Source organism: Dendrosporobacter quercicolus (assembly GCF_900104455.1).
Lineage (GTDB): Bacteria > Bacillota > Negativicutes > DSM-1736 > Dendrosporobacteraceae > Dendrosporobacter > Dendrosporobacter quercicolus.
This window is the reverse complement of the sequence record NZ_FNHB01000015.1, coordinates 1-57671: the sequence shown is the minus strand read 5'-3', so window position 1 is coordinate 57671 and position 57671 is coordinate 1. Positions and strand designations below refer to the sequence as shown.

The 57671-nt window shown below is 48.2% G+C and carries 64 protein-coding genes and 1 pseudogene (1 of these 65 running past the window's edge); 64 read left to right on the top strand and 1 reads right to left on the bottom strand.

The features are described from left to right. The 45 genes and pseudogenes from BLR06_RS18015 to BLR06_RS19640 form a co-directional block, all read left to right on the top strand. On the top strand, positions 1–495 hold the 3' portion of the coding sequence (locus tag BLR06_RS18015; protein WP_092074979.1) for a metallophosphoesterase family protein. The gene continues 465 nt to the left of window position 1, outside the view; only the last 495 of its 960 coding nucleotides appear in the window; its start codon lies beyond the left edge, outside the window; it ends in the stop codon at positions 493–495. A 14-nt stretch (positions 496–509) separates the two neighbouring features. Beyond that, positions 510–1088: a hypothetical protein gene (locus BLR06_RS18010; RefSeq protein WP_092074978.1), complete on the top strand. Its 579-nt coding sequence runs from the start codon at positions 510–512 to the stop codon at positions 1086–1088. Continuing rightward, a complete protein-coding gene (locus BLR06_RS18005) occupies positions 1081–1386 on the top strand; it encodes a hypothetical protein (RefSeq protein ID WP_092074977.1) in 306 nt (101 codons plus the stop codon). Before BLR06_RS18010 ends, BLR06_RS18005 begins: the two co-directional genes overlap by 8 nt. Continuing rightward, positions 1370–1891: a hypothetical protein gene (locus tag BLR06_RS18000; protein WP_092074976.1), complete on the top strand. Its 522-nt coding sequence runs from the start codon at positions 1370–1372 to the stop codon at positions 1889–1891. Before BLR06_RS18005 ends, BLR06_RS18000 begins: the two co-directional genes overlap by 17 nt. Continuing rightward, on the top strand, positions 1876–3588 hold the full coding sequence (locus BLR06_RS17995) for a DEAD/DEAH box helicase (RefSeq protein WP_217636938.1): 1713 nt from the start codon (positions 1876–1878) through the stop codon (positions 3586–3588). Before BLR06_RS18000 ends, BLR06_RS17995 begins: the two co-directional genes overlap by 16 nt. Positions 3589–3616: 28 nt before the next feature. Then, entirely contained in the window at positions 3617–4387 is a 771-nt protein-coding gene (locus tag BLR06_RS17990) for a hypothetical protein (protein ID WP_173813010.1), read from the top strand. 85 nt (positions 4388–4472) lie between these two features. Then, positions 4473–5009: pseudogene (locus tag BLR06_RS20420) on the top strand (ParB/RepB/Spo0J family partition protein); the annotation flags it as partial. Positions 5010–5748: 739 nt separating this feature from the next. Then, positions 5749–6540, top strand: a complete 792-nt coding sequence (locus BLR06_RS17980; protein ID WP_173813008.1) for a sigma-70 family RNA polymerase sigma factor — start codon at positions 5749–5751, stop codon at positions 6538–6540. Between the two features lie 34 nt (positions 6541–6574). Continuing rightward, a complete protein-coding gene (locus tag BLR06_RS17975) occupies positions 6575–6793 on the top strand; it encodes a DUF7446 family protein (RefSeq protein ID WP_092074973.1) in 219 nt (72 codons plus the stop codon). 21 nt (positions 6794–6814) lie between these two features. Beyond that, positions 6815–7627 carry a BRO-N domain-containing protein gene (locus BLR06_RS17970; RefSeq protein WP_092074997.1) on the top strand — a complete coding sequence of 271 codons (813 nt, stop codon included), beginning with the start codon at positions 6815–6817 and terminating at the stop codon, positions 7625–7627. A gap of 4 nt (positions 7628–7631) precedes the next feature. Then, positions 7632–8264 carry a putative metallopeptidase gene (locus BLR06_RS17965; protein ID WP_092074972.1) on the top strand — a complete coding sequence of 211 codons (633 nt, stop codon included), beginning with the start codon at positions 7632–7634 and terminating at the stop codon, positions 8262–8264. Continuing rightward, positions 8242–8493 carry a hypothetical protein gene (locus BLR06_RS17960; protein WP_092074971.1) on the top strand — a complete coding sequence of 84 codons (252 nt, stop codon included), beginning with the start codon at positions 8242–8244 and terminating at the stop codon, positions 8491–8493. The genes BLR06_RS17965 and BLR06_RS17960 overlap by 23 nt, the downstream gene beginning before the upstream one ends. Positions 8494–8625: 132 nt before the next feature. Then, on the top strand, positions 8626–11148 hold the full coding sequence (locus tag BLR06_RS17955) for a DUF927 domain-containing protein (RefSeq protein ID WP_092074970.1): 2523 nt from the start codon (positions 8626–8628) through the stop codon (positions 11146–11148). Between the two features lie 331 nt (positions 11149–11479). Then, positions 11480–11950, top strand: a complete 471-nt coding sequence (locus BLR06_RS17950) for a hypothetical protein (protein WP_092074969.1) — start codon at positions 11480–11482, stop codon at positions 11948–11950. Positions 11951–11980: 30 nt separating this feature from the next. Next, positions 11981–12895 carry a BRO-N domain-containing protein gene (locus BLR06_RS17945; RefSeq protein WP_092074968.1) on the top strand — a complete coding sequence of 305 codons (915 nt, stop codon included), beginning with the start codon at positions 11981–11983 and terminating at the stop codon, positions 12893–12895. Further along, positions 12895–13170, top strand: a complete 276-nt coding sequence (locus tag BLR06_RS17940; RefSeq protein ID WP_092074967.1) for a hypothetical protein — start codon at positions 12895–12897, stop codon at positions 13168–13170. Before BLR06_RS17945 ends, BLR06_RS17940 begins: the two co-directional genes overlap by 1 nt. Positions 13171–13221: 51 nt before the next feature. Then, positions 13222–13767, top strand: a complete 546-nt coding sequence (locus tag BLR06_RS17935) for a hypothetical protein (RefSeq protein WP_092074966.1) — start codon at positions 13222–13224, stop codon at positions 13765–13767. After that, positions 13764–14024 (top strand): hypothetical protein, encoded by a 261-nt coding sequence (locus tag BLR06_RS17930; RefSeq protein ID WP_092074965.1) that lies wholly within the window; start codon positions 13764–13766, stop codon positions 14022–14024. Before BLR06_RS17935 ends, BLR06_RS17930 begins: the two co-directional genes overlap by 4 nt. 3 nt (positions 14025–14027) lie before the next feature. Next, entirely contained in the window at positions 14028–15509 is a 1482-nt protein-coding gene (locus tag BLR06_RS17925) for a DUF5651 domain-containing protein (protein ID WP_092074964.1), read from the top strand. A gap of 14 nt (positions 15510–15523) precedes the next feature. Next, on the top strand, positions 15524–15964 hold the full coding sequence (locus tag BLR06_RS17920) for a hypothetical protein (RefSeq protein WP_092074963.1): 441 nt from the start codon (positions 15524–15526) through the stop codon (positions 15962–15964). A gap of 276 nt (positions 15965–16240) precedes the next feature. Next, complete coding sequence (locus tag BLR06_RS17915) at positions 16241–16762, top strand: DUF1492 domain-containing protein (RefSeq protein ID WP_092074962.1); 522 nt, start codon at positions 16241–16243, stop codon at positions 16760–16762. Positions 16763–17120: 358 nt separating this feature from the next. Next, positions 17121–17294 (top strand): hypothetical protein, encoded by a 174-nt coding sequence (locus BLR06_RS19645; protein ID WP_173813006.1) that lies wholly within the window; start codon positions 17121–17123, stop codon positions 17292–17294. Positions 17295–17322: 28 nt separating this feature from the next. Next, entirely contained in the window at positions 17323–18690 is a 1368-nt protein-coding gene (locus BLR06_RS17910; RefSeq protein ID WP_092074961.1) for a site-specific DNA-methyltransferase, read from the top strand. A 24-nt stretch (positions 18691–18714) separates the two neighbouring features. Beyond that, positions 18715–19254 carry a ParB/Srx family N-terminal domain-containing protein gene (locus BLR06_RS17905; protein WP_092074960.1) on the top strand — a complete coding sequence of 180 codons (540 nt, stop codon included), beginning with the start codon at positions 18715–18717 and terminating at the stop codon, positions 19252–19254. Further along, positions 19238–20212 carry a DNA cytosine methyltransferase gene (locus tag BLR06_RS17900; RefSeq protein WP_092074959.1) on the top strand — a complete coding sequence of 325 codons (975 nt, stop codon included), beginning with the start codon at positions 19238–19240 and terminating at the stop codon, positions 20210–20212. The genes BLR06_RS17905 and BLR06_RS17900 overlap by 17 nt, the downstream gene beginning before the upstream one ends. A 138-nt stretch (positions 20213–20350) precedes the next feature. Beyond that, a complete protein-coding gene (locus BLR06_RS17895) occupies positions 20351–20584 on the top strand; it encodes a hypothetical protein (protein WP_092074958.1) in 234 nt (77 codons plus the stop codon). A gap of 35 nt (positions 20585–20619) precedes the next feature. Continuing rightward, a complete protein-coding gene (locus tag BLR06_RS17890; RefSeq protein ID WP_092074957.1) occupies positions 20620–21444 on the top strand; it encodes a phage terminase small subunit-related protein in 825 nt (274 codons plus the stop codon). Next, the gene (locus BLR06_RS17885) at positions 21426–22832 is read left to right on the top strand and encodes a terminase (protein WP_245698224.1); all 1407 of its coding nucleotides are present in this window, start codon (positions 21426–21428) and stop codon (positions 22830–22832) included. Before BLR06_RS17890 ends, BLR06_RS17885 begins: the two co-directional genes overlap by 19 nt. Positions 22833–22845: 13 nt before the next feature. Continuing rightward, complete coding sequence (locus tag BLR06_RS17880; RefSeq protein WP_092074955.1) at positions 22846–24216, top strand: hypothetical protein; 1371 nt, start codon at positions 22846–22848, stop codon at positions 24214–24216. Beyond that, positions 24213–25784, top strand: a complete 1572-nt coding sequence (locus BLR06_RS17875; RefSeq protein ID WP_092074954.1) for a hypothetical protein — start codon at positions 24213–24215, stop codon at positions 25782–25784. Before BLR06_RS17880 ends, BLR06_RS17875 begins: the two co-directional genes overlap by 4 nt. After that, entirely contained in the window at positions 25774–26139 is a 366-nt protein-coding gene (locus BLR06_RS17870; protein ID WP_092074953.1) for a hypothetical protein, read from the top strand. Before BLR06_RS17875 ends, BLR06_RS17870 begins: the two co-directional genes overlap by 11 nt. Positions 26140–26274: 135 nt before the next feature. Beyond that, the gene (locus BLR06_RS17865) at positions 26275–27042 is read left to right on the top strand and encodes a DHHA1 domain-containing protein (RefSeq protein WP_092074952.1); all 768 of its coding nucleotides are present in this window, start codon (positions 26275–26277) and stop codon (positions 27040–27042) included. Between the two features lie 6 nt (positions 27043–27048). Then, a complete protein-coding gene (locus BLR06_RS17860; RefSeq protein WP_092074951.1) occupies positions 27049–27420 on the top strand; it encodes a hypothetical protein in 372 nt (123 codons plus the stop codon). A gap of 24 nt (positions 27421–27444) precedes the next feature. Beyond that, a complete protein-coding gene (locus tag BLR06_RS17855; protein ID WP_092074950.1) occupies positions 27445–28491 on the top strand; it encodes a major capsid protein in 1047 nt (348 codons plus the stop codon). A 1-nt stretch (position 28492) separates the two neighbouring features. Beyond that, complete coding sequence (locus BLR06_RS17850; RefSeq protein ID WP_217636937.1) at positions 28493–28978, top strand: hypothetical protein; 486 nt, start codon at positions 28493–28495, stop codon at positions 28976–28978. Then, positions 28978–29355, top strand: coding sequence for a hypothetical protein (locus BLR06_RS17845; RefSeq protein WP_092074949.1), 378 nt, complete (start codon positions 28978–28980; stop codon positions 29353–29355). Before BLR06_RS17850 ends, BLR06_RS17845 begins: the two co-directional genes overlap by 1 nt. Before the next feature lies 1 nt (position 29356). Continuing rightward, on the top strand, positions 29357–29785 hold the full coding sequence (locus tag BLR06_RS17840) for a hypothetical protein (RefSeq protein WP_092074948.1): 429 nt from the start codon (positions 29357–29359) through the stop codon (positions 29783–29785). Then, positions 29778–30905 carry a phage tail tube protein gene (locus tag BLR06_RS17835; RefSeq protein WP_092074947.1) on the top strand — a complete coding sequence of 376 codons (1128 nt, stop codon included), beginning with the start codon at positions 29778–29780 and terminating at the stop codon, positions 30903–30905. The genes BLR06_RS17840 and BLR06_RS17835 overlap by 8 nt, the downstream gene beginning before the upstream one ends. Positions 30906–30956: 51 nt before the next feature. After that, positions 30957–31433: a hypothetical protein gene (locus BLR06_RS17830; protein ID WP_092074946.1), complete on the top strand. Its 477-nt coding sequence runs from the start codon at positions 30957–30959 to the stop codon at positions 31431–31433. A 50-nt stretch (positions 31434–31483) separates the two neighbouring features. Then, the gene (locus BLR06_RS20295; RefSeq protein ID WP_255319593.1) at positions 31484–31606 is read left to right on the top strand and encodes a hypothetical protein; all 123 of its coding nucleotides are present in this window, start codon (positions 31484–31486) and stop codon (positions 31604–31606) included. A gap of 1 nt (position 31607) precedes the next feature. Beyond that, positions 31608–35123 (top strand): HlyD family secretion protein, encoded by a 3516-nt coding sequence (locus BLR06_RS17825; RefSeq protein ID WP_092074945.1) that lies wholly within the window; start codon positions 31608–31610, stop codon positions 35121–35123. Positions 35124–35174: 51 nt separating this feature from the next. Further along, complete coding sequence (locus tag BLR06_RS17820) at positions 35175–35663, top strand: hypothetical protein (RefSeq protein ID WP_092074944.1); 489 nt, start codon at positions 35175–35177, stop codon at positions 35661–35663. An 85-nt stretch (positions 35664–35748) separates the two neighbouring features. Continuing rightward, a complete protein-coding gene (locus BLR06_RS17815; protein WP_092074943.1) occupies positions 35749–36093 on the top strand; it encodes a hypothetical protein in 345 nt (114 codons plus the stop codon). 71 nt (positions 36094–36164) lie between these two features. After that, the gene (locus BLR06_RS17810) at positions 36165–36362 is read left to right on the top strand and encodes a hypothetical protein (RefSeq protein WP_092074942.1); all 198 of its coding nucleotides are present in this window, start codon (positions 36165–36167) and stop codon (positions 36360–36362) included. A gap of 5 nt (positions 36363–36367) precedes the next feature. Further along, the gene (locus tag BLR06_RS19640; RefSeq protein WP_173813004.1) at positions 36368–36526 is read left to right on the top strand and encodes a hypothetical protein; all 159 of its coding nucleotides are present in this window, start codon (positions 36368–36370) and stop codon (positions 36524–36526) included. A 12-nt stretch (positions 36527–36538) separates the two neighbouring features. On the opposite strand, the gene BLR06_RS17805 is transcribed toward BLR06_RS19640, so the two are convergent. Next, positions 36539–37030 carry a hypothetical protein gene (locus tag BLR06_RS17805; RefSeq protein WP_092074941.1) on the bottom strand — a complete coding sequence of 164 codons (492 nt, stop codon included), beginning with the start codon at positions 37028–37030 and terminating at the stop codon, positions 36539–36541. Positions 37031–37106: 76 nt separating this feature from the next. Here BLR06_RS17805 and BLR06_RS17800 point away from each other — a divergent pair, with 76 nt between their 5' ends. The 19 genes from BLR06_RS17800 to BLR06_RS17710 all read left to right on the top strand — a co-directional run bounded on the left by BLR06_RS17800 (position 37107) and on the right by BLR06_RS17710 (position 57320). Continuing rightward, positions 37107–38024, top strand: a complete 918-nt coding sequence (locus tag BLR06_RS17800) for a hypothetical protein (RefSeq protein ID WP_092074940.1) — start codon at positions 37107–37109, stop codon at positions 38022–38024. 14 nt (positions 38025–38038) lie between these two features. Next, positions 38039–39490: a hypothetical protein gene (locus BLR06_RS17795; RefSeq protein ID WP_092074939.1), complete on the top strand. Its 1452-nt coding sequence runs from the start codon at positions 38039–38041 to the stop codon at positions 39488–39490. 1 nt (position 39491) lies between these two features. After that, positions 39492–40565 carry a hypothetical protein gene (locus tag BLR06_RS17790; protein ID WP_092074938.1) on the top strand — a complete coding sequence of 358 codons (1074 nt, stop codon included), beginning with the start codon at positions 39492–39494 and terminating at the stop codon, positions 40563–40565. Between the two features lie 36 nt (positions 40566–40601). Further along, positions 40602–41483 (top strand): hypothetical protein, encoded by an 882-nt coding sequence (locus BLR06_RS17785; RefSeq protein ID WP_092074937.1) that lies wholly within the window; start codon positions 40602–40604, stop codon positions 41481–41483. A 4-nt stretch (positions 41484–41487) separates the two neighbouring features. Then, entirely contained in the window at positions 41488–42708 is a 1221-nt protein-coding gene (locus tag BLR06_RS17780) for a hypothetical protein (protein WP_092074936.1), read from the top strand. Next, a complete protein-coding gene (locus tag BLR06_RS17775; protein ID WP_092074935.1) occupies positions 42708–43604 on the top strand; it encodes a phage BR0599 family protein in 897 nt (298 codons plus the stop codon). The genes BLR06_RS17780 and BLR06_RS17775 overlap by 1 nt, the downstream gene beginning before the upstream one ends. 20 nt (positions 43605–43624) lie before the next feature. Beyond that, on the top strand, positions 43625–46795 hold the full coding sequence (locus tag BLR06_RS17770) for a phage tail protein (RefSeq protein WP_092074934.1): 3171 nt from the start codon (positions 43625–43627) through the stop codon (positions 46793–46795). 11 nt (positions 46796–46806) lie between these two features. Beyond that, the gene (locus tag BLR06_RS17765; protein WP_092074933.1) at positions 46807–47739 is read left to right on the top strand and encodes a hypothetical protein; all 933 of its coding nucleotides are present in this window, start codon (positions 46807–46809) and stop codon (positions 47737–47739) included. 16 nt (positions 47740–47755) lie between these two features. Then, entirely contained in the window at positions 47756–48619 is an 864-nt protein-coding gene (locus BLR06_RS17760) for a hypothetical protein (RefSeq protein WP_092074932.1), read from the top strand. Positions 48620–48634: 15 nt separating this feature from the next. Further along, complete coding sequence (locus tag BLR06_RS17755; protein WP_092074931.1) at positions 48635–50788, top strand: hypothetical protein; 2154 nt, start codon at positions 48635–48637, stop codon at positions 50786–50788. Between the two features lie 71 nt (positions 50789–50859). Then, positions 50860–51174: a hypothetical protein gene (locus tag BLR06_RS17750; protein ID WP_092074930.1), complete on the top strand. Its 315-nt coding sequence runs from the start codon at positions 50860–50862 to the stop codon at positions 51172–51174. Positions 51175–51184: 10 nt separating this feature from the next. Continuing rightward, complete coding sequence (locus BLR06_RS17745; protein WP_092074929.1) at positions 51185–51517, top strand: hypothetical protein; 333 nt, start codon at positions 51185–51187, stop codon at positions 51515–51517. Further along, positions 51462–52049, top strand: coding sequence for a peptidoglycan recognition protein family protein (locus BLR06_RS17740; RefSeq protein WP_092074928.1), 588 nt, complete (start codon positions 51462–51464; stop codon positions 52047–52049). Before BLR06_RS17745 ends, BLR06_RS17740 begins: the two co-directional genes overlap by 56 nt. Further along, positions 52049–52240 (top strand): hypothetical protein, encoded by a 192-nt coding sequence (locus BLR06_RS17735; protein WP_092074927.1) that lies wholly within the window; start codon positions 52049–52051, stop codon positions 52238–52240. The genes BLR06_RS17740 and BLR06_RS17735 overlap by 1 nt, the downstream gene beginning before the upstream one ends. Positions 52241–52242: 2 nt before the next feature. After that, positions 52243–52878 (top strand): hypothetical protein, encoded by a 636-nt coding sequence (locus BLR06_RS17730; RefSeq protein WP_092074926.1) that lies wholly within the window; start codon positions 52243–52245, stop codon positions 52876–52878. A gap of 184 nt (positions 52879–53062) precedes the next feature. Next, positions 53063–53911 (top strand): DNA adenine methylase, encoded by an 849-nt coding sequence (locus tag BLR06_RS17725; protein ID WP_092074925.1) that lies wholly within the window; start codon positions 53063–53065, stop codon positions 53909–53911. 20 nt (positions 53912–53931) lie between these two features. Next, positions 53932–55614 (top strand): AlwI family type II restriction endonuclease, encoded by a 1683-nt coding sequence (locus BLR06_RS17720; RefSeq protein ID WP_092074924.1) that lies wholly within the window; start codon positions 53932–53934, stop codon positions 55612–55614. Between the two features lie 117 nt (positions 55615–55731). Next, the gene (locus tag BLR06_RS17715) at positions 55732–55941 is read left to right on the top strand and encodes a hypothetical protein (protein ID WP_092074923.1); all 210 of its coding nucleotides are present in this window, start codon (positions 55732–55734) and stop codon (positions 55939–55941) included. A gap of 368 nt (positions 55942–56309) precedes the next feature. After that, positions 56310–57320: a Bug family tripartite tricarboxylate transporter substrate binding protein gene (locus BLR06_RS17710; protein ID WP_092074995.1), complete on the top strand. Its 1011-nt coding sequence runs from the start codon at positions 56310–56312 to the stop codon at positions 57318–57320. Positions 57321–57671 lie beyond the last annotated feature (351 nt).

The window sequence follows — 57671 nt, the reverse complement described above, 5'->3', positions numbered from 1 at the left end:
CACGGCATGCTGCTCGACCACACGCCGCCCTTTGACCGGTTTACGTTGCTGAAGGATGTGGTTACGACTGCCGACCTGATATTGACCGGTCATGATCATACCGGCTACGGCATCTACCGGCGGGCAGACGGTAAAGTATTTTGTAATCCGGGCAGCCTGACGCGGATTAGCGCCAGTACCGGCGAGCTGGAGCGGCCGATCCAGGTTGCACTGATTGATGTAATGGATAAACAAACCTTTGATATTCAGTTGATCCCGCTGCAGTCGGCAAAGCCCGGCGCCGAAGTCCTGGACCGCTCAAAAATCGAAGCCGACCAGAAACGCCAGTACGCCATGGAGGAATTCGCGGCGCTGATTCAGACCGGCAGCGGCGAGAAGGTTTTGCTTAATATTGATGACATTGTGGAGACCATTGCCCAAAAGGAAGCCCTGGCACCCGATGTTGTCCGGAAGACCTTAGAAAAAATACAGGAGCAGCGCCTGGGCGCTGCGTGAGGGGAGATATTTTTATGAATGATATTCAACAGCAATTTGACAGCCTGGTTACTTTATATGGTCCGGAAAGAGTGAGAGCTGCAGCCCGGAAGCTATTGGAGATTAGCACGCAGCGGGTACCGGCGGAATATATTCAGGTTTTGGCGCCGGAGGCGTTAGAGGATACGACAAGACAAATATCCTTCGCGTATAAAGAGCTTTGCAACGCGATTAACCACAGGATCGCCGTGGATCAAACCAAAGGCGAATTGCTTCAGCAAAAAATCCAGCTTGAAAGCGCTGTAAAGCTTACAGAGGCCGAGGCATTTATGAACGCCCAGGGTGAAGGCAAGGAGCAGTATGGAATGATTGGTGACAAAAAAATCCTGCTCAATAATGAAGCGAACCGGGACGCCTACCGTCGGGCTTATTCCGCTGCAGACCGGCAAGTGCTCGCAGAGACAAGCGGAGAAATAGCCGCCATTGATGTGGATTTAGCCCGGGCAAGCGATGTTTTAACTGCTTCATCCGCCCGGGTACACGCTATAGCAGCAAAATCAAACCTGCAGGCGGCATTATTTAATTTCTTATCGGGAGGGCGGGGTAATGGATAACTATCCTCTGGAAGGTTCGTACCCGCGTGTCGGCCTGCATATCGTCTTACTTACTTTTCAGGATGGGAAGCACGTCGGAACCATAAAACGCAAGTTAAGCAGCAATTGTATGGGCGCTAAAATACTGCAACCAATAATTAATGAAGTGGAAGAATGCCCGGAAGAAATACTGGATGAGCATGGTGGTGAAATTACCCTGACTAGTCCGGATGGAGATACCTGCGTTATTGACGATCCCTTGCTCCTGGTCATGTCTTTAGTCAAAGTGGAGATTATTGCTTATGAACAGCGCAAGTAAACAAAAAGAGCGCCGCGACCGCGGGCAGGAATTCCAGGACGAAATCAGGCGAAGCTGGCGGCTTGTCCCTAATGTTTGGCGGATGCGGATTTCTGACGGGAGAGGCAGCACCCGGCCGGCCGATGAGATTGTCACCACAGCCAATGGAAATTTCCTGATTGAAGCCAAACGCACCCAGGGCGATAAGTTTGAACTTAGCTTTATTCGGCCGAACCAATTCCGGGGGCTGCTGAATTTTGAAGTCATCCCCCGGAATTTTGGACTGGTGTTCGTGTCTTTTTTAAGCAAGGACATTGATGAAGCCTACGCTTTCCGGCTTTCAACTGTGATTAAGTACATGCAGGAGCGTCGGTTCCGCTACATTGCCCGAAACATCTTGAAAAACTTCGTGACCATGCCAGCCATTCAACTGCCACGCACTTATTACCACGATCCGAAAGACAAGCGGCTCAGTGGCCCGGCCTACGATTTGACGGAGGTGATTAATAATTGCCAGTTACTATAACGATTGCAAACAATATTCGCATCCGGGGAGCCAGTACGCCGCTTAGGGCAAAAATCACGGCGGACCTCACTGTCCCCAACCCGGAATACGAAGAGAAAAAAGCCAAAAAGCGCCCGCTCTGGGGCATGGAAAAGTATCTCAGGCTGTATTCCTTGGCAGGGACAGATATTATCGCGCCACGGGGATACTTGACTGACTTAACCAGCATGCCGGAGTGGAGTACTGCAGAAATTAAAATTCGTTTTCCAAATGTACCAAATATAGATTTTGGCGGCTGGAATGAAGATTATGTGCTTCGTTCCGATCAGGAAGAAGCTGTTGAAGCGCTGCGCGAGGCAGAATCCGGCATTCTGGTGGCTCCAGCCGGTAGCGGTAAAACCCTTATGGGGATGCGGCTTATACATGATCTTGTAAAACCAGCGCTTTGGCTAACACACACCAAAGACCTCCTGTATCAGTCGCGAGACGCAGCAGAAAAACTGCTGTCAGGTGTTGGCAGAATTGGCATATTTGGTGACGGCAAGCACGAATGGGGAGATGGCAAACTGTTCTTGGCCACAGTGCAGACTCTTGGCGATAACCCGAATTTGATTGAAGAATTAAATCAGCTAATTGGAAACCTCGTTACAGATGAATGTCATCATGTGCCGGCCGCTTCTTTTCTAAATGTTATCGGTCAATTTTCACCTTTTTATATGTATGGCTTAACTGCTACCGACAAACGAAAAGACAAACTGGAGATTTACATGTACCGCGGCATCGGTCCTGTTGTGCATAAAATTTCGCGGGACGGCCTCTATGACACCGGCCGTCTGATCAAGCCGGAAATCAAATTCGTATTCACCAATTTTGACTATGAACAAGCCGCCGATCGGAACGATCTGTGCAGTGTAGATGCCGGCGGCGAGGATTTGGATTACCGGGTGCTCATGGACCGTCTGGTGGCCGACGAGGCAAGAATCGAATTAATTGCAAGAACTATCATTGATAATGCCCTAATCAAGCATAACGGCAAATTACAAAGTCAATTCCAACTCGTATTAACTGAAAGCATCCGGTATTGCTATAAGCTCCGCGATAAGATTACGGATATCTTTCAGCGTGAAATGATCGCTTACCCGCCTCGCATTGCCATGGTTCACGGCTCGATCAACCGCTATAAATGGATCGTGGGTGGTACCGAAAAAAACGCCCGGCAGCTGGTAGCCGCCGGCGAGGCGTTGGAGTGCCGGCGCAACGAGCGGCTTAAACGTTGGGAGGTCAAAGTGGAGCAGTACACGGAGGATGAATTCCGGGACTGGCAGGTCAGCAATGCCCAACGCAAGCAGCGGATTGCAGATTGCCGGGATGGGAAAGTAGATATCCTGTTTGCTACGGCCCAGCTCGTCCAGGAGGGCCTCGACCTGCCAAATCTCTGTTACGGCCATCTGGCCATGCCGAAACGGGGCGACACTGGCGGCAGCAAAAATGGGGCCAGCGTTGAGCAGGCCATCGGCCGGCTGATGCGGCCCGATCCGCAGAATCCCGACAAAAAGGCTGCCTGGTTCGATTACGTTGATTACAACGTTGGCGTACTGCGTAGCCAGTATTACAGCCGGCGCTCCGTTTATAAACGCCTAGGGCTCAAGGTGCCGGGAAAGCCGAAAACAGCGGAGCGTGATGAAATAGAAGCTTTCCTGGACAGCATGCCCTGGTAAATAAAATTAAAATATTGGAGGAATTACAATGTCAAACGTAACTACCGTAAAAAATAATTTACCTGCAGCTTCAAACTATGTAACCCAGATGCTGAACAGCATCAAGGAAGATTTTTTGGCTGTAAATGAGGATATGGATTTCGATTTCGTCAATATCGGTACTTGGCTAAACATCAGTAAAAAGGGAAATTTTGTTGAAAAGGATTCCAATGATACTGTTGTTGAGGACTATAGCGACAGCATTGATGTGGTGGTTGGTTATGGAGAAAAACGCTGGACCCTCTGGGGTAAGCAAGAATCTCCGGAAGAAGGACAACTGATTGTGGCTAAACGTGACAAGGAAGAAGCGGAACAGGACTTACAGGTTTTCCTTCAGGAGAATCCGGAAGCGCAGACCCGATATGATTTAAAGTCACTGGAATTGCGTTATATTGCATACATCGTACCGGTAACTACTTTAAATCCCGACGGTTTTCCTAAAATTTATTTAATGAGTTTCCCTTCCACTACCACTATTCAGTGGGGGCGATATGCACAAGGCATCTATCTTGGAAAAGGCGCTAAAGCCTTGGTGCCGCCTCGTACTGGTGTCAATCGTGTAGTTACTCGCATGACAACCAGCGAAAAAGGTTCCGGTGAGAAAAGTTGGATTGGCATTGATTTTGAGCCGGTTGGCCTGTTCGATCCCAGAGATTATGGCATTAAGGCAGATCAAACCGCTCCAGCAAAAGATGCCCCGATAGTTTCTAAAACCCCAAATCCTGCCGAAACTGTCGCCGCCGGCGCTGATCCCTATTAAGTAAACTGCAATTACCCCGCCTGGTAGCTGATTGCCGGGTACCGACGCGGCCACCAGGCGGGATATTTTTTCGAGAGGTGAGATCATGATTACCAATATTGAAATCAAACGCATATCCCCTCATCCTGATAATCCTCGCAAAGATTTAGGCGACCTAACTGAGCTTGCAAATAGCATTAAGGCTAACGGTATTTTGCAAAATCTTACAGTTGTACCCTATCTCGGTGAAGTAACAGGACAACCCATCGAAGGAGTATACCGTGTTGTCATCGGGCACCGCCGCCTTGCGGCTGCGAAGCTCGCAGGTCTGACGGAAGTTCCCTGCGTGATCACTGACATGGATTACAAAAAACAGCTCTCCACGATGTTGCTGGAGAATATGCAACGCAATGACCTAACCATATTGGAGCAGGCGCAGGGATTTCAAATGATGCTGGATTTCGGGGAGACCGTTGATGGTATTTCAGAGCAGACCGGTTTTTCGGAAAGCACAATCCGGCGCCGCGTGAAGCTGTTGGATTTAGACAAGGAGAAATTCCAACAGTCTGTTGCGCGCGGGGCTACGCTGCAAGACTATGCGGAGTTGGATAAGATCAAGGATGTTAAAACTAAAAATAAGGTTCTTGAAAAAATTGGTACGCCTAATTTCCATTGGGAACTTAAAGATGCCATTGATAAAGAAAAATTCGAAGAAAACAAAGCCTTATTGATTGCCGAACTTGAAAAATTTGCTACGCAGGTCAAGGAAACGGCTGGTCTGCGTTCTGTACGATGGTTTTCTAATTTTTCGACTGAGCTAAAAAATCTGAAACCAGTCGACGCCGATACAAGGGAATACTTTTTTACCGTCTCACCGTACAATGCCCAATTACTGGTGAAAGAAGCTGAAAAAACGGACACAGAAGCTGAAAAAGCCATGCAGGAAAAACAACGGCAATTGCGAGAACGGCGCGAACGTCTGGATGAGATTAATAAAAGAGCTTTCCAATTGCGGCATGAGTTTGTGCGGAGTTATGTAGGTGCGAAAAAGCATATTAACGGAATCATGGCGTTGGCGATGCAGGCAATCATGGAGGGCGGATTCCCGTACGGTGCCGAAACAAAATTTCTGGAATTGCTTGGTATTAAAGCTCCTGAAGATGAGGAATTAACTTTCGATACAATTTCAGGTGTGTTGGAATCCGAACCAGAGCGAGTATTACTAATTGCGGCTTATTGCAGTATTGAGAATCAACACGAAAACTATCATGACTGGCAATGCGAATTTTCAGGAAGTGCGGAACTTGATGTAATTTACGATTGCCTTGAAAAAAAAGGCTACGAGCTTTCCGAGGAGGAGCGCGCACTCCGGGATGGGACGCATGAATTGTATGTGCAGCAAACAGCCTTACCTTAACGACAATCTAATACGGGAATACAAAAACCTTGTTCATTACGCTATCCATCGCTATTATCCGTTCAGGCCGAATGTCGAGTATGAAGATCTGTTTCAGATCGCCAGCATTGCATTGGTAAATGCCGCAGTAAAGTATAATCCGGCGCGAGGCGCGGGCTTCGCAACTTATGCGTTGCTCCATATCCGATCCGCCTTATACCGTGAAATGCGACGGAACACGGCGCAAAAACGGCGTGCAATCGTCGTTTCGCTGTTTCAGGAAATCGATGAAAGCGGGACGCAGCTAATTGACATCATCCCTGATCCGGCCACAACGGAAGGTTATAACCTTTATCAAAGAGGAGGGAGATTAATGGCAAATTCGCGGAGCGTAAAGACGGAAGCGGGTGCGCTAACCGTTACCAAACTGGATTTATCCACATTTGTTGTTTTTAATGCCAACAACGCGCTGGCAACAAGGACAACGCCGTATATTACAGTTACCAAAAACGGCAAGGTAACTCTATCGCCGGAAGTCGGCAAGCGGTTTGCATCAGGAGAAACATTGGAAATCCTCATTAATCCGGCTGCCACCATTGCCGTTGTCCGCAGTTCGGCGGAAGGTATCCAGTGCCGGCGCAACGGCAAAAACACGGACAGCACAATTTTTTCCTGCGCCCATGCTAAGTTGTTTTTAGAGAATAAACAAGTACCGCTGCCGGCTAAATTTCGTGCTGCCTGGGATGAGGATCTGAGCGCCTGGGTGGGGCGGCGATGATGGCGAGTTATTTTGATGAGACGTGAGGTGCGCTATGAAACTTGATGAATTAAAGCTTTGGGTTAGTCCGCTCACGAACAAAATTTATGCTGGTTTCACTGATAAGAGCGGTACTACTGCAACCAGCAAGGTGGAAATAACCGAAATGGCTGTTAGTACTGTAATGCAGCATTTAGATTTAGAGCAAGCAGGATATGAGTGTGAAGCGGGGCGCTTGGAATTCTTCCCGGCTGAGCTGCCTAATCGGAAATGAGGTGAACAGCGGGGAATGTCTATGAGACAGCTTAAGCAAATCTTTGAATATCAAGGGCAAATAGTGAGGACCATTACTCAATGCAGCGAGCCATTATTTTGCGGCAAGGATCTATGTGAGATTTTAGAAATTGATTCTACTCAACTTCGTCGACTTGATGATGATGAGAAGGTGCTGCGTTTAACGCAGACCCCTGGAGGAGAGCAGGAAATGGTTTTTGTTAATGAACCTGGACTCTACTCTTTGATCATTGGAAGTCGAAAGCTCGAAGCCAAAGCATTTAAGCGTTGGATTACTCACGAAGTTCTGCCAACGATTCGAAAAACCGGCAAATACAGCCTATATGATAATCCTAACGCAATTCTGAGGCGCCATCTCGATACAGCTACCAAACTCAGCAAAGGTCTTTCTAAACCGCAACAGCTCGAACTGCGCCGGCTTGCGGTTATGGATGCCGCCGAGGAATCGGGCGCCGATTACAGCGCCATTCTGGCCGTGCTGGAAGCGCCGGAGGTACAGGGGAAAGCCCTGCACCATGATTTGGACAGGGACGTAGATTTATTCCTTCAGGATGTCGCTAGAAGGGTAAACAGGTATCATGTTCAGGGAAATTATCTAATACTTCCTCCCTCGGAAGAACGCAGGATATGCGAAAGGCTGGACATCGACCGAACGGCATTACTGAGGGAACTTGACGAACGGGGAATGCTGCGGGTGGCCTATGGCTGGAATAACGGCATCCATAAGAAAAATTACACGCATCACAGTACGTTTTACGGCAGAAAAAGATGCGTCCATTTAAAACTAAATTGCATAAATATACAGGGAGAGTGAAGATATGGCAGCCGAATTTTATGAGGCTTCAGAGGAGCTAAAAGAAATAGCCAGAGAGCTAATTGAGGAAACCCATAGCCATCTTATTGAGGCAGATATAAAGTATCTGTTCCGGACCGGCAACTGGGAAGTCAAAAAGCGCGAAACATGGGGACAAGCCAAGAAAGTCGGGAAGGAAGTCAATTTCTTAACCGGATATGATTTTATCATCATTATCCATCGCGACGTGTGGGATCAGCTTAACGGCAAAGAAAAGCATGCACTCTTAGACCATGAACTGCAGCACTGCTCGGCCGGTACCGATGACGCCGGTAACAAAGTTTGGTATATCCAGGGCCATGACGTAGAGGATTTTTACGCAATTATCCGGCGCCATGGATTATGGTCCAAAGCTTTACGCAAAATGGAAACCCTTTTGAATCAAACGGAACTCGATTTACAAGAGCCCGAACCAGCGGAAGAATTACCGGAACTTCCAGGCGGGCCGGATCTGGCGGAGCTGCCCGGCAGGCCAACCTTACAGATCGTAGGTTCAGCGCCTAAGCAACTGGAGGCGCCAGAAGCGGATGAAACTGAAGAAACAGATTTTATTGATATAGAGGTTGTCGAGAGCAATGATACCGGTACCGAAGGATAAGGGGGCAGGCAAAGCTGCCTGCTCTGCCAATAGCTTTATGTTGCTGCCCGGGCGTGTGGTGGCCGAAACTTTTGAACAGGCCGTAGAATTGATCATGCAGCGGATTGCGACTAAAGGATTGGTACTGATTAAACCTGTGGAGCCTCATCCGAGCCGCGTGCAGCATCTTGAGGGAAGTGTTTGGTGGGAGTATTATGCGAAGGTTAAGGAGCGTGAAGCTAATGCGTGATATAAGATTTCGGGGTAAAGAAAAGGAGATTATTGCAGCTGCTACTTGTGAGTTAGCCGCTTTGTTAGTCGATAAATAGCCAGCAGAATTAATCGTTTTTGTGTTGACCCTGGAAGAGGGGGGAGAAGAAATGTGCAAGAGGATATAGATAAACTCGTTGACTGGAAACAATTTTATTCGCAGTATTTACCAGGACTTAAACCAAAGGGCGATGAGCTGCATGGCCTTTGCCCTTTTCATAATGAAAAAAATCCTAGTTTTGGCATCAAGATTAAAACAGGTCAATATAAATGCCTGTCCTGCGGCGCGAGCGGAAACGCCTGGACGTTTTTACAGGAATATAAAAGCATGTCCAAGGAAGAGGCTACCAAGACCATTATGGACTTTGCCGGCATTAAGCCTGCTGCGTCAAAGACAAGTGCGAGAAGGCCTAAATTTACAATTGAGGAGTATGCAACAGTTAAGCGGCTGGACATCGAAAAGCTGCAATCATACGGCATCAAAAATTCGCATAAAGGTATGGTTCTTCCCTATATGGATGAAAAGGGCAACCTGATGGCCACCCGGTACCGGCACTCACTTAAGGGAGGGCCTAGATTTACCTGGGTAAGGGGTTCCAAGGTCACGCCCTACGGCCTATGGATGCTGCGCATAGCCAAAGAAAAAGGCTATATCATCATTGTGGAGGGCGAATCAGATTGCCATACGCTCTGGGAGCATGATATTCCCGCATTAGGTGTGCCAGGTGCAGATACTTTTCAGCCGCGCTGGGCACAGCATTTTGAAGGTCTTAATGTATATTTATACAAAGAACCTGAACAAAGTGGTGAGATTTTTATTAAAAAAGTCTGCAAGGGACTACTTGAGAATCATTTCTCGGGCAAGGTCTATTTATTACTTTTGCAGAGTCACAAGGATCCTTCTGATCTGCACCTGGCTGGTCAGGATGTTTTTAAGGAGCAGTGGGCTGCGGCAATAAACATGGCCAACCCACTCGACATCCGAATCGCGTCCTGCCTGGCCGAAAAGGTCATTGACGATCAGCCTTTTACTCCAATCCGGCCAGAGAATTGGCGATATTCTGAGTATGGTGTATACGGCTTAGACGAAAAAGGCATAGAGGAAAAAATATCACCGCTGCCAGTTATCATAACCAAGCGGCTGCAAGACGTTGATACGCAGACCGAAAAGCTGGAAGTCGCCTGGCGGCGCCATGGGAAATGGGAATCCATAAAAGCAGAAAAAGCCACGCTGTTTCAGTACTCGAAAATTGCGGAATTAGCCAATACTGGTATGCCGGTATCCAGCAAGAACGCGAAAGAAATGGTATCTTATTTATTCGACATGGAGGCGGCAAATATGGAGTTTTTACCAACCGTGCATTCAGTGTCTCACCTAGGCTGGTTGGGAAAAGATCAATTTTTACCGGGACACGCCGGAGAAATCGCGCTTGATATGGATGCCAAACGCGGCATGCACTTTTTAGTCAACGGTTTTGAAAAAGCCGGTGATTTCGATGTATGGAAGACCTGCATGGAGTACGTCATCCAAAACCCGATTGCGCAGCTCATGCTGGCCGGCAGCTTTGCTTCGCCACTCTTGCAGATTATCGGCCACCGTAACTTTATTATTCATGTCTGGGGCGCGTCTAAGGGCGGCAAGACCGCGGCCATGAAGGCGGCACTCAGCGTCTGGGGCAATCCGGAACGGATCATGGTCAGTTTTAACGCAACGCAAGTCGGACTTGAAAGAACCTGCCAGTTTTTAAACAATTTGCCTCTGGGTGTGGATGAGCGGCAGCTGGCCGGCGACAAGCAGGAATTTCTGGATAAGCTGGTCTATGCTGTATCGGCTGGCCAGGGCAAAACCCGCGGCGACAAGGGCGGCGGGCTGCAAGCCAAGGCTTTTTGGAATTTGGTGGTCTTAACCACCGGTGAGGAAAGCCTGGCCGGCGACACTTCGCATTCCGGCGTGCGGACCCGGGCGCTGGAGCTCTACGGGATCCCGCTGCCGGACGAAAAAGAGGCCAGCAACGTCCACCGGGTGACGGACCTGCATTATGGGCATGCCGGGGTAATCTTTATGAAACATGTTCTGGAGGAGTTGCGCAGGGAGAAAGATTTTTTCCACAAGGAGTATTCCAATGTTTACCGGCAGCTCCAGGATAAATGGCCGCATATTGCACAGCCGCACATTAGCGCGATCGCCGTGTTGAGTGTAGCGCATTATTGGGCGCGGCAGTGGGTTTGGGGCATTACCGAAGAGCAGGCCAAGGAGGAAATGATCCGAATGGCGGTGGCGGGAGTGGATCTTTTGAGTACATCACAGGAAACTGACTACGTTGACCGGGCTTGGGATTTCACGGCGGCCTGGATCGCGTCAAATGATGATCGGTTCAGAGAGAAATGCCACCAAGAGCAATATGGATATTACGATTCACTGCTAAATCAATACTGGCTTGTACCAAGTATTTACAAAAAGGTGTTGACCGAAGCGGGTTACTCGGTCAGCCGGGTGCTTAGAGAGTTCTATGAAAAAGGGTTCATCGATGCGCAAAGCGCCGGCGGCGGCAAAATGACTTTCAGCGTGATGAAGCGATGGAAAGACAAATCAATTCGCATGATTGTCCTGAAAAAAACGCTTGAAATTGATTGATTATGTAATCTTGGGGGCTAAAAAGGGGTGAAAAGTTGAAGCAGTTGAAGTGCGGTTGAAGCATGGTTGAAGCGCCTTGAACCCTGATAAAATATGGATTTATTAAATGGTTTTCAACTTTTCAACTTACTTTTACATGTCCCTATACGCGCGCACACATGCGCGCACACGCACGCGCACGACGCGCGCATGTGTGCGAGGCAAAAAAGGTTGAAAAAGTTGAAACAGTTGAAAATAATGCTCGCGAGGCTTGATATTGCTGGATTTGTGAATTTCAACTTTGTTTCAACTTTGCGGTTTTGTTTCAACTTTATTTTAAGGAGGTATTGTTATGGGATTAGCCCTGCAGAATGATCTCTTTGGGAATGCGGTTAAGCCGCAGCAGACAGAATCAGCGCCGCCTGAGGCATCGGTGAAATATGCTACCTACCGTGAACTGGGTAAGCCGGTGTACCGCAATAGCTTCGGCAAAGTATACATGGATCCCCGGCCGGACATCGATGATGATGCTGAACTCTGGGTTACGCTCCTGGCGCTGGCCGACAAGTTAGAGCCTAAGCTCTGGGAGGCTCTCCTGGGATTCCGCTGCATTGGGGCCAGGCTGCTGCCGGTAGCGCATTCAGGGGCGTATGTACTCCGGCCGCACCTCGATGCTTCTGGGGACTCTGGGTTTCGCTCTCAAGAGGAGTACAAGGCCGAGGCGGAACGCTGGCTAAGGCCGCATTCGGGGCAGTTCAAGCAGTTACTGGCGGAGCTGCGAAAGCTGAAAAGCAAGATGTGGGACGCCTGGGAGACAGAATAAACATAAATAAATTGGGGAGAGTGAGGAAACATGAAAAATCTAATGATTTTTAATAATCCTGAATTTGGATCTGTTCGGGTTGTGAAATACGATGACAGGAAATACGTGGTGGGGAATGACGTTGCAAAGATTTTGGAGTACGAAGATTATAATCGGGCGGTTCGAGACCATTGCCGTGGGGGTGTAACTTACCCGGTAACCGATGCGCTCGGCAGAGAACGGGAAACAAAAATCATTCCTATTGGCGATGTCTACCGTCTCATTGTTCACGCCGCCGATCAGAGCCGCAATCTTGAAATTAAGGCCAAAGCAGAGCGCTTTGAAAGCTGGATATTCGATATTGTTTTGCCGAGCATTCATGAGACCGGCAAGTATGAGCTCCACGAAACAGCGCCAAGAGCACTACTTCCTGCCTTAAACATTATTACAAGCGTTGCGCAAAAAGCAAAACAGCAAGCCTTTACCAGTACCTTTGCCAACGAAAACCATAACGAGATCGCCCTGGCGGTCACGGAAATATTTGCTGACACCACTGGTGATGACGCTTTTCTTGAAATGATGGACAAGTTTCGCGAACAAATCGCCATTCAAGGCGAGATGGACAGGCATTCCGATCAGGTAAGCAGCGGCTTTGCCCATCACAACGAAGAGTACTTGACCGTTCGGGAGGCGGTCAGCCTGTACGGCCACGGCCAGCGCTTCTTTTACGGCACGCTTCGGTACCGGGGATATATCAGGTTTGAGGATATGCCAACCCGGAATAAGTACCTGAAAAGACCGGTGATGCGCCTTACAGATGCCGGTCGCGAAGTCGCGGAGGAAGTGCTCAATGTCGCTGGCCGGAATTTCCGGCAGCCATATTCGTTCCGCTGGAAGAAAGAGCTGATTGAGGAGATCGATCGGTATATGCAGGGATATGAGTATGACGATGAGGAGGAAGAATAGTGGCTAAACTTACAAAAACTTACGAAAATGGCATAGAAAAGTTTGAACTGGTGTTCAAGGGCGAAACATTTGATTTTTCTATGTTGTGGTGCGAAGATGGCCGAAAGTTGGACAAGGAGAGCTTTGAATTTCAGGTTGAGGATAAATTTCCCGAACTTGGGCGTGATCATGTCGTACTGAATTTGATCGAACGGCTCTCGTGGGAATCGGATGAATATGAGATCCTGGATATTTTAGAACAGCTTGAAGAATGGGAGAGTGAGCATAATGGCTAAACTCGACAAGCTTAAGATATGGGTAAGCCCGTTAACCAAAAGGAGAAGAAAATGAAAAATCTTAAGCAGCTACTTGAGGAATGGAAACAGGCATTGCAAATAGAGTTCAGCCCTGAGCCGGAGACAATTATTCAGCATGGCAATCAGATGCTGCTGGCAAATCAGATTATATTGGCGCTTCAAGCTGAGAATGCCAGTCTAAAAAATATAATAAACCTCCGCAGAAAGGAAAATGTGGAGACAATGGAGCCCTGGCTCGCCCAATACGGCATTCCTTACACTTGCGGCTGGCGTGACGCGATCGATGAGCTAATTGCAGGCGGAACCGCGGCAGATGAGGATATTATCACAAAAATTATCAATGCAATAAATGCTGCTGGCATTAAGTACCGGTTGGAACCGGAAGGGGTATTCAGTTTCCAAAATGAGGATGATAAAACTGCAGTTGAGCGGATTATCGCTGAGATTGAGGCCGAAGCGGAACCGGCTGTCCCCCGCTGCCAGATCTGCGGCTGCACCGACAATCACGCCTGCCCTGGCGGCTGCTATTGGGTTAGGCCGGATCTGTGCAGCGCGTGCTTGGGGGTGGGGAAATGAAGCGAACCGTTGAGGTAATAATCACTGTCGAAGTGGAAACTGACGACAGCAAATTTGATAAGAATTTCATGGACAATTTCAGCAGATATTTCTATGAATTTGATACCATCGAAGAACATGCAGAACATCTTGCTCAATTAGAAGCACGTGGCATGATTGATGCAAATTTTGTGGAGGGGTATGGGGCGTTGAAGGATATGGGTATTAAGATTAGAGTTATGGATCGGGAAGTATGCTTGATTGAGGAGGAGGAATAAACCTTGAACGCATACTTATCTCGTGAAGAAAAACAAAGCTTCGTTCGGGCTACCGCGCTGGTAGCCCTGATCGAGGAAACGATAAACGGTTATGCATCTGCCAAAAGTACAGATCCCGAGTTTTTAAAATACCTCCGCATGGGCCGTTCCATGCTGGCCAAGGCCCTGACGATGCGCGGCGATGCTCTGGACTCTGATGTAAAAATAGAGTTCGCGAAGCAATTAGCCAAGCTCGAATTTATATGCGTGCCGCGACAGGAGGCGAAAAAAGCCCATGCGGAAATGCTGGCACTCAAGACCATTATCCCAATGCAAATTCAGGATTTTGAAGACTGGTATTGCGCGGTTATAGAAACTACATGCAAGCGGTGCTGCAGCGAACAGTATCAGGAATGCCTGATTCGCAGCATTCTTACAAAATACGGCGTTTACCCGATTGATCCGGAGGCTAAGGAGAAATGCCAATACAGCTATGTGGGAACGTCAGAAGCTGAGGAGCTGCAGCAAGTGGTTGATGATACTGTTCCGGCCGAAGCGTACAATATGGCTGTATCTGAACTCGCTGCCACGAAAATAAAAGCTGCAAGCCTGGAAGAGCAATTGGCAGAATATAACCAGCTGAAGGCTGAATTACTTGAGATCCTTTACTGTGAAGAGGGCCGCCCGGAAAATCCGAGTCCGGCTGACCTTATTGCGGAAATACATTTACTTCGGGATCGGGTTACCTTTTGTGAAGAAAAACTGGGTATAGCCAATAAAGCGCTTACCGATCTTCACCGGCAAATTTCCGAAAACGCTACAGCCTGCATCGAGATTGAACCGCAGGAAGGCGAGCGGCAATCAGTATGGGACGAGCAGGATCGTCTGCCTGTCCTCGTTACTCTGGTCAATGGTCAAAAATTAGACCTTTTTCTTACTGAGTACATGGCCATGAACCTTTTATTCGAACTCCAAAACCCGGAACCGGCTGCCCGCGCAATTTGCGCTAAGCAAATGCAAGATGAACTGGTTGTAATTGATATGCAGCAGGTTGTATCGATGCAGGTTATTGGGCTTGAAGACGGGAGTTGGCAGCGGCAGGCAGAGAGGCCGACAGTAAAACCTCAAGCACAGCAATTTCCCCCTGGGATCGACACCACCGCCCGCGAGCGGTACCGCGTGGAGTGCAAGTGCGGTGCAGAGTATTTTTGTAGCATGAACGCCGGCCGGTATAAGGCGCGCTGCCGAAATTGCAATGAGACGGTGTTCGCCGATCGCAAGGCGGCGCTGGTTCCGGACCCAATGGATGGAGCAGCGGCCACGCTACTGACAAACCGGTATTGGGTGGAGCGTAACGATGGATATTCTGGGCGTGCTTCTGAGTTATCTGCATTGACAGAGAGCAATCCTGCACTGCCAGACCAAGCGCCGCAGGAATCTTATCGAGGATTTAAGTACACGGGCCGCGACAAGCGTTATGCGGACCCATGCAATTTGCTTGAGTGACGGGAGGGACGCTGATGGAATCCAAAGAAACAGCTAAAATCCGGCAGGTTATCGAAGAACTTGGGGCAATAGTCAGAACTATGCCGGCTACTATAGGGATTCTGCAGGAAGAGATTGACCGTTGCCAGGCGGCGATCATGGATATTGACCACTGGCTTGAGATAAATGATTTCCCGGTCAGAGTTGGCGGAAAAATGTCAAAAAAAATCAAGGAGTTACGCATCAAGCGCCGGGATTTAAAGGACAACCTTACGATACTGATGCCGATTTACGACTTTTTTATAGAGCATGAATCCGTTTTCAAGCAAATGGACAAGCTGCGCGGAAATATCCGCAAGCAGGTCGCTTACGTGAATAAGGAGCGCCGCTATACGCCGCGGGTACTGTTTGAACTGTTTGGTCAGGAGCCGCCGGCAAATACGATGTCGGCGGCGATGAGGAAGGCGGAGGGGTGATTAGTTAATGAGCTACTTTAATCGCTGGTTTTCAGAAGTGTTCTTACCGGTAATGGCAGCCTATGGAATGGCAAAGTTATTTGGTTTTATGTGAAGGGAGGAAAGCTGATGCTTGAAATACTTCAATTTGTTTTTCAAGACTTTTGGCATTGGGCAGGCTCTGTAATTATCATATCGGTTATAGCCTGCGGGTTTTCGGGAATGTTTCGCAGATAAATAGTGCTGAGGGCGGCGCGCGCTGCCCTTCCAGCTTAAAATAGATAGAGGGGTGATGGCATGAACAAAGAACGAATTAGCTCAAAACACGAACAAATTATCAAGCTAGCCGTCAAGGCCGTTCGCGAGTATGACGAGGAGCAAAGAAAGTCTAAGCATGATAAGAGATTGCGTAATACTAAGTTGTTGCTGGATAACTTTCAGGCTCTTCAAGAACATTGTAAAAACGCCATTTACGATATAAAAATGGCTAAAGAAAATGCTATTGATATTCTAGATGAGTTACTTGATAAAGAGGATGACGTATACATAGAATCTATAAAGCGTAGTGTCACCCGAACCAGTATTATTGTGTCCCACGTTAATGCCATGCTGGATATATACGAAATATACTGCCAAAAAGCAAGGAAAGCCGATGAAAGAAGGGGGCATAGGGTGCTAAAAGCAACTTATTTTGAAGATATCAGCATAGAAGAAATCATGAAAAAAGAAAATATTTCTCAAAAAACCTATTACCGCGATGTCAATAGGGCAAGCGATCGCCTTAGCGCCTTAATATTCGGGATAGATGGGATTTTTTAAAAGTTAATAAATCACTGTTTTATGACAAAAACGCGACATTGACATGACAATCTGCCCGTGTTAATATGTTAGTGTGTTATACTTGTAATTACTTAGCCGCCAGCTTTTGGCGGCTTTCATATTTTTACGGCATCGTTAGGCATTTGTTGCTTTAGCGATGCCGTTTTTTAATGCAGGAGGCTATATGCTAATCAAATGCCAAACAGCCTGTGCCTGCCAGCAAGACGGCTATTGTATCCGTAAATGGCAAGGGTTGCGCTGTCGAGATAGAAAAATAAAAGAAATCAAAAGAAAACCTTGACTTTTAAGGCGAACCAAGTGATTAATACAACAACGCTAACAGAAAGAAGGGGTTTTTATGAAAGGTAAATTATTTGAAGCAGTAAAATGGGGTGCTGGCACTTGGCCGGCCGGCACAGTGGTAACAATTGTAGATATATCCGAGAGCCAAAGCGACAAGGTGGAAGTCCAGCGTTTCCAGGGCGGCCCAACTGCTTGGATATCCTTGGACGACATGGAGCCTATTGAATAGGCTCTTTTTTATTAAGGCAGGTGATGATATGAATTATGCTGACGGGATTCCGGTACATTGCGCGTTTACCGAACTGGCCGACGTCATGATACTGGTCCCGAATCCTCGAAATCCGAATCAGCATCCTCAGAAACAAATCGAGATGCTGGCCAAAATCATCAAAAACCAGGGCTGGCGCGCGCCGATCACCGTGAGCTCCCGCTCCGGTTTCGTCGTACGCGGCCACGGGCGGCTGCTGGCGGCGCAACTTTTAGGAGTGGGGCAAGTACCTGTAGATCGGCAGAATTATGCTACAGAGGCCGAAGAATGGGCCGATCTCGTCGCTGATAACCGAATAGCCGAGCTGTCTCAGATCGACGATGCCCTGCTCGCTGAACTGGTTACCGATATCAGCGCCGGTGATTTCGACATTGGTTTGACTGGCTATAACGACAAGCAGCTCGACAACCTGCTGGCCGACTTCCGCGCCCCGGTGAAAGAAGATGATTTCGACACGGCTGCAGCCGCTGCCGCGATCAAAGAGCCGGTGACCAAGTCCGGCGACATCTGGCAGCTCGGTCGGCACCGCCTGATGTGCGGCGATGCCACGGTAATGGCAGATGTGGAAAAGCTTATGGACGGCCGGAAAGCGGCTATGGTATTCACGGATCCGCCGTACAATGTCGCCTATGAAGGCGCCACGGCTGAAAAGTTAACAATCAGGAATGACGATATGCCTACAGAACAATTTAACGAATTTCTAAAAGTAGCATTTACCTCCATGTTGGAGGCTGTAGATGCCGGCGGCGCCATTTATGTCTGCCACGCCGACTCCGAAGGCAGTAACTTCCGTGGCGCGCTGCAGGATGCCGGGTGGCTGCTCAAGCAGTGCCTGATCTGGGTAAAGAACCAATTCGTACTTGGCCGGCAAGACTACCAATGGCGGCATGAACCAATCCTGTACGGCTGGAAACCAGGCGGCGCTCATTGCTGGTACGGTGGACGCAAACAGGGTACCGTTATCGACGAAGCAGCGCCCATTACCGTCCGCCAAGAGGGCAATGGGGCGTTGCTTACGTTTACAGCCGGTGTTCAGACTGTGACCATCAGGGTTCCGTCCTATGAGGTGTTGCAAGCCGGTGATGATAGCATGACTAGTGTCTGGCGTTTCGAAAAGCCGCTCAGAAACGGTGAGCATCCGACTATGAAGCCGATCGGGCTTTGCGCCCGAGCGATACAAAATTCAAGCCGGCTAGGTGAAATAACGGCTGACTTTTTTGGAGGTGCAGGCAGTACTCTGATGGCGGCCGAGCAGACTGACCGCGTTTGCTACATGATGGAGATTGATCCGGTGTACTGTGATGTTATCATTCGGCGATGGGAAGAATTCTCGCAGCAAAAAGCCATTTGTCTATAATAAAAAACTTTATGAGGTGAAACTTTGAATACAATTACTGCCGGCGGGATCGCCGTTCATTGCTCCCATGATGAGATCGTCGATATTTCCACTCTTATTCCCCATCCTCGCAATCCCCACCAGCATCCGGACAAGCAGATCCAATTGCTGGCTAGGATTATTCAGTACCAGGGATGGCGAACGCCGATTACTGTCAGTATACAATCCGGCTATATTGTACGTGGTCATGGCCGCTTGCTGGCAGCATTGTATTTGGATGTTGGTCAAGTGCCTATAGATTGCCAAAATTATTCATCAGAAGAGGATGAATACGCTGATCTTATCGCCGATAATCGAATTGCGGAACTGGCGGTAATGGATCCAACCCTGTTAGCCGAAATCCTGGAGGATCTGCAGGCCAGCGAACTGGATCTCGACTTAACCGGTTACAACGCGGAGGAATTTGCCGACATTGTTAAACAGTTTAGTATTCCCGATCAAGAATTCCCTGAGTATGACGAAAGCGTGGCGGACACGGTTAAAAAAGTAACATGTCCACAATGCGGGCATGAATTCCCGGTTTAAAGTCGTATCGACATTTGCCGGCTGCGGTGGCAGCTCACTCGGCTATAAGCTGGCTAGGGGAGAAGTTTTGCTGGCAGTCGAATGGGATAATAATGCGGTAGCTACGTATCGTCTGAACCATCCGGGGACGCCTGTGTACCATGGCGATATCGCTCAACTGAGTGTTGGCGAAGTGCTGCGAATTACGGGCCTAAAACCGGGAGAATTGGATTTGCTTGACGGCAGTCCACCTTGCCAGGGATTCAGCATGTCGGGTAAGCGAGATGCTGACGATGACCGCAACCAGCTGTTCCGTGAATATGTAAGGCTACTGCAAGGACTGCGTCCGAAAGTCTTTGTTATGGAAAATGTATCTTCTGGTATGGTCAAAGGGAAAATGAAGGTTATATTTGCTGAGATTTTACGTGCGCTAAAAGCAAGCGGGTATCGCGTTAAAGCTAGGTTAATGAATGCCAAGTATTTCAATGTACCGCAAAGCAGGGAGAGGATGATTTTTATCGGCATTCGGGAAGATTTGGGCATAGAGCCCAGCCATCCAAGACCGCAGGCGCGGCCGATCACCGTGAGGCAAGCTTTGCGAGGGTGCGTTCCAGAAGAAATTCCTATGCTGAATGAAAAGTATGCAGCTATCTGGCGCAGAGTACCGATTGGCAGCGACATGGGCGATGCCCTCAACCTGAACGGGCATTATAGTGATGTGGTAAAACTGCATCCGGACAGGCCGTCAAGGACTCTGGTAAAAACGCAGACCGGCAGAGGCTTTGCTACACTTTGCCATTGGGAAGAGCCGCGGGCGATTAGCATCGCCGAGGCCAAGCGCTTGGGAAGTTTTCCGGACGACTTTCAATTTATCGGCTCATACAGCGAGCAGTGGGCAAGGATCGGTAATTCAGTACCGCCGTTATTCATGAAGGCAATTGCCGAACATATTCGCGACAATATTTTGTTGTCTGCATAAAAAAGAGAAAGGGAGGACGCGCTAACGTCCTCCCGATACCGGATACCCCGGCGAGAGATAGTAGGTTGCACTGTGGCCACAGATTGCGGAGGGCTACTATCTCATCACCATTTTACAAGATGGCGGGGGTATCAAACAATGTCCAAAACAAACAAATGTTCGGAAATAGATAATAATAGCTTACTCTTACAGCACCAAGCGGCTGTTATCGAAGGAATTGCCGATTCCAAGGGGAAATACCGCAAGATTGTCCAAGCTGGAATTGGCAAATGGGTTAGCGACTTTCAGCGGGGGCAAATAGAAATCAAAACGGTAGACGATCTAAAAAAGCTCATTGAACTGGATATAGAACTCCAGCGCGATGAGCTTTAGCTTTTGGTTTACCGTGTGGGGGTGGTGAGCGTGTAGTGGCAAGGCCCAGAAATCCGGATAGGGAAAAGGCTTTTCAGCTTTGGAGTGAGAGTGCCGGTAAAGCAAAACTAAAAGATATTGCCGAGCAGCTCGGAGTCCCTGATTCCCGCATTCGTAAGTGGAAAGCCGAAGATAAATGGGATGAAAAAATAAAGGAGCGCTCCGATACCGATAAAGGAGCGCTCCTAAATACAAAAGAGAACGCTCCCAAAAAGAAAGGCCCGCCGTTTGGCAGCCAAAATGCCAAAGGCCATGGCGCGCCTAAAGGCAATAAAAATGCGCTTGGCAATAAAGGCGGCAAAGGCCCGCCGCCGGGCAGTAAAAATGCTTTGAAGACCGGCGAACATGAAACGATTTGGTATGACACCTTAACCGATGAGGAAAAAGCGCTTTACGGCAAAATCAATACCAACACCCTGGCGCAGGTCGAGCAGAGCATTATCTTTCTCAGTTTTCGCGAGCGTCGCATGATGGAGCGCATCAAGAAGCTGATGGACGGCCTAACCGAAAAAGAGCGCCGTATCCTTTCCGAGCTCCGGGAGGAAAAACAGGAAGTTGAGCTATACGATGAAAAAACTGCGTCAACCAAAACCGTGCTGGTACCGGTACCGAAAATGGTTGTCACCAATATTGCCGAGACACAGTCCAGGGCAATTGATGACATCCTGCGTATTGAGGACGGCTTAACCCGGGTACAGCAGCAAAAAGCGCGCTATATTGCCCTCAAACACACCATTGAGAATGACGCCAGGGGTGAAGGCGGCGATATTGCCAACGAGCACGCGCAGCGCTTGCAGGAAGCGTGGGCAAAACGATGTTAACGGTTGAGGAATTGTTATTGCAGCCGCATGTTTTGGCCTATTATGCCGACAATCCCATTGACTATGTCAAAGAAGTCATTGGTGCTACGCCGGACGATGTTCAGGCGGAAATATTAGATAGCTGCGCCAATAATCAACTGACTTCCGTTCGTTCCGGTCATGGTACTGGAAAATCGGCGGTAGAAAGCTGGGTTGCAAAGTGGTTTATGTTTTCGCGGCCATTTCCCAAGGTACCCTGTACTGCGCCAACCCAGCATCAGCTGCACGATATTCTCTGGGCCGAACTCAACAAATGGAATCGTCAGTCGGCCGATTGCTTTTTGTTCGAATGGACCGACAAACGATTTTACCATAAGGCGCATCGCGAAGAATGGTTTGCGGTACCGCGAACGGCAACGCAGCCGGACGCGCTCCAAGGGTTTCACGCTGATCATGTTTTTTATATCATTGACGAAGCATCCGGCGTGGCGGACAAAATTTTTGAGCCGGTCTTAGGGGCGCTTTCTACGGAAGGCGCTGGCCTGCTAGCTTGCGGTAATCCGACGCAGCTTGCCGGCTGGTTTTTTGACAGCCACAATTCCAAGCGGGAAATGTACAGCACCTTTCAAATAGATGGCCGCAACTCTCCGCGGGTATCACTGAAATATGTCCAGATGATCATTGACATGTTTGGCGAGGACAGCGATGTGTTCCGGGTGCGGGTTGCCGGGCAGTTTCCGAAAGCCATGCCGGACAGCTTCATTCCGCTTGACTGGGTGGAAAGAAACAGCGTCAAGGTACCGCTGATTATTGTTCCGCGCAGCATCGATATAGGGGCAGACGTTGCCAGGTACGGTGATGACCAGTCAGTTCTATGCCCGGTATTTGACCGCCGGCACCAGATGGAACCGGAAATTTATAACCACAACAACACCATGGAGCTGGCCGGCCGCACTATACAGATGCTGGACCGGTACACGGGCAAGTATGGCCGTATCCCCATGTCGGTGCGGGTAGACTGCGATGGCCTAGGGGTTGGTGTATATGACCGTGTGGCTGAGGTCGTAAAAAGCCAGCGGATGTCGCATGTAAAAGTTTACGAAGGACATTTCGGTGGCTCTGGCGGTAAAGTCTCCGCAGGTGATCCGGTTAAATATGCCAATAGTACCGGTCTGATGTGGGGTTTGATCCGCGAAATGCTGCGGCAAGATGAATTGACGCTTTGGTATAACAACGCGCAGATTAGTCAGTTAACCAACCGGAAATATCGCGTAAATTCCAAAGGTGAAATAGAACTGGAACGTAAAGAAGACATGAAAACACGCAGTTTGAAGTCGCCTGACCTTGGCGATGCTTTGGCTTTGGCCCTCTGGCAGCCGCGAAAAGTCGGATTTTCCATGCAAGTATAAGGGAGGTGAAATTTTGACAGAAGCAAGCAAAGTATTAGATATTGATAGGCTGTTGGGATTGGACGATTATCAGTTTTTAACTGGTGCATACTACGGTTCCGGCGGCTTTAAAGATGGCAGCTATCTGGTCAGGCATCCGCGCGAAACGCCTGAGAAATATCTTAAGCGTCGGGAGCTGGCTTATTATCTAAATTATGTGGCGCCAACAGTGAACAGCCATGTCAATCCTGTTTTTAATAAAGAGCCTGAACGGGAATGGCGGGAGAATCCATTGTTTTCGGCTTTTGCCGAGGATACCGACACTTTGGGAACATCACTGGCCCGTTTTATGAAGCGGGCGGGATTCATCGCCAAACTGCAAGCCGTAGCCTTTATCGTTATCGACAACGCCGCGGAACAGCCTGGGAACATGGCGGAAGTCCTAAGGCAGAGAGCGCTTCCCTATGCCTATATTGTGCAGCGTAAGCAGGTAAAAAGCTATAAAACGAACAAGCCCGGCAAGCTGATTGAGATGACCTATACAATCGCGTCAGAGGTAAATGAGTCTGGCGAGGCACAACTGGAAACCTGGACATGGACAACCACGAAATGGAAATGTCAAGACGCCAACGGCGAAAAGAGGGAAGGCAATCATCCATTGGGGCGGCTGCCGATCGTTCCTCTGTACGCCAAGCCCTACGAACCCGGAAATGTGCTGCCGCAGTCGGAATTTTATTCGATCGCCAAGGCCAACAAACGGCTATACAATCTTTGTTCCGAGATTGATGAACTGATCCGCAGCCAGGCGTTTAATGTCTTTACTTATCCAATTGGGGAGAACCAAAGTGAGAATGATATAAGAGAAATTGTGACAGGGACCGAAAATGCCGTAGTCTATGACGGTACACTCCACAACTCTCCCCAATTTACTGCCCCGGATTCGTCCTCGTTGGTGGAGCTCCGCCAAGAGCGAAAAGACTTGATTGTCGAGATTTACCGTATGGCGGAGCTTTCCCATGTGACCGGCGTTGAAACCAAAACCAGTGGAGTTGCCAAGGAGTGGGACTTTCAGAACACTAACCAGGTGCTCCGCGACTTCGCCCTGAACTGCGAAGATGCGGAGCGGGAAACTGCCCGGGTGTTTGAGCTATGGACAAACACCCGGGTTGATTTATACAGCAATTATTCCGATGATTTTGGCATTGTTGATGTTGCGGCAGCCCTCGACAATGCTGGCAAAGGGTTGGATCTTAATATCGGCGGACAGTTTGATGTTGAGGTGAAAAAGAAAGCGGCTTCCGTTTATCTTAACGACCTGCCGGAGGAGCGGTTTGATGCTGTCATGGAAGACATTGATCGGCGCGCCGAGGAAACGCAGCAGGCTGAGGACTTAAACTCTGCATGAAGCGGGATGAATTATTGGCGCTGCTGCGGCAGTACATGGGAACGGCCGGCGACTTAGGTGACAAGCTGGTCAACCAGATTATTAGCCAGATCAACGCCGGCAAACCGCTTTCCGCTGCCATCGATGCCGCGATGGCAGCGACTGGATTCAACGCTGCCTACATAAATAACCTGATCGAGTCGATTTGTTCTGCTGCTTTACTCAGCTATGGCATAAAGACGCCAAGCATGGAAATGAAAACAGCGGTCCGTCAATATATCTTGGCTGACGCCTGGGCGCCGGACAAAATGAAGCTGTCCAAACGGCTGCACGGGACTTCAAAGCAAATGCGGACTGCAATTGTCGATACCATTGCCGCGGCCATGCGCAAGGGCAAAGCCGTTAAGCAGCTATCCATGGACCTGTATGACGGTTACAACAGCGGCAAAAAAGTACTGCGCGGCGCGGAACTGCCACAGTACTTAAACCGGATGGTTGTGGCTGCCCGCTCAGCCGCCGGCGGTGACCGCAACATCCTTGGCGAGTTTAACCGGGCTGTGAAGGCCGCTCAAAAGCAACTGGCGAAAACGAACCAACCGGACAAGGCGCTGCGGGTGGCTTATCAGAATCTGATTGACGCTGCGCAAAAGTTGAATCAGAAAGCGTTGGAGAAAGCTGCGTGGGTAGCGGTGCAGGAAAAGGCCCGTTACTACGCCGACCGGATCGCTACTACTGAAATGTCCCGGGCATGGTCGGACAGCTTTTATGCGCAAAATTATGACGATCCGGACGTGGTCGGCTATGGCTGGCGACTTTCTAGCAATCATCCTGTCTTTGACATATGCGATTTCCATGCTGGCGTGGATCTTTACGGTATGGGCGCCGGCAATTATCCCAAGGACAAAGTGCCGCCGCATCCGGCCCATCCGTTCTGCCGCTGTAATCTTGTGGTATTATACCGGGGCGAGGTAACTGTAGGCAAGTTTAATCCTGATGCCGCGGCCGCCTGGCTTAAGGCGCAAAGCATGTCCGACAGGCAGAAGCTGCTGGGCGTAGCAGGCAGTCGACAATTTGAACAGGACGGCAAATGGCAGAAACACTTGCGGAACTGGCAGGGGCATGTGGATCCGAAGCCGCGGTTAAAGGTTCAAGAGCTTAAATCCTATTTGCAACAAAGTAAAGACAATGGTATAATAAGGGAAAATATGATCAATGCAGCGGAGCAAATACGGAAGCAAGTTCTGGAAGATGGACCTGAATGGAAGCCAGGGAAGCTTGAGAAGCACGTTGAAAAGCGTAAGAACCGAGGGCATATACCTCAAGGTTGGACAGATGTAGATTATAACAGCAAAATATTAGAAATATTGAACAGTAAAGATGTTGACACGTATTTATACCACAAGAATGGGTTTGTACAAAACTTTTTTGTATATGCGCATAGGAAATCCAAATGGATGGTAATGATCGGCGAAAATGGAATAATGGAAACGGCCTATATCATTGACCAACAGCCCTATGACGAACATTTAAGCATTAAAGAAGGGTATACCAAAATGGGAACAATAGGAGGGAAGGGCAATGCTGACTAACGCAGAACTAATTAAACGATATGGATTTGATGTTGAGAACATAGCGCTTTCCGGCATTGAACTTATGGACACTATTGCCATGAGGGACACCTTGGAGCAAAATTATTCGTCATTATCAAAAGAGGAAAAAAAGCTGTTAGATTTAGCAGATAAGACTTTGCTAAATAATGCCCAGAGCTTTTACCAAGAAATGAATGAGTTTATGGATTTTAGCCAGGCGGATTTTTCGCAACCATTTAGTCATTGGTGGGCGCATATCGACAAGGTTGTATCCGGCGAACTGATTGTAGACCTGGACAATCACCGGGTATTCTTAAAGACTGACAATGAGCAGGCCGCCACATTAACAGCTTAATTACTAAACTATTACTAACCGCCAACCTGGCGGTTTTTTTGTTGGCTTAAAGGATGTGAGAAAAAATGAATATCTACTTGTGATAACGCCGTAAGGCGTTTTTATTTTGCCTAAAAACCAAAGGAGGTCACCAAATTGACATTAGAACAATTACTTGAAGCCCTTGCTAAACTGCCTGAAGGGTCAAAATTCGCCGAGGCCCTTAAAGCCCTTATTGCCGCCAAAGAGGCAGAGCTCGGCCAGCAAAAGGCGCAGTTTAAAACATTAACAAAAACCCTCAAGGATACGGAGGACAAGCTGAAAGCCACAACCAGCCGCCTGGAACAGTTTCACGACCATACCGGTATTGCCGATGATGTGGAGGATTTAGATACAGCTTTGGCTGATCTAAAAGCCCAGGCCGAGAAAAACGGCGGCAAGAATGCGCCAGAAATTGCCCAGTTGCAGCGCGACAATGCCAAGCTGCAGCGAGAACTGAAAAAAAATACGGAATCGTTGGCCGCCTTTGAAAAGCTGGCAAACGAAGAACGCGCCAAGCGCCAAACGAGCGAGCGCAACCGGGCATTGCTGTCAGCGCTGACTGAACACAAGGCCATCAAGCCGGATCAGCTTTTAAAGATTCTGGCAGATAAGGTCAAAATCAATGACGATGACAGCCTTGCTTTCTTGAAGGACGACGGAGAGGAAATTGAAGTTGCCACTGGCGTCAAGGCCTGGCTGGACGCTAATCCGGAATTTGTATTTAACCCGCAGAGCCCGGGCGCTGGCGGCGGTGGCGGTGGTACCGGCGGTAAAGCAGGGGAAGCCGGCGCATTCGGCAAGGCTTTGGCGCAGCAGGTAACTACTCAACAGACTCCGTCCTTGCAAAAAGGGGCAGAATTCTATTTTGGAAAAGGAGAGTAATGAACAATGAAATTTGTGCAAACCAGTTATTTGGGGACTAAAAACATCCTCCGTTTCGCGGATCATTTTGTTAATATGCCGGTTATGGTGGCTGACACCGGGGTAACGGTCAACGATGATGGCAAAAAGCTGGTCCCGGCCGGCACAATCATCGGCGGTTCTGGGGGCAAAGTACTAGAAGATCCGGAAAATATTCTTGTAGTTGCCAGTAATGACGAAAATGCCGAGGGTGTCCTGTTTAACGATGTTGATGTGACCTATGGTCCCGCTCCTGGCGCTATGCTTATTCACGGGTTTCCGGCCACTGATAAGCTGCCGGTGGTACCGGCTGCCACAGCTATTACTGCGCTTGCAGGCAGAATTGTCTTTTTAAAGTAAATCATATAAGGAGCTGATTTTCAAATGAATATTTTTGACTTGATTAATGCCCAAGAAATGGGTGTTTATTACACAGAAGCCGCTTCGAATCAAATTCCTTATTTGGGAGAAGTATTGTTCCCTCCGAAAAAGAAACTAGGTTTAAACCTGTCGTACATCAAGGGCAGTCAAGGATTGCCGGTTATGCTTGCTCCTGCGGCGTTTGATGCTAAGGCACCGGTCAGAGACCGCATCGGCGTGGACAAGTTGGAAACCGAAATGCCGTTTTTCCGCGAATCCATGCGAATTGGCGAATTTGATCGCCAGCAAATATTGATGGCGATGGAAGCAGCAAACAAGGATATTTTAAAGCCGATGATTCAGAAAATATTCGATGATGCCGGCAACCTGGTTAAAGGGGTAAATGTAGTTGCCGAGCGCATGCGGATGCAACTGTTGTCGACAGGGAAAATCAGGATTAAGGCGGATGGAGTAGACTATGATTATCCAGGTTTCCTCAAATCATCTCAAATGAGTTCTTTGGCAGGTACCGCGAAGTGGTCGGATACCGAGAACTCCAATCCGGTACAGGACATTCTGGATCTGATGGAGGGTGCCGAAGACGCCACCGGCAACCGGCCGACGCGGGCAATCTGCACTCGGAAAACCTGGGGCTATTTACTGCAGAATGAAAAAATCAAGAAAGACATGAATCCGATCGGCGGTCTGAATATCATCATGACGGACAATGTTCTTAAACAGTATTTCCTTGATAAGTTAGGGCTGACTGTTGTGGTCTACAACAAGAAGTTCTTGCTAAAACTTGGCGGCGCTTCACAACAGTTTTTCCCAGACAATGTGTTTACGCTTATCCCTGACGGCAATCTGGGTAATACCTATTTCGGCACCACGCCGGAGGAGGCCGATTTGCTGACCAATGCGAGTCAGGCCAAGGTGTCTATCGTTAATACCGGTACTGCATTAACTACCTACGCCGAGCCGCATCCAGTCAATGTACTGACCATAGTTTCAGCGATCTGCCTGCCTAGTTTTGAATCGGCGGACAGTGTACGCATCCTTACGGTGGCGTAACGTGAACGTCAAGTTCGAACTGGATTACCTGAAGCTTTTAGCGGCGGCCGAAAGGTCGCCGAAACTGGCTCATGAGGCAATGGTGCTTGCTTTAGGTAAATCAGCGAGGGAAGTGCAGACATTGGCCAGGGCCAAGCATCGGTTCCGCAGCCGCACCGGAATGCTGGAAAAGTCAGTGGACTACCAAGTGGATCGGGAGGCAATGAGCGCCGCGGTGTATCTCGATGAAGGCGCTGCGACCTATGCGCCCTGGGTGCATGACGGAACCGACCCGCACTGGATTCTGCCGCGGGCGAAAAAGGCGCTGCGCTGGACGAAGGGCGGCAAGTTTGTTTTTGCCAAAAAGGTTTGGCATCCGGGTACCAAGCCGGATAAGTTTCTTTATGAAGCCGGCGAGGCGGCGGTGCCTGCTATTAACCTGATCTTTGCCCGGGCGCTTGATAATTTGGCCACACAGATTGACCAGCAGATTGGAGGAGGAGCCTGATGGCCTATTTTGATACAACTGAGATTCGGGACAAACTGCTTGTAAAGTTAATCAAACCGGAAGATATACAGGAGAGTACCGACTATATTGACGATATTGCTTTGCGCCTTGGAGTAAATCCGGGGCGCATTCCTGTTCCGGCTCCATACCAAGTGAGAACGCTGGCTATGTGCTATGCGCTGATGACTGCAGCCCAAAATGAAACCAGAATGAACAGCGACGGCGGTGAGGATGGGGCGGACTCTTACGAGTTAAAGCGTCGTATTTATGCCAAGCGCGTTGCTGAGCTTGAAGACCAAATTACAGCCGAAACGCTGTTAGGCGGCGGTAGCGCAAGCAAGAAGTTTCCTGTCTCTATCCCGCTGAGGAGGTGCTGACATGCTTTGGTGGCCAATTGCAAAACATTTGGTTGACTTCCTGGCAGCCAAGCCTGAATTCGCCGAACCGTGGCAGGTCTATCCTGGCAGTAAGGGCAAAGCCAAAGAGTATCCTTGCGTTGAGGTTCAGTGGGATCAAGAGTCGGGGCTGTCAGTTCATAAATCCAATGAGGGCGGTATAACCCTTTGGGTAGATGTTTGGGTTCCGTCAGATGAGGTTGAGCCTGATGTGGTTTATCAGCAGCAGTACGAAGTCCAGCGTGTTATTCTGGATAGTTTGCGGGATTGGTCGGATTTGTTGCTAAAGGATTTAAAAGTTGCCGCCAAAGTTGATTGTCCTGGGATTGCCTCTGAAGGGACAATTACCCGGCCGACCTTTGGCTGTAGTATTATACTAACAATTGAATGGAGGAAAAGCCGATATGTTTAATTTTGACTTACAGCGCTTTGCAAGGGCGTCCGGCTCAAACGCTGAGGACCTGATGCTGGGCGCGGGTACCGTGTATTTTGAACGTTTTACCAAGCAGGGGGAGCCCACGGGAATACTGCACCACTGCGGTAACGTGGACTCTTTTAATTTAACTACCGAGGTAACCACGGTAAGCAAAAATTCCAGCATGACCAGTGCCAGGGAACTGATGGCCGAGGTTACTACACAGGTGGCGGCCAGAATCACCATGGCCTTTACCGAATATGATCCGACCAATCTGGCTTTAGGGCTGTATGGCGAAACCGGTGTTGAAACACAGGATGAAAAGGATGTAGTGGATGAGGAATACACTGTATCGCCGGACTCAGTTATTCGCCTGCCGTATTATAACATTGACAATGTGGCACTGATGGCCGAGAACGTAGTGGAGGCAGATATCGGTACGGCGGCAATGACAACCAACAGCGGCTCTGACGGAATACTGACTACCGGCGGGGAGTATACCGGAACCGAAACAATCGATTATTTTGTCAGGATAGCGACCGGAAATACCGATCCTGGCGATATCGCCGGCTGCAAATTCCAGTGGACGAAGGGATCAGTTACCGGAGTTTATAGTGCAGCGATCGATGCAGACGGCACCGATCAGGCGCTAGAGGATGGCATTACAGTAAAATTGGTTGTCGGTGTCGGGCAGAATTTTACTGCCAATGAAATCTATAAATTTACAGCGACCTCAGCTAGTGGTGAATATGTAAAAGGCAAAGACTACCACGTCTATGAAGTCGAAGCCAGGGCCGGTATCATTAATATCCCTCCAACATCAACAATACCGGCGGAAAGCAAGGTAAAAATAAGCTACCACGTTCCTGCCGCCAGATTTCCTAAAATCATGGGAGCCACCGCCGGCCGCATCGAAGGACGCCTGCTCTTTATTGGCGATCCGAATCGCGGGCCGTGCTATAACGGCGATTTTTGGAGGTGCAGCATGAAGCCGAATGGTGACTTGGCGGGACTGATCGGCACTGATTTTGGATCGTATGAAATCCAGGCTACCTGCATGTCCGACCGGCAGAACCACCCTGACGAGCCGTTTTATAAGCTCGTCAAAGTACAGTAGCAAAGAGCCGCATCGCGCGGCTCTTATTAATTTTATTTGGAGGTAAAATAAATGAGCAAAAGCGATCTTGAAGTTTTAATCCCAGAGAACGAGATAAAGCTTGCCAGCGGTGAAACGGTAGTCATTAGCCCGTTTTCTTTTGCCAAGCTGCCTAAAGTAGTTTCTTTGATAAACTCAATTGGCGTTGGGCTGTTCTTATTGTGGGAAGCGAAAGCCGGTTTAAAAGTAACTCATGAAAATGCGGAAGAAGGAACTGCAGATATTGAATTTGATGATCTTGTTATTAATAAGGTCAATGAGTTTATGGAGTCCCACTTTGATGCTGTTGTAGAAATCATGGCTATCTATTGCCGGCGGTCCAGCGACTTCTTCCTGGATGAAGAGCGAGGGCCGAATGTAGAAGAAGCAATTCAAATACTTTTTACAATCATTGCGCGTCATCTTGGTTTTTTTACGAAGACGCTCCAGCCGATCGTGGCAAGCATAAAAAGCAAGGCGAAACCTGGGGCGACATCGTCAGAGTCTTAAAGCGCGAAGGTCATCTGTTTAGCGAGATCAAGGAGTACACGCTGGATCAGATGATCTTTTTCTATGCTGATGCCATCATGGCCCGCATTGACTATATGTACGATGTTCGCGCGGCTGTCTGGGCTGACGGCAAAGACCTGGACAAATATATTACTGCAATAGCGGAGGGGTAGCATGGCTAAAATCAAACTCACTATCTCGGCCGAAAGTGCCCAAGCCATCAAAGCATTGCAGGACGTTGCCAAGGCTGCAGGGCAGACCGGTAAAGATGTTAAATCGGCCGGATCAGGTGCAAACTTTAGCGAAGCAACAAAATCAGCCGGCAGTTTTCTGGGTACTCTCGGCAAAATCAGCGTCGTCGGAGCTGCGATCTTATATATCTTTAATCAGGTAAAAGACGCTGCAACAGCTCTTTTGGGACCTGGTTTTGAGTTTAATAAAAGCATGGAACAAAACAAACTCGGCCTAGCCGGCATCCTGCAGTCCATGACGTTTATAGGCGGCAAGGCGGTGGACTTTTACACGGCGCTGTCTGTCAGTTCCGACATGATGAAAAAACTGCAGCGGGACGCATTGCGCACTGCTGCCTCAACTGAGGATTTGGTTGAGGTTTTCCGGGCCATACTAGCACCGGGCTTAAACGCCAACATGCTGATGGATCAAATACGGCAGATTGCCGTGGTTGGTACAAATGCCGTTAAGTCGCTCGGCGTTCCGCGGCAGCAGATCGTGCAGGAGCTCAGGGACCTAGTGCAGGGCGGGATAACGGCGGCCGGCTCAACGCTGGCGACAGCATTAGGTATTACTGATGCTGACATCAAAAAGGCTAAGAATTCAGCCGGCGGTTTATATAAGTATTTAATGGATCGCATGGCAGGATTTGCGGAAACCGCAAACAAATTTCCTGATACGATGGCCGGCAAAATTGACCAGCTCAATGAAATGTGGACCATGGCCAGCGCAAAATTTGCCGAGGAGTTCGAAGAACCGATCAAGGAAGGACTGCAGTTCTTATCAGACCTTATTGGCACAATTAATGAGGAAACTGGAGAGCTTGAAATCAACCCGGCAATATTAGCGTTTATGGATGATGTTCAGGACGGATTTAAGGAAGTCAAGGAACTATCTAGTGACATAAAAAATCTTTTTGGTAATTCCTTCGATCCTATGGCCAGCTCCGCCAAGAACCTGTACAGCGCGATTAAAGATGTGGGTTCCATCCTGACGGATTTAACGCGCATATTGACAAAGGTCAGCGTGCCGGGATTCGAGTTGTTTGGCAAAGTGCTGGACAACGAGATTAAAAAGCTGCAATGGTTTACCGATAAGGCAAAGACACTCTTTGACTATCTTGCGCAAATAACCGGGACTAAGCAGCCGGAGCCCGAAAAAGGCTGGGCCGATTTCCGTCGATTGGAAGATACGAATAACTTACCGCCAATTACTCCCGCTGGAAATGTAACCAATAAGAATGCTGATCAAAACAAGCTCATTGAGAATTCTCAGCAGGCGTTAAAAATAGCACTTGCTGCTATTGAGGCCGATGCCAAGAAAGCGGTCACTGCCATTAAACAGGAGCAGGATCAACTGAAAGTTGCATATGAACAGGCTTTAATTTCCGCTGAAGAATATATGCGCCGCAAAACCGAGATGGAAATGAAAGAACAGCAAATTGCTGTTGATCAGGCCCAAAGAAAGCTTGAGGCCACGCAAGGTGCGTTATTTGATAAAGACGAAGACCAAAATACTGCAGTTTCTAAAGCCGATAATGAGCTGGATATTGAAATTGAAAAGCTTAAAACCTTCGGTGTCAGCCTGGACGATGTCAATAAGGCTATTAACGCAATGTCCGCTGCCGGTCAGACCTGGCGCAAAGAGCTTGAGAACGTCAATATTGACGGCCTGCAGGATAATGCTAAGACGGCAATAGATGCTCTGGGAGCCTATTTTTATAAGCTTACAGGGCAGCAGATGGTGGTTTCATCTGGGCTGCGTGACTGGGGCGGCCATGTGAACGGTACTAAATTTGATGTGGTTGATGCTGGCGCATCTGAGCTGCTTGAGAAAAATATTAATGGTATCCGGGATAAAATTATTGCTTATGCGGAATCCATTGGCCTGCAGGTACTGGATGAGTACGATAACCCGTCCGAACATGCCACCGGCGGACATCTGGACATCAATGCCAAGGACTTTACCGCAACGATGGCAGCGCAGGTTAAAGCAAAGATTGGTACAGTGCTGACTAAGAGCGGCCTGGAATACTTAAATGCCATTCTTACGCTTATGGGTGAGGCTGATGAGATATCCAAGTCACTTGCCGAAGCGAAAGGCGACGTGTCAACCCGGCAAAAGGCTGAGCTTACAGCGAAATATAACGACCTGATTAAAAAGTTTGAAGTCAATGGGATGGCTGACGCTGTTAAGGATATCCAGGATTTGCAAAAGATGCAATTCGCGCAGATTGACTTTTCCCAAGCCCAGAAAGACCTGGAAATCGCTAATGAGGAAATGACCACTGCCCAGATTGACCTGTTAAATAGCCTGGCTACCGGTGCTATGTCCGCAACTGAGGTCAGTGATGAGTACGTCAGGCAATATAACGCTAAAACGAGGGTTATCCTTGCCGATCTCCGCTTGCAATTAGATTCTGCTGTTAAGTTGGGCGACCGTGATCTGGCGAATAAGATTCGCGCCGCCATTCGCGGAATTACCGATAAAATAAGCGAGTTTTTTGACGCTGTGATTGCTCGTATTGACGCTGAACTGCAAAATGAGATCGCCATGATTGACGCTGATCGCAGTCTGACAAGCATGCAGAAGTCGGATGCTATTGATGCGGCAAATAGGCGGGCTGCGGCAGATAAAGCGGTGGAGTATGAAACTAAGGCACAGAAAATACGTGATTCAGGAGGCAACATTGGTGATGCTATAGATTATGAGAATGCAGCTACCCTCAATCGTAAATTAGCCGAAATTCCAACTCTCCTTGAAAAAATTCACGAATCAAGTAAACGAGCCTTTGAGGACGGATTACTTACTTTCCTGACTGACGGTATAAATCAATGCGCTTCTCTGGGCGACGCCATTCTTGATTTAGCCAATACTGTCTTAAGTGCAATCCAGCGCGTATATGCTGAAGCTTTAACGAAAAACATTATGTCGCTAATGGGACTAGGTCCTAACCGCGTGTTTACTCTTCCTACGCAAAATGTAACTGCAAGCACGCAGAATTTTGCCGAAGGCGGTTCCATAGACAGCGGTATTGTTGAGGGACCGGGCACAAGTGTCAGCGACAGTATTTTGGCCTGGGTAGACAATGTCGGGAGGTTTATCCGCATATCAAACGGCGAATTTGTGATGCGCGGCACTGCTGTTACAAAATATGGCAGAGATTTATTAGAGCGGCTCAATAGCGGTCAAGTACCGACGGGAATGCTTAAAGCTTATGCTGGCGGTGGATCGCTGACTAATCGGAGCTTTGCTGGTACTGATGCTCCAGGGCCACAAAGCGTTGCGGCGAATTTGACTGCCGGTGATACTACCGTCAATCTCAGGAATGTTAATGTATTTGACCGAGACGAAATTATTGGCGGGTATATGCGGGGGCGGTCGGGTGAGAGGGTGTTAATGAACTTTGTAAAAAATAATGCGGCAACAGTTAACCATATGCTAAAAATGCGGGGTTAGTTGACGAAAACCGGCAAATAATGGTATATTAACTCAAAAAGGGTGATGAATTTGAAGAAAATCGCGCTCGTTTTGAGTTTGGTTATGTTGTTGGGGATAAGTATTGTTTATGCAGAGATCAGGGAAGGCAGAGATCAGTTTACTGATGGAAAATGGCGAACGAGTGGCAATTTCCTTGACAATCAACAATGGATTGGTTTACGGAAGATAAGCGATGGGGAAGTAACAAAATATGAAATTTTGTTTTCGGAAAAAGAACTTAAGTACGTGAAGTTTTCTGAGAAAAGCGGAGAAATAAAAATTGATGATAAACCTGTTAGTCAACTCCAAGTTGGAGCAGTATCATCAAGACCTGCATTAAGTAGCGGGTTATCACATCTCAGCCTCACTATCACAGTAAGTTCGGAACAAATTAAATCAATCGAAACCGCTCAGCGTGTAGCGCTTAAATTCAGAAAAACAGATGGCACATCAACTGTTTTAGTCCTTCCCGATGCGGTTCTCGCCGAATGGAAAGAAGTAATCAATACGGAGAAATAAGCGTCTAAAAACTTGCGTTTGGGGAGAGAGTGGTGATATACTATTTCACATCTCTAATCTCAACGAACAAAAGGAGGGCGTATTCATGATTGTTGTTGGCGGAGAAACTTTCGTAAATTGTTGTAACCATACCATTAACACCAGACAGCCTGTCTTGCGGAATTATACAACAGGGGAGACCATTGGGATAAGGAAAATTGATTTGGGGCCATGTGAACCGGAGAACCATCTACGTGTAAGAAACGGTGTCCCTGACAGTTATGACCACATTCCTGGTCGTAGATTGATAGTATCGTCAAAATATCAAAAAGCTGTAAACCGGGAATATGGGAATACCTTTAGATTGGTTCGGGTACATAATTATTCTCCAGAAAAAGGGTATGCTGATAGATTCAAACCCATCACTCCTATTCATAAGATAAAAAATTAAAGCTATAACGTGACGAGAGCCGCCTGACCGGGCGGCTTTTCTTACGCCAAAAAATAAGGGAGGACAACCTTATGACATTTAATGACGTTGCAAAATTACCCGAAACGTTGGCTGCCCTGGAGCTGCGGATTGCGGCGCTGGAAAAAGAAAATGCCGGCCACAAGCGGCAACTTGAGGAACGGCAAGAGCAAATAAGACTTGAGATAAAGAGTTTTTTTAAAGGAATGACCTTTAGCGAATTGGATGCACTATTTAAAGGGGAGGGGTGAAGAGCTTGGAAACCTTGGATGTATTAAATAGAATCTTACTTTTCACAATTAATATAGCGGCGCTAGTTGTGTTAATCCGCTGGTTTATTGCTGGGAATAAGGCTGCCGCCAATGGTATTCAAATCACCCTTAAAGGAGTTCAGATCACTGTTAAAAAGGAATAGCCTGACATAGCGTTATGGCTGTAAAAGTTGCGCAAATATAGTATGCAATATATTTAAAATCGAGACGACAATAGTGCGAGTATCTTCATTAACTATATGTGGATATAACGCTATAAACAGGCTAGCAAGACCAATCTGATTGTTAAGTGACAAACCAGAATTTGATTTGCTTCTATCTGAGCCCTCGACCTGCAAATTGACATTAATTATTAATGTTTCAATATTTATGTCTGTTTTTTGTTGTGCGGATGCTACTAATTCAGGCCATTCTGGTTGTTGAGCAATTGTGGCAATTTGAAACTGCAGTTCTCCCCAGAGCCTTTCAGAGAAATTTGATTCATTTTTCTTTGGCTTTAGTAATGATTTAGTGACATTAGGAAGTAAGAATGAAAGTTCAGGATACATCTGAGGTTGTTTTACTAAATTGTTTGAACGTAAGAATTTTTCCAGCTTATCCTGCGTTTCACCCAAGTCGTTTTTTAATTCTTCGTCGCCTTTACTCATAATCGTCACCTCCCTTCGAGGTGAAAATTCGACAATAACCAATAATTCCCTGTACAAAATCACCGGAGGTGAACATATGGCCACATACATCGGCACTGCTAACAGCGTCCCCGACCTGCTGCGCGGTGTCATTTATTTTTTAACCGATTCCACCAATTTTGGCGCGGGCAACGAATGGAAACTGGTCGAGCCGGCAACAGTCGATGACATCAGTACGGAATGCATCCTCAAAGGCATCGGCGACGGCCAGGACGATATTTACCTTGGCTTTCAGCTGGCATCGAGGGGTGTTGATCAGATTGACATTGTCCTAAACGGCTATGCCGGCTACGATGCCGGCCTTACCTGGCGCGAGCAGCCCGGCGGTATCAGTCACGCCACATTGCCGACTATCCCTTTGGTTAGAGACACATTCATGACCTACTGGGTGAGCGCCACAACCAAACGAATCATTATCGTGGTCGAACTCAGCACCCAGTATGAATCCGCCTATATTGGCCTAATGAATCCAGTCGCGATCGAGCGGCAATATCCCTATCCGCTGGTAATCGGGGGATCAGCCTATGAGGGGATTGCCTGGACCAGCACAACCTGGGAGCATAGTTATTTCGCCAATCCCGGTGGCAGTGCATCGGCAACCTCACTGCGTATCCGGCGTCCGGACGGCGACTGGCGGGTGGGGCTGAACTATAACGGCAACAATCTCGCCCCACTGTCTCCCCTGTGCGTCTGGCCGACCAACGTCGCGCCGGTCCGGGCCGTCACCATCTACGACCCTGTCCTTACTCTAGAGAACGTGATTATGTACCCATTCCTCTTGTACGAATCGCTACCGGTCGGAACCATTGGCCAGCTTGACGGCATTTACTGGGTAGGCAACCGGGAGGATCTGGCCACTAAAGACAGCATTTCCTATGGCGGCAAGATTTACAAAATCTTTAACAACGTTCAGCGCCGGGACAATGACCAGTATTTCGCCGTTGAATGGGTATAGGAGGCGATTAACCTATGCCATACACAAAAGGCCGGGCCGCAAGCTATGAAGACCTGATTAACCAAATTGTCGCCTTTGTCACCGATGAGGGCATCCACGGTGAAGATGCCTGGGAGCTCATGCGCAGCGAACCCTGGCCGAGAGGGACCATCTTTAAAGCAAGGGGGCTTGAGCAGCAGGATAGCATCTATATTGGCCTGATGGCGCTCAATATTGAAGATGGAACCTATAAAAACTGGTATATTAAGCCGGAGAATATCGCGCGGTACTTTGTTTGGTCCCCGCTTGGCATTAACCGGCCGGGCCTATCCTTTGGGGCAATGGGAGCCGGCGTTGTAGTTCAGCAGGGAACGCAGGATATTCTATACGCTTTTGCGGATGTTAACATCTTTGCCGCCAACTTTAAGGCTTTGGTTTTTGGCGTTTTTAAACAATATAGTGATGGCCTGGACTGGGACGAGCAGCCTGGCGGACTGAACATTGACGTAACTCAAACCGGGCTAAAAAACGGCATTGGAACCCGCAGAGTCCTTGGGACTTCAGCCAGCCCAACGCCATTTACCTTCCGGCTGCCGCTCTATCCCGGCACCGGTTATCCCGGCATCGGAATGAACGAAGCCGAAATTGAAAGAACAACCATGGAATTCTGGTTAAAAAAAGACGCCGGCAACCTTACCGTCATTACCCGCAACATGGGCGAAACCGCCGAATACTGGGATGTGGCGCAGGTTGGCATGCTCATACCCTATCAGGCAAAAATGCAGTATCCTTTTCCGGCGGTGGTCGCCGGCAGCAGCTGCGGCGCTAGGTCGGTCGGGCGCATGGATTATACCTTCAGCACAAAAGGAACACCCCTAGTTGATCTACAAATCGATTATGGCCGGCACCACTGGATGCTTACCCGGGGTGTACCGACCTTTCCGACCATGGCCGAGGATGTAAAAAACAGCTTTTCGCAAATTGTTCTCTGTCTGCCGGATGGAACCTGGCAATACTTTGCCAACCAGGTGCAGGGGATGTATCCTTATCTCCGGCAAAATACGGAAGTACCGGTATTTCTGGTTGACCGTCCCGAAAAAAGCGAAAACACCCGTCATTACCTGCTGCCAACCTATTGCGACGACTTGCGCGGCACCCGGCATATCTACCACCAGGGAAAATGGCTTTCCGATGAGCTGACCTATCAGCTGGAATCGTTAAAACTGGTGCAGGATGACGGGCCGCGAAAAAACATGCTGGGCTATCTGCCGACACTGTCCTGGTCCAGCATACCGGTCAGTGTGTATGGCGAACAGACGCTGAACGGCAAGCGCCACCTTATCCTGCCCAACGGCTGGGAGGACCGGCGCTGGTTTTACCGCACCGGACTGTTTGGCGAATACTTGCCGGATGAGCTGCAGGCCCTGGAAGATGAAATTACCGGTAAGACCCAACAAATGAACTGTGTCATCAGATTGGAGGATTAACATGGCCTATACGAAAATGACCACAACCGGCCCGACGGACTTACTGTTAAAACTGCGGGAATATGCCGAGGGCTGCGGCTGGACGGTACTGGTCGAAATTGATGATTTAGCGCTGGACAACTCCGGTGACATCGACGGCAAGCGCCTGGTGCTGCAAAGCCCGTCCCTGACCACCTTTGCCAGCCTGCGCAGCGTTGATGGCGGCAGGATTTTCCCCAGTGGCGGCAGCGGTACCGGCCTCGGCCTGACCTGCGCCGCCGGCTTCACCGAGCATCCGGCCAGTGGACTTTGGTATGACCAGCCCGGCGTTACCAAAGCCGTCAGCCAGGAAACCATCGGCGTCGGCATCCCGGTGCAAAACGGTGTCGAGCAAACCGTTTACTTTAACCATGTCAGCCAGGGCGCGGAAATGATCTTTATCTCACTGGAAGTAATACCCGGCGTATTTCAGCACATGGCGTTCGGAGAAGCCGAAAAAATTGGCTCCTGGACCGGCGGTACTCTCTACAGCGCCAGCCGGAACAGCAGCAATATGTTTACCGGGTTTTCCCAGGCCGCCTTAGAGACCGGCAGCAATCACTTATTTGGCCTGAGCCTGCAGGCCAGCACGTTCCTGCGCTGCGACATCGACGCCGCGCCGCTGCGCCTGCCCGAAGTACTTTGGGCAAGCGGCGGACAAAACGCTGGCGGGGCGTCTAACGGCTGGACCGGCAAAATGCTGGCGCTGCCGACCATGAACTTAAACTGCCTGACGGAGGGCTGGCTGCCAAAAGTGCCGCATTACGGCTATCTGCAATCGCAAAATGCCACCGATACCGGCCGCAACGTCAACACCTTAAACTGCATCAGCGTCAATTTGCCGCTGGCCATTTACGTGCAGCGGGATCCGGACGCGTTGATGAACTTCAGCCAGTGCGGTTATGTGCCGGGGATATATTTCATCTCCACCCGCAACATAGCCCCGGCACAAGTATATAAAGTAAACTATCCAACCTCGGATACCCAATACCAAGCTTTTCCTCAAACCCGCCGCGGCGGTATTATGGGCTATGACGGGATTGCTATACTGCAGTAACTATTGCAGTAATGGCAGGGAAAGGAGGGCGCGCCGGTGGCCGGCATTGTAAGAAACGGACAAATGTATTACCCGTTCATCGGGTTTACCATAGACAACCGCAGCCTGGCCGGACGGGGGCGGCCGCTTTACCCGATCAGACTGAGGATGTTAAATGCGGTCCCTTTCGCTTTTTGGGGCGGCGTGTTAACCTGGGCGGTCATGGAAACGCTGGGCATTGCCTGGGGCGATAATGAAATTATCCGCTACGCAGAGCTGCAGCCGGGCTGGATTTATGAATGGGACTTAACGACCAAGCTGTTTACCGTTACCACCGCCGAGGAAGAAAAAACCCAATACCAGGCCGAAACGTTATCAGATCTCGGCATATCCTGGACGATCCTGGAAAGCAACCAGTTTTACATCTATCCGCAGGGCAGAAAAGCCAATGAAGCATTTTTGGTCGGGACCCGCCTCGATGCGATGCGCAACGGGGCTGTCCAGCAGTATGACAATATGGACATCGATTTCCTGCGCGGCGTTCAGCACGCCGTTTTTGATTTTCTGAGCATTTACGATGACCGCAATTTCCAGACCGGAGCGGCAGACATGTCCCAGGGCCAGGCGCATGAAAACTATCCTGAGGACATCTTGCTTGCGCGAACCAACGGCATCAATTTTGGCAACTACTATCCAGTGCATCTTTACCCGGGGAGCTCGTCCTTTAACGGCAAGCGCAGCGAAATCATGCACGCCGGATATACAAGGGCCATGACCTTTCTGATGATCCGGCTGTTTGCCTCCCGGCTATTATCGCCTTTAAATTCAAAAATTGTGTACGAACCATGGATGCTGTGGGAGATTTTTAGGTGGCTATTTATGCGGCCGAATGCCGGCAGGCGCGACCGAATATTCGACCTGTCGCCGTGGTGGGGGTGATGATATGGCCAATGAAAAGATAACCGAAACCCTGGAATTTCTAACTCAGATCCATACCAGCTGGAACAACACCGAGCAGCGCCTGGCGCTCCGGACATATCCGCGCCGGTTTTTGTCCTATGATTATATCGGCACGAATTCCAGTCAAAGCCAATATCTCCGGGCACTTTTATACGCCCGTCAAACCGAACAAATCGAAATTCCTTTATGGCATGCCGGCTGCCCTTTGCCGGAATCCACCTATCTGGGCCAGACGCAAGTCAATTTAAAGCCGGCGTATCTCTGGCCGTACCGGGGCTGCCGGGGCGCTATTTTATGGTTTAACGATCAGATCGGCGGCGACCGCTATGTGCTGCAACAACTGCTGGGCGACGGGACGCTCAAATTGAATGAGCAAATTGAAAGTGTTTACTTGCGGGCGAGGACAACCGTCTACCCGGTGGCCTATGCCGTACTCCAACAGGAGGATCAATACAGCCTGTACAGCTCGGAGGCCATGAGCATGCAGTTTAACCTGGAACTCATGACCAATGAATCGACCATGCCGATACCCGAAGCGCTGGATGAATTCCATGAAGAGGCTTGGCAGACGAAAAATCCCTGGCAGGATGCGCTGCCGGACCAATATTTGGGCGTGGAGCTTTTTCGAATTGGCCCGTCCTGGACCGGCGATATTGCGGCCAGCTTTGCGCGCAACGCCAATAAGCTGGATAACCAGTCCGGCGTGTCCCAATATGACCTGAAGGGACCCTATACGTCAGAAACCAAGGAAATCGAATACCTCGGCTTTAGCCGCTCGGAGGTCTATAATCTGCAGCGGTTTTTTTGCCGCTGCAAAGGACGTCTGAAAAGCTTTTATGCCCCCACCTGGCTGTCTGATATGGTGCTGGCCGAAGATGCGACAGCCGGGCAGGGCTATCTGCTCGTCGAGTGGAGCATGTTCTGGAAATATTACGCGGGACTGACGCGCCGCCGGACCATTGTTCTGTTCATGAAAAACCAGACAACCCTTATTTTGACCATCGCCGGGTTTACTACAAGTGACGACGGCGAGCTGGGTAAAGTTGTGCTGGACAATAATCTGAAGCGCATGGTCAGGAAAGCCGATGTTGCCATGATTTCGTTTTTGTGCCGGTACCGGCATGACAGTGACAGTATGACTACAAATTATGACGCCGTGGATCTTGCGTCCACAACTTTTTCGCTTGCGGAGGTGAATGCCTAATGGCCAACAGTAATATATCCCTTTATGAGAACTCACTGCAGGACGGTCAGCCGATGGAGTGCTACCGGTTCCAGCATAAAGACACAACCTATCTGTATACCTCCAACCGGTTTGATGTGCAGCTGACAATCCAAAGCGGCGGCACTATCCGCACCGAAAAATATGCCGCCGACTATATCAAAAGGAATAATATTGAATCGCAAGGCCAGGGAGATCCTGTCAGCTTAATGGTTACTGTCAGTAAAGACAATGCTGTTGCCAAGCTGTTCCAGGGCGCGCCGCCGGATAAACCGGTAACGCTTGTTATTTACCGGCTGCACGACCAGAATCACAGCGCTTTTGACAAGATATTCGTCGGTGAGGTTATACAAAGCAATTTTAAGGATTCGGAATGCGAACTGACCGTAAAAGTGGAAAACTGGCTGACAAAAAAACTGCCGAACATGATGCGGCAGTTTTTTTGTAATAACACCATCTATGATACGAAATGCCGGCTGAACAAAGCGGACTGGGGTGTGTCCATCTATATTGACAAGGTTGAAGGACTGACAATAACCGCCAGCCAGATTAGCGCTTATCCCGAAAACTATTTTGCCGGCGGACTGATCTACTACGGCGACAATGTGCGCATGATCGACAGCAGTAAAGAGGATAAGGTGGTACTGCGCTATCCCTTTCCAACAACGCCGATGAATAACGTGATGATTTACCCGGGCTGCGATCAGCTGTTTCGCACCTGTGCGCTCCGCTATCAAAACACGCTGAACTTCTCCGGCTGTCCCTACATTGCGCCGGCAACCGATACCAATACCAAAATTGGTAAGGGTGTGTACTGGGTGGACGATACCGTCGTGCAGCGCGATACTGACGGGTTTGTCGGCACAATTTCCACTTGACACGTGAGAGGTGAAAAAAAATGGCCATGAATCCTTATGTCGGCTGGGGCGTAACCACTTTCCTATCCTGGCTGATCAATAAAAGCAACAAAAGCAGTAGCTCGTCCGAGTCCGAGCCGGACAGCCTGAATGCGTCGCCGGCGGCGGTGGGGACGCCGGTACCGGTCATTCTTGGTCGGACAATTTTAAAAAGCCCGCTGATCATTTATTACGGCGGCTTTAGCTCCAAATCCTACACCGAAACCTATTCGGCGCATGCCAGCTTTAGCGCCTGGCCGCTGGTACTGTCCTTAATTGCCAACTTTATTGCCGCTCCAGCTACCGGGCATCAGGCCAGTCCCGCCACCGTTGCGCCCGGGGCCTCAGTGACGACATCCGGCGGCAGCGGGCGCGTAACCGGTACAACCACGGCCAACGGGGCCACCTATAAAGACGATCTGACCGGACCGCTCCTAAATGCCTTATTTACGTGGCTTTTGTCCTGGTTAATCAACGGCCGGAACTTAAAAACCACTATCCAAAAAGGCTTTAAATATTACCTTGGCTATCAACTGCTGGCTTGTGTATCAGGCGAGGGAATGCGGTTACGCGGCATCTATCTGAACGAGCAGCAGGTTTGGGCGGGCGATGTATTTCGTGAGGATCATCTGGATGAGCCATTTACCATCAGTGTCGATGATGATGAGCTGTTCGGCGGTCCGGACGAAAGCGGCGGTTTTATTGGCGACATCCGCCTGTATCTCGGCGGAGCCGATCAGCCGGCCGATCCGTGGATGATTGAGCAGATGAGCGCAGAATCAGTGCAGGAGGAATTACGCGGCTTAACCCCGGCGTACCGGCCGTTTGTCAGCCTGGTGGTGCCGCCCGCTTACATTGGCAAGCAGGCCAGCATTCCGGACACCTGGCTGGATTTGCAATGGATACCCAACAGGCTGGGGCTGGGCGCGATCGGCGACGACGCCAACCCCATGGAGGCCATCTACGAGATGCATGTCAACGCTGAGTGGGGCCTGAACCGCAGCCCGGAGCTGCTGGACACCGAGAGCATGATTGCCATTGGCCAGCGCTTAAAAAGCGAAGGCATTGGCCTGACGGTGCCAATTACGGCCAAGACCGAAGTCCGGCAAATCATTGACGATATCTGCGAGCACCTGGATATGGTGCGCTACACCGACCCGGAGACCGGTAAGCTGACTTTTAAGCTCATCCGGGATGATTATGATTCCAGCAGTCTGCCGACGTTTGACGAAACCATGTGCAGCTCGGTGGAATTTACCCGGACGGTCTGGTCCAATACCAACGGTTCCATTTGCGTGTCCTACACTGACAGTGCCGCATTATATGAGACCAGCACTGTAACCGTCAACGATCCGGCCAATATCCAGATCAACGAGGGCCATAACAATGTCCAGGATTTGACGTTCAGCTATTTTACCACGGCTGGCAATGCCCGGTGGGCGGCGCAGCGAGAGCTGAAACAGCAAGGATTTCCCTTAGCGGCCGCCACACTTATCTGCAACCGTAAGGCCGCCTTTGTCCGCAACGGCGATGTAATCAAACTGAACTGGCCGCCTTATGGAATCAAGGATCTGATCCTGCGGGTGACGCATGTGGATCTGGGCGACTTTATCAGCGGCGAAGTGAAAATCACCACTATTGAGGACGTATTCGGCATGGGCAAATCCAAGTTTAGCCCGAATGACTCCACCGAGTGGCAGCCGCCGCAGAATTACCCGACCGGGGTGCAGCTCTTTAAATATTTTGAAGCTCCTTGGGAATTCATGCAGGTCGATGACAGCTATGTGTTTGCTTTGGCGGCGCAGCCGGACTTAAAGACCCAGAAATGGACCGTACACCGGTACCGCGATTACACTTGGCAGACCACCAACAGCAGGACCAAATGGACGCCAGTCGGGCAGCTGGCCGGCGATTATCTGGAAACCAGCGACATGGAAGACGTTACCGGCTTTGAAGTGATTGACCTGGGCGGCATTGAAGACCTGGCCGCGCGCAGTTTAGCTACCGGCACACCCGGATTTACCGCAGCGCGTAACGGCGCGCGGCTGCTGATGATTGGCAATGAAATCATGGGTTGGGGCAATTTGACGCAGCTGGCCAACGGCCGCTGGCGGGTGCAGAACATTATCCGGGCCACCTATGATACGGTACCAGCCAGTCACGCCGCCGGTGCGCCGGTATTTTTTGTGGATGCCGGCTTTTATACCAATGTGACGACCGGGGGCGCGGTCATCCCAGCGGGTTATGTTACCAGCGAATCCTACAACATTACCACGGCAACGGCGGAGGCGGAGGAGGCGTTTGACCAGACCAAAGTGACGGCCCTGACAACAGTCCGCCGGCCGGAGCGGCCGACGCCGCCGGGCCGAATCCGGCTGACTACACATAGTAAAGCGCAGCAGGCGCATATTGACCAGGCGGCCGGCAATCTCACCTTGTCCTGGGCGCTCAGGAACAAGCGGCAATCCTATGGCTGCACATCCCAAAATGATGTGAGCGATTTCTTTTCGGGATTGGCGATTAACCCACCGGAGGGCCTGCAAACGGTTATCCGGGTGTATGTCGGCAGTCAAAAAATTCGCGAAGTAGTTTTGGCTGTCAGTATTACGGAAACGAGCATTGACGAAAACGGCGAGGAAACAACTACAACCAGGCTGATTGCCGAGTGGGATTATCCCTGGGCAACGCGCTGCCTGGACAAGCTGGCCTTTGATGTGGAGACCAGAATTGAAATTACGGCCAGGTTGAACAGCCTGGAATCGTATCAGCTGCATCAGCGCACGTTTAGCTGGAAACCGCCCTATGTTTTGGATGCGGTCGAAACCGAAGAGGCTGCCCTCAATGTCATCGGGGCAGCCTGGCGGGATGGCAGTGTGATTGTGGTCATGCCGAACGAAGCGGATAACAAGCAAATTCCGGTAGAGGACGCGCCGCTGGTTATCTTAGGGACAATTTACACCGAGGAGCAGCCGGGCGCAGTGCTGTGCCGCAGCGGCTGGGTGGTGCCGAATGGCAAAGTATTGGCGGTCACCGGCGCGGACAGCTATGAGGTCATAGACCTTGCGAATGGCTTTGTACTGTTGTCTTATTATGTGCCGGAAGGTCAGGGCGGCCTTAGCGCCTGGCAATATAACGGGACGAGTTTTGACCGCATTACGGTACCGCAGCAATAAGGGGGGATGATATGGCTACGCAAACGCCTAAATTGGGGCTGGACAAACTGGAACCGACGGATCGGGTAGGGCGGGATCAGTTTAATAAAAACATGGATATCCTGGACGATAAGGTGGGCGCTTTAGGTGACGTTTTGGGCGATCTTGAAGGGATTACAGAGCGCCAGGATACGCTGGAGGAAGGTCAGGCGTCTTTGGCCGGCCGGGTATCGGCGGCTGAGTTAAATGTGGCCAAAAAGGAGAATAAGGCCGACAAGGGCCAGCCGGACGGTTACGCCAGCCTTGATTCTGACGGGAAGGTGCCGATCACGCAGCTGCCGGCCAATATCAAGGAAATGCGTGTTGTTCCCGATATTGCAGCGCGTGATGCCCTGGAGCCGTATGACGGGCTGCGGGTGCGGGTGCTGGATGCTACCGGGGATCCGACCGTCGCAGAAGGCTGGGCTGAGTATGTATGGGATGAGGCAGCAACAGCCTGGATTAAGCTGGCGGAAAAAGAAAGCCTGGATATTGTGCTCGACTGGGACAATATCCAGGATATTCCCCAGGTGCTTACCGATTTAAGCGATTTAGACGGCAAGCTTTTGTATAAAGGAAGTGCTATTTATACCGATGTCCGGGCAATCAGCTTTATCGGCGGTGAATCGGAAATTGTTTATCCCTGGGCCGGTTCAGTGCAGCAGATTAAGATCAACTGCGCCGAAGTCCGGTCTGAGGATCTGGAGTTTGCCGTGGAGGTGCAGGCCAAGGACGATTATGTGGCGCAGGCGGCCAACTGGCGGCTTGTCGGCGGCGCGCAGCTCATACTGCCGGAAGGCGAGGTTTACAAAGAATTTGCAGTAACGGCGCTCAATATCGAAATTGCAGCCGGGGATGTGATCCGAGCCTCGACCGTGGGAGACGATACCGGCGTGACGTTTACGGTGATTATACAAAACGATTAATACGGAGGAATTTACAATGGCTATTCCGACAGGTTATATATTTCAGAGTGGTACTTGCCTGAAAAGTGAAATATACCAGCTTATCATTGATAGGCTGGTGGCTGCTGGATGGACTGATGTTTCGGGTAACCCGGCAACGGACTTTGTGGTGTTGAAATCCACGGGAAATACGGAAGATAAGGAATTGATTTTGAATATTAGGCCGACAAACGCCAGCAATGCTAATTCAGTAGTGACTACAGATTACTGCGCCATGTCTTACCGGCTGCAAGATACTTATACGCCGGGTGAGGCTGGGGTAGCTGGAACTTTTGGCAGGTCATCACTTGCTTGGACAGCTCTATATGTAGCTCCCGTTGCATCTTTGACTACTGCTTTAGGAGCAGATACCGAGGTGAATTATCACGTTTATGCTGACGCTAGTAAAATTATACTTGTATTAGAGTACCCAGCCCCTACCGGTCTTGGACCCCAAGTTATTTATATGGGACTACCTGATAGTTTACTGGTAAGTGATTCCGCCAACAGAGGGATGCTGGTAGGGGCCTCGGCATATGGAATTGCAACTTCATCGGTGCAAATATGTAATACTTCGGATGGTGTGGCTAGCGTAACTGCTCCGTATAATTTAACCACTTATTCCTTATTGCCTCCGGGAGACCCAAATGCAAGAAATAAGCGAATGATATCTTCTGTTTATTATGGCAGTGCGGCTGAGAGCTATAGGGGAAAACTGGACGGAATAAAATGCATGCTATATACTTCCGTGAATACAGGGGACACCGTAACCATTGGAGCAGAGACATACCGTGTATTGGTTACTCATTCGATAAGTTATACCTCTTTCCCAAGCAGGGCTTTATTAATACGAACAGCATAATGGAGGTTTATGTCCATGGCTGAGATAACTAGAATATACAGGAACTGGGATGCAACAGGTAGCGCAGGTTACTCAACAGCAGCAACAAGTTATGGGGCATTCACGAACTTACCTCTGTTCGAAGAAAGCATGAAAACAATAAGAGCTGCAGGTTTTAAATTTCCTACAAGTTCTAATGTGTCATCAGCCAACTTAATAATCTATTCTTCTCCTGACCTGAGAATACACTATGTTTCTCCTCCTATATCGGTTGTAACTGACCCCGGGGGATTTAAACTTATCGAAATTGATAATTTAGCTGTTCGAATTCCATATCATTTTGGAATAGGACTGAGAGCTTTAGCTGGTACAACTTTAACTGCATTTAATTCTGGGTTTGATTTTTCAGGAGTAGAGTTGACACAAGTATATAATGGTTTTAACGGAGTAGGAAGTGTTTTGATTCCCTTTGGGGGGAGGTCCACTACCCTAAGTTGGGGTTCTTATGTTGATGTAAATGAGTACGAGATCATCAATTTTACTGGGGTTGAATTGGATTTAGTTGATTCAGCTCAGCGTAGTTCAGCTAGTCGAGGCTGTGAAATAGAAAGTACACAATCCAGTCCTGTGATTAGAACTCCCCTCGGGGGCACTTTTTTATCTGACATGGAGCCAGGTGAGCGATTAAACCGAAAATGGGCTGGGATGGATTTATCTCAAGTAGAACTTGGTGAGCTTTATTCCATCTTCCCTGGTAGCTTAACTAATGATATTGAACTAGGAATTTTGAGTAGAAACCATTTGGGCATTTTAATAGCTGAGCCAATAACTGCCGGTCTTTCTTCTAATTGCCCGGGATACTTTATTGACGACCCTGTAATTACCTCTAACGCCGAATATCGTTTCAAGCTGCTGGTTACTCCCACGCATCAGTACAGGAGCCAGATTGTTACCGTTGAAGCCACAAACTCGCAGGGATTTCCGCTGATGGGACGCTATCAATTGGAAATTGCTCAGACAGTCATAATCCCTTATGAGCCTACTGACATTGACTTGCGCAGCGTTTCGTTTACTGTGATGCCTTCCCAGCTTGAGACAGGTAATAACCCGTGCCGACTTAACTATCTATACCCTGACGGCTCGCGAGAGTATCTGGATTTTGAAATCTTCAAGGAAGAAACGAGGAGAACAACAGTAGAAAGGCTTTTTAGAAGCTATGATGGAGGCTATGACGGGGATAGATTTAACCCTGCTTATGTGTACGCTCCTGCCAAGTATCCGTGTTTTATGGTTCCCGACGGTAAAATTGATACAGTCATAAAAACTACTAACTATACCAGTATACCCTTGGCGCGCTACACGGGCTTACAGGCAGTAAATATTGAAGCTGAAAATGCTAAAATTTTAGTTAGCTTTAACAAAGGCCTAACCTGGAGAGCTCTTATTAACAGTACATGGGAAACTGTAGCTATTGACAATATCGGTGAATATGGAATGGATGCAGCTACAGTCAATTCAATTGTTTTTGCGCGATGGCAAGAAATATTTACTCCAACATCCCTGGATTTTGCTATATATTTAGACAAAAACTACTTGCCTCCCCTGGTTGCTACTGTTTATAAACTTGGAACTCTGACTATTTCTGGGGATACAATTTCCGGAAACGCCGGAACCCAGTATTACTGTCAAGCTATGTATACTAGCTGTGGTAAAGACTCAGGGAAATGGTATTTTGAGAGTACAACAAAAATGTTTTATGCTCCTCAGCCGGGAGTTTTTACTTTGAATGCTTCTCTATACAATCTTCCAGGATACTATGGTTGGTGGGCTGGTCAAAGTAGGTTAATACTCAACGGATCTTTTATAGGTGGTGCTCCAACCGGAACGATCACGCCTACCACGGTAGGTATTTCGTTAAACTTTGATGACAAAATTATGACATTAGTCAGTTATTCTACTGGGGTGCGCGTTTCAGGAGCAATATCGCCAGGGCAGACTTTACATCCCGGAGCTGGATTAACAAGTAATAATACTAATCAGTATACTACTTTTAACCTAAGAGGTGGAGTTAACGCTGACTTTGAAGGAAGGCTGCCTTTGGGATATCTGCCGTGGATAACACCATATCTTAAGTCCATCAACGTCCAAATCACCCCGCGTCTAAAAACAGGCTACGCATTTATCATGTGAGGTGACCAATAATGCCGAGAGAGCCGTGCCGCTGATCGGGCGGCTATTATTTATATGTCGGGGGTGAGAGATTGGATGAAAAAGTAGAACGCGAGATACTGGATAGATTAACACGGATCGAGGCGCGCCAGGATCTGCAGCTGTCCCAGTGCCAGCCTTGCAGGTCAAAGGTTGACGCCCATGAAATTGCCATTGCAAAACTGGAAGCATCGTCAAAATCTATGCACCATCGGCTTGACAATATGCAGTTGGCCAGTAAAGACCTCAAAGAAGAGTTGACCGAAGCGATCAAAGAACAAATCGCGGGTATCTATAGAACAGCCGCTTTACTCGGTGCAGTAAGCGGTTTTTTTGTGGGCATTATCATGTGGCTGATTAAAAATTAGGAGGGAGCTTATGTTCTGGCGAAATATCAGGCAGGTTTTCAGTAACCTGCCTTTAGTTCTGTCTGAAAGTTATGATCCCAAGGATATTTCCCTGAACCGGGTTATCATCGCCATGCTGGCCATAACTGTTATTGTTATTGTGTATAGGATGCTGTTGTATCCGGAGACGGCCGTAAACCTTACTGCAATGCTGGACAAGGTACTCACGGCGCTCGGGCTGCAGCTCGGATCAAATACAATTAAGCGTGGCCTGGATACATGGCGGCAAGTAAAAGGAGGAAATGAGAATGCGCAAAGTAACATTAATGGAGCTTCGGGAACTGGCTTTACAGAGCAAAAATAACCTTTGGGATAAAGCCCGGGCGCTGGACAGGGATGTAAAACTGTACCTGCATTGGACGGCTGGCCATTACGGCCAGTTTTTTGATTCATACCATATAAATATTGACGCAGATGGCAGCGTTTATGTCAGCGCAAATGATCTGGCCGCAGCTAAATCCCATACTTACCGGCGCAATTCCGGAGCAATTGGGATTTCTTTGGCCTGCGCCTATAACGCCACTACCAATAATTTTGGCCTGGAGCCGCCAACGCCCGCGCAGATCGAAGCCGCAGCGCAGGTTGTAGCTGTGTTGGCAGCAGCGCTTGATCTCACGATTGATCTGCAACGTGTCATGACGCATGCTGAGGCGGCCGACAACAAGGACGGCCTGAATCCTGGATATGGAGCCAATGGGTACCCGGATGGCCGGCATGGGCCGGAGCATAGTTGCGAGCGTTGGGATTTATGGTTTTTCCCTGGGGTGGCGCCGGGTGAAGGTGGCAATGTTATTCGGGGCAAGGCAAATTGGTATAGGAATCAGGGGGTGTCGTAATGATTGTTTTGCAAAAAGTTGATCGGTCCGGTATATATGCATTGCCCGCCGGTATTATGGCAAAAGACCTTACTGCAGTATTGCTAAATGGCGAGCCAACCGGCTATATCTCAGTCAAGGGCGGCACTGAAATTGATGTGCCGTTAGCGCGGACTGAATCGACTGTGACCGCTATTTTAAGGGAGGGGTAAGTATGTTAGATCAGGCAAAACGTTTTATAGCGAATCACTGGAAATACATCGTAGGGCTGGCCGTTGTGCTGGCCCTTTTGCTTTGGGGTATCAGTTACAATCAGGCGCAAGAATCACGGCTGCAGCAGGCGGTCACACTCACCCAAGAGCAGGCGGCAAACGTCAATGCATTGCAGAACGAGCTGAAGCTATCCAAGCAAAATGCCGAAATGCTAGCCTCTGCTGTCCAGCAGGCGCAGGCTGGGAAAGTACAGCCTATCTATAATTTTACCGTGGAAGCTCCTACCGTACAGCAGGCTGCGGTTGGTGTAGCTGACCGCATAAATGCCAAAGACCCTACTTTGCCGCCGGCTGCGCTGGAAAAGTCAGACCGGACGCTTACCGCGCCGCAGGAGGTTCAGCAGCCTGGCGGGGCAACGGAATGGCAAGTTGGCGTGTACAAGGTAAACAACTATCGTAATTGGGAATGGTCCGTTGGTTATGGCCGGCACAGCGGAGATAGTTATATACCAGTGGGCCTGCAACGTAATTTTAGCAAGGATCGGGCGATAGAGGTTGAATATCATGCTGGTGGCAATGAAAGTGGCTGGGAAACAAAGTATACCATTATGACGAATAAGCTATTTTTTCTGTTCTGATTATCGCCGCTCTGCCTTCGGGCGGGGCGGCATTTTTGTAGCTAACGGAAGCAAAATTGCAGGAGTTTTTGTTTTTAAAATGAATATTATAACATATTAAAAATTGTCTATCAAGCAAATAAACACTGTATATAGTATTGGTGTGTTTGATTTGCGCTATATATAGTATTGTAGGAGTGATATAATGAATCCAGTATTAAAATATCGAGGTGGTAAATCAAGAGAAATTCCACGTTTTTTGCAATATATTCCTGATGATTTTGATCGATATATTGAGCCTTTTTTGGGAGGCGGTGCAGTGTATTTTCATATTGAGCCGGACAGGGCAATTCTTAATGATATAAATACGAGGCTGATGACTTTTTACTTTCAGCTTAGGAATCAATATCCTCAAATGCGTGAGCAACTAAATGAATTACAGAGACAATACGAAGATAATCAATCTGCATATAAAAAACTAAAATCAGAGCATCCGAATGAAAGAATTCCAAATGCAAACGAAGAGTTGTATTATATGATGAGAAATTTATTTAACAATCCAGATGAAACATATTTAGATGGTGTTCTCTATTTTTTTATAAATAAAACTGCGTATTCTGGAATGATACGTTACAATGGCAATGGTGATTACAATGTGCCTTTTGGTCGTTATCCTAATCTAAATACAAGATTAATTACACAAGAACATAGTTTACTATTACAAAGCGCTGAACTTTACAATGTAGACTATAATGAAATATTTGCAATTGCGGAGGAGGACGATTTTATTTTCCTGGATCCTCCATATGATTGCGTTTTTAATGATTACGGGAATATTGACATGATGAATGGTTTTGATGAAGTTCAGCACAGGAGGTTGGCTGAAGATTTTCGCAACCTTCCGTGTCGTGCTCTTATGGTTATCGGCAAGACACCATTAACACAGGAATTGTATGGTGAGTATATTTTTGATGAGTATTATAAAAATTACGCCGTAAATATTAGGAACAGATTTAATAATGACAAAATGCATATAATTGTCAAGAACTATTAAGCAGAAACGAGGGAAGTTATTTGGCACGGCTGGAAAATCGAGCATTATTTTTTACTACATCACCAAGAAGCCCTGAAAAAATGTTGCCGGAAATTCAGTTGTTATGTGAGGTATTTGATGGTCAAGTTTGGAATGGATCAACGCAAGTGGCATTTATAGAAAAATTAGCTGAATCTGACTTTTTTGAAGGTAGTGGTTCACCAAAAGATAAAGCCTTTAGTGCAAGAGACAGAATTAATCGTGCTCCAAAGGCGTTGGGATTTGTAGACCTAAATCCTAAACTTAAGTTGACGCCTTCTGGACATTCTTTTGTGTATGGGAAAAGACCAAAAGAAGTATTTTTAAGGCAATTACTAAAATTTCAGCTTCCATCTCCTTTTCATAATGAAAGCAAGAATATTGCAGGAGCTTTTTGGATACGTCCGTATCTTGAAATTATGCGTTTGATTTGTGATTTGGAAAGTCTTACATTTGATGAGTTTAAAATATTTGCACTTCAACTGACTGATTATCGGAATTTTGACATTGTGAAAAATTCTATACTCTCTTTTCGCAGAGAAAAAGAAAGTAGAAGAGGTGATTACAAATCGTTAGTTAATGAGGTTTGGACGAAGGCAGTTGAAGAAATTTACGTTGAAGCAATAGCTAGTGGGAAGGCAAGAACACGTCAATCAAGGGACGTGAGCATCAGGAAGTTTATTAAGACTAAAAAAGGTAATATGCGTGATTATGCAGATGCGTGTTTTCGTTATTTAAGGTTTACAGGACTATTCTCATTCACAGGACGTTCAATAGTTGTTTCGCCCGATAAAACGGCAGAGGTAGAATATCTGTTAAAGACTGTAGAACGGAAGCCTGTGTTTGTTGAAGATCAGAAAGCATATAAGGAACATCTTTTCAATCCTTTTGTTCCAACACTTTATGCTGATATTAGAGAAAACCTTATGGACACTCTCATGCGGCTTCATTCATATACTAGAAGAGAACTGTCGGGCATGGCTGTTGAAGAACTAAAAGATCTACGAGATGGAATTATCCAAAAAAGAAAAAATGCACTTATTCGCCATCAAGAAATACAATTAAAGTCATATGCTCTATATCAAGAGGTCGTAGATACATTTAATGAAATTATTTCTGATGAACTCTACGATGCTCCGTTATTTCTCGAATGGAATACATGGAGGGCGATGACTATGATGGATGGCGGAAATATTAAAGGCAACTTTAAAGTTGATGATTTAGGTCAGCCTATGTCTACTGCCAAAGGGAATATGCCGGATATTGAGTGCGATTATGAAAATTTTGTTTTAGCGGTTGAAGTAACGCTTCAGTCTGGGCAGCGGCAATTTATTGCTGAGGGCGATTCTGTTACACGTCACTGTGGACAGCTTTTTAAGAAAACAGGAAAAGATACATACTGTCTTTTTATTGCACCCGCAATAAATCAAGCCACATTGGCACATTTTTATACCACTAATAAAACGAATGTAACATATTATGGCGGAAAAACAAGGATAATACCACTTGATTTAGATCAATTTATGCGCCTTATTGAGAATTCATATACATATTCTCATCATCCTACTCCCAAAGATATAGAATCTTTTCTGATAGCAGCATTGGCACAGATAGAAGATGCAATTGATGAAAATGACTGGAAAAATAAAATTCAAATTTGTGTAGATAATTGGCTGGCTGCATAAGGTATAGGTCGTAGTAAGTAAATGGATAATACTAGAATTAAAATTAAAATAATCATAAAAGCAACGCTATTTTTTTATTAATCATGAGAGTAAAGTGACTAAACTAGGAGAGTAGATATGCCAAATCAGCCCAATTTAGAGAGAAAGAGAATAGCACTTCGTTTTGACAGTGAGAAAGATTACAATCGATTAGTTGCAGTAGTTGATGCATTAAACAGAAAAAATTCCGGCACTAAGAATACTGCGCAAAGTGTTATGTTAAAAGCTGTAATGGATAAGGTAAAGGAGTGCGAAAGAGAGTTAGGGATAATACCTCCGTCATTATAATGATAGAGGTATTATCCCTAATCTTCTTGGAATTAATTATTTAATTCTGCGTTTTCTACGAAGGTGTAGTAAGCTTAATATATCCAGTAATGTCCAAGATGTGCGCAGTCGATAAATTGGATATTAGACATAAGACAAGCCGCCTCACTTAAAGCCGGCGGCTGTGGCATGAGATATAGCTGCCGGATTAGTGGCAAGCAGGTATATTTGTTTGATGAAGAGGGGAAATGGTTTATTGAGTGAATTGTTCCGGTTGGCATTCTTACTGACCGGTTTTATTTTTTCTCCTGACAAAATATGACAATGTTTTTTATGTAATCGGGTATAAAATCGAATTAAAACGAATTAAGGGAGGAAATGCTGTGAAAATGAGAAAATCAATTGCGCTATCCTTGATGCTGTTATGTTCGATGGGGCTGGTTGCTGGCTGCGGAACGAAAGAGGCGCCGGCAACTGTTGCTGAAAAGTATCCGGATAAGCCAATTACGTTGATTGTGCCGTTTGCTCCTGGCGGTGCTAGTGATATGGTTGCGAGAGCGCTAGGAAAAGTAGCTTATAAACATATGGGACAGAATGTCATCGTAAAGAATGTGCTTGGCGCCGGGGGGATTTTAGGCTGGAATGAATTAGTAGAATCGAAGGACGATGGCTATACCTTGGGGGTGGTGGACAACAGTGCATTATTGCCGACATTGTACGAGACATCCGGGTATTACTATCCTTCGGCCTTGGATCCATTAGTACAAGTTATAGAACTGCCGGATATTGCCGTTGTTCGCTCCGATTCCCCTTGGAACAGTCTAAGTGAGCTGGTGGATTATGCTAAGCAGCATCCCCATACAGTTAAATTCGGGCATAGCGGGTTAGGCACCGGAAATCATCTTGTTGGCGAAATGATCGCGCAAGATGCCGGAATTGCGTTGGATCAAGTACCGTTTAAAGGCACCTCGGAATCATTGGCTGCTCTATTAGGCGGACATATCCAGTTAATGTTTGCTATTGCCCCAAGAATGCAGGAACATGTAAAAAGCGGGACAGTGAAAGTCATTGGCGTTGCCGCAACAAAGCGAATTAATGATCCTCTTTACAGCAACGTTCCTACTTTTCAGGAACAAGGGATTGACGTAGTATTTACTTATTGGATGGGCATTGGTGCCCACAAAGGAATGCCGAAAGAAATAAAAGCCAAACTGTTAGTTGAACTTGAAAAAACCGTGAATGATCCTGAGTACATAGAAAACATGAAAAAGCTGGGCATGGAAGTTAATTATTTAGGACATGAAGAATTTTTTCAAAAGTGGTTGAAAGAATCAAGAAGACTTACGAAAGTAGTCAAGGACTCCGGTATTGCTGAAAAAATCGCAGAGCAAAAAAAATAAGGCAATTCATTGATGAGCGGGAGGCAGTCTTGCCGATTGCGCCGGAAACGGAAGCGGTAGAATAAGAAAGCAGCTCCACATGCGGATTGTGGAGCTGCTTTCTTATTTGGGAAATGACGATTTCCCAAAATGATTTTGTCCCTTATTTTGCCCCTTGGCGTGAAATATAAGGGACAAAAAGCAACTAGAACTGGATAGAATCACAAGATAATAATTTTTCATATAGGTTAATGAGTATTGATTTTACTGGGTTCGTAGGACTTATAGTTAAAATAATTACATGTAAACTAGGCAATACCTTTTGACTACGAATCAAAAGGTCGCAGGTTCGAATCCTGCCGGGGTCGCCAT

Excerpts from the sequence above, each read along its gene's own strand:
- BLR06_RS17875 (WP_092074954.1), top strand. The coding sequence starts at position 24,213 with ATGAAGCGGGATGAATTATTGGCGCTGCTGCGGCAGTACATGGGAACG.
- BLR06_RS17780 (WP_092074936.1), top strand. The coding sequence starts at position 41,488 with ATGGCCAATGAAAAGATAACCGAAACCCTGGAATTTCTAACTCAGATC.
- BLR06_RS17775 (WP_092074935.1), top strand. The coding sequence starts at position 42,708 with ATGGCCAACAGTAATATATCCCTTTATGAGAACTCACTGCAGGACGGT.
- BLR06_RS18010 (WP_092074978.1), top strand. The coding sequence starts at position 510 with ATGAATGATATTCAACAGCAATTTGACAGCCTGGTTACTTTATATGGT.
- BLR06_RS17730 (WP_092074926.1), top strand. The coding sequence starts at position 52,243 with ATGTTAGATCAGGCAAAACGTTTTATAGCGAATCACTGGAAATACATC.
- BLR06_RS17950 (WP_092074969.1), top strand. The coding sequence starts at position 11,480 with ATGGGATTAGCCCTGCAGAATGATCTCTTTGGGAATGCGGTTAAGCCG.
- BLR06_RS17710 (WP_092074995.1), top strand. The coding sequence starts at position 56,310 with ATGAGAAAATCAATTGCGCTATCCTTGATGCTGTTATGTTCGATGGGG.
- BLR06_RS17790 (WP_092074938.1), top strand. The coding sequence starts at position 39,492 with ATGGCCTATACGAAAATGACCACAACCGGCCCGACGGACTTACTGTTA.
- BLR06_RS17760 (WP_092074932.1), top strand. The coding sequence starts at position 47,756 with ATGGCTATTCCGACAGGTTATATATTTCAGAGTGGTACTTGCCTGAAA.
- BLR06_RS17970 (WP_092074997.1), top strand. The coding sequence starts at position 6,815 with ATGAGACAGCTTAAGCAAATCTTTGAATATCAAGGGCAAATAGTGAGG.
- BLR06_RS17825 (WP_092074945.1), top strand. The coding sequence starts at position 31,608 with ATGGCTAAAATCAAACTCACTATCTCGGCCGAAAGTGCCCAAGCCATC.
- BLR06_RS17855 (WP_092074950.1), top strand. The coding sequence starts at position 27,445 with ATGAATATTTTTGACTTGATTAATGCCCAAGAAATGGGTGTTTATTAC.
- BLR06_RS17915 (WP_092074962.1), top strand. The coding sequence starts at position 16,241 with ATGAACAAAGAACGAATTAGCTCAAAACACGAACAAATTATCAAGCTA.
- BLR06_RS17770 (WP_092074934.1), top strand. The coding sequence starts at position 43,625 with ATGGCCATGAATCCTTATGTCGGCTGGGGCGTAACCACTTTCCTATCC.
- BLR06_RS17840 (WP_092074948.1), top strand. The coding sequence starts at position 29,357 with ATGCTTTGGTGGCCAATTGCAAAACATTTGGTTGACTTCCTGGCAGCC.
- BLR06_RS17745 (WP_092074929.1), top strand. The coding sequence starts at position 51,185 with ATGTTCTGGCGAAATATCAGGCAGGTTTTCAGTAACCTGCCTTTAGTT.
- BLR06_RS17975 (WP_092074973.1), top strand. The coding sequence starts at position 6,575 with ATGAAACTTGATGAATTAAAGCTTTGGGTTAGTCCGCTCACGAACAAA.
- BLR06_RS17805 (WP_092074941.1), bottom strand. The coding sequence starts at position 37,030 with ATGAGTAAAGGCGACGAAGAATTAAAAAACGACTTGGGTGAAACGCAG.
- BLR06_RS17990 (WP_173813010.1), top strand. The coding sequence starts at position 3,617 with ATGTCAAACGTAACTACCGTAAAAAATAATTTACCTGCAGCTTCAAAC.
- BLR06_RS20295 (WP_255319593.1), top strand. The coding sequence starts at position 31,484 with ATGATCTTTTTCTATGCTGATGCCATCATGGCCCGCATTGACTATATG.
- BLR06_RS19645 (WP_173813006.1), top strand. The coding sequence starts at position 17,121 with ATGAAAGGTAAATTATTTGAAGCAGTAAAATGGGGTGCTGGCACTTGG.
- BLR06_RS17765 (WP_092074933.1), top strand. The coding sequence starts at position 46,807 with ATGGCTACGCAAACGCCTAAATTGGGGCTGGACAAACTGGAACCGACG.
- BLR06_RS17920 (WP_092074963.1), top strand. The coding sequence starts at position 15,524 with ATGGAATCCAAAGAAACAGCTAAAATCCGGCAGGTTATCGAAGAACTT.
- BLR06_RS17965 (WP_092074972.1), top strand. The coding sequence starts at position 7,632 with ATGGCAGCCGAATTTTATGAGGCTTCAGAGGAGCTAAAAGAAATAGCC.
- BLR06_RS17945 (WP_092074968.1), top strand. The coding sequence starts at position 11,981 with ATGAAAAATCTAATGATTTTTAATAATCCTGAATTTGGATCTGTTCGG.
- BLR06_RS17810 (WP_092074942.1), top strand. The coding sequence starts at position 36,165 with ATGACATTTAATGACGTTGCAAAATTACCCGAAACGTTGGCTGCCCTG.
- BLR06_RS17795 (WP_092074939.1), top strand. The coding sequence starts at position 38,039 with ATGCCATACACAAAAGGCCGGGCCGCAAGCTATGAAGACCTGATTAAC.
- BLR06_RS17935 (WP_092074966.1), top strand. The coding sequence starts at position 13,222 with ATGAAAAATCTTAAGCAGCTACTTGAGGAATGGAAACAGGCATTGCAA.
- BLR06_RS17930 (WP_092074965.1), top strand. The coding sequence starts at position 13,764 with ATGAAGCGAACCGTTGAGGTAATAATCACTGTCGAAGTGGAAACTGAC.
- BLR06_RS17735 (WP_092074927.1), top strand. The coding sequence starts at position 52,049 with ATGATTGTTTTGCAAAAAGTTGATCGGTCCGGTATATATGCATTGCCC.
- BLR06_RS18000 (WP_092074976.1), top strand. The coding sequence starts at position 1,370 with ATGAACAGCGCAAGTAAACAAAAAGAGCGCCGCGACCGCGGGCAGGAA.
- BLR06_RS17895 (WP_092074958.1), top strand. The coding sequence starts at position 20,351 with ATGTCCAAAACAAACAAATGTTCGGAAATAGATAATAATAGCTTACTC.
- BLR06_RS17980 (WP_173813008.1), top strand. The coding sequence starts at position 5,749 with ATGAATTGTATGTGCAGCAAACAGCCTTACCTTAACGACAATCTAATA.
- BLR06_RS17755 (WP_092074931.1), top strand. The coding sequence starts at position 48,635 with ATGGCTGAGATAACTAGAATATACAGGAACTGGGATGCAACAGGTAGC.
- BLR06_RS17870 (WP_092074953.1), top strand. The coding sequence starts at position 25,774 with ATGCTGACTAACGCAGAACTAATTAAACGATATGGATTTGATGTTGAG.
- BLR06_RS17725 (WP_092074925.1), top strand. The coding sequence starts at position 53,063 with ATGAATCCAGTATTAAAATATCGAGGTGGTAAATCAAGAGAAATTCCA.
- BLR06_RS17900 (WP_092074959.1), top strand. The coding sequence starts at position 19,238 with ATGAATTCCCGGTTTAAAGTCGTATCGACATTTGCCGGCTGCGGTGGC.
- BLR06_RS17960 (WP_092074971.1), top strand. The coding sequence starts at position 8,242 with ATGATACCGGTACCGAAGGATAAGGGGGCAGGCAAAGCTGCCTGCTCT.
- BLR06_RS17800 (WP_092074940.1), top strand. The coding sequence starts at position 37,107 with ATGGCCACATACATCGGCACTGCTAACAGCGTCCCCGACCTGCTGCGC.
- BLR06_RS17830 (WP_092074946.1), top strand. The coding sequence starts at position 30,957 with ATGAGCAAAAGCGATCTTGAAGTTTTAATCCCAGAGAACGAGATAAAG.
- BLR06_RS17715 (WP_092074923.1), top strand. The coding sequence starts at position 55,732 with ATGCCAAATCAGCCCAATTTAGAGAGAAAGAGAATAGCACTTCGTTTT.
- BLR06_RS17815 (WP_092074943.1), top strand. The coding sequence starts at position 35,749 with ATGATTGTTGTTGGCGGAGAAACTTTCGTAAATTGTTGTAACCATACC.
- BLR06_RS17845 (WP_092074949.1), top strand. The coding sequence starts at position 28,978 with ATGGCCTATTTTGATACAACTGAGATTCGGGACAAACTGCTTGTAAAG.
- BLR06_RS18005 (WP_092074977.1), top strand. The coding sequence starts at position 1,081 with ATGGATAACTATCCTCTGGAAGGTTCGTACCCGCGTGTCGGCCTGCAT.
- BLR06_RS17740 (WP_092074928.1), top strand. The coding sequence starts at position 51,462 with ATGCGCAAAGTAACATTAATGGAGCTTCGGGAACTGGCTTTACAGAGC.
- BLR06_RS17910 (WP_092074961.1), top strand. The coding sequence starts at position 17,323 with ATGAATTATGCTGACGGGATTCCGGTACATTGCGCGTTTACCGAACTG.
- BLR06_RS17835 (WP_092074947.1), top strand. The coding sequence starts at position 29,778 with ATGTTTAATTTTGACTTACAGCGCTTTGCAAGGGCGTCCGGCTCAAAC.
- BLR06_RS17860 (WP_092074951.1), top strand. The coding sequence starts at position 27,049 with ATGAAATTTGTGCAAACCAGTTATTTGGGGACTAAAAACATCCTCCGT.